Annotated in this window: 46 protein-coding genes and 5 tRNA genes (1 of these 51 cut by a window edge); 16 read left to right on the top strand and 35 right to left on the bottom strand. The window is 67.4% G+C overall.

All coding sequences use genetic code 11. The features are described from left to right. The 4 genes from ndk to VJ693_RS24730 form a co-directional block, all read right to left on the bottom strand. Positions 1–74: the start of a nucleoside-diphosphate kinase gene (ndk, locus tag VJ693_RS24745; RefSeq protein WP_324158692.1), read on the bottom strand. It extends 352 nt beyond the left edge of the window; only the first 74 of its 426 coding nucleotides appear in the window; its start codon is at positions 72–74; its stop codon lies off the left edge, out of view. 87 nt (positions 75–161) lie between these two features. Next, the gene (locus VJ693_RS24740; protein WP_324158691.1) at positions 162–2189 is read right to left on the bottom strand and encodes a pseudouridine synthase; all 2028 of its coding nucleotides are present in this window, start codon (positions 2187–2189) and stop codon (positions 162–164) included. Further along, entirely contained in the window at positions 2186–2884 is a 699-nt protein-coding gene (gene scpB / locus VJ693_RS25745; RefSeq protein WP_414652365.1) for an SMC-Scp complex subunit ScpB, read from the bottom strand. The genes VJ693_RS24740 and scpB overlap by 4 nt, the downstream gene beginning before the upstream one ends. 437 nt (positions 2885–3321) lie before the next feature. Next, positions 3322–4323 carry an RluA family pseudouridine synthase gene (locus tag VJ693_RS24730; RefSeq protein WP_324158689.1) on the bottom strand — a complete coding sequence of 334 codons (1002 nt, stop codon included), beginning with the start codon at positions 4321–4323 and terminating at the stop codon, positions 3322–3324. 104 nt (positions 4324–4427) lie between these two features. On the opposite strand from VJ693_RS24730, the gene VJ693_RS24725 reads away from it, so the two are divergent. Next, a complete protein-coding gene (locus VJ693_RS24725; protein WP_324158687.1) occupies positions 4428–5201 on the top strand; it encodes an outer membrane protein assembly factor BamD in 774 nt (257 codons plus the stop codon). 31 nt (positions 5202–5232) lie between these two features. On the opposite strand, the gene VJ693_RS24720 is transcribed toward VJ693_RS24725, so the two are convergent. Further along, a complete protein-coding gene (locus VJ693_RS24720; RefSeq protein WP_324158685.1) occupies positions 5233–7212 on the bottom strand; it encodes an ATP-dependent DNA helicase in 1980 nt (659 codons plus the stop codon). Continuing rightward, positions 7213–7368: a DUF465 domain-containing protein gene (locus tag VJ693_RS24715; protein ID WP_324158683.1), complete on the bottom strand. Its 156-nt coding sequence runs from the start codon at positions 7366–7368 to the stop codon at positions 7213–7215. 95 nt (positions 7369–7463) lie between these two features. Here VJ693_RS24715 and VJ693_RS24710 point away from each other — a divergent pair, with 95 nt between their 5' ends. Continuing rightward, positions 7464–8234, top strand: coding sequence for a PP2C family protein-serine/threonine phosphatase (locus VJ693_RS24710; protein ID WP_324158681.1), 771 nt, complete (start codon positions 7464–7466; stop codon positions 8232–8234). 4 nt (positions 8235–8238) lie between these two features. Here the strand turns inward: VJ693_RS24710 and zapE are convergent, their stop codons facing one another. The 8 genes from zapE to VJ693_RS24670 all read right to left on the bottom strand — a co-directional run bounded on the left by zapE (position 8239) and on the right by VJ693_RS24670 (position 19760). Continuing rightward, positions 8239–9336 carry a cell division protein ZapE gene (zapE, locus tag VJ693_RS24705; protein ID WP_324158679.1) on the bottom strand — a complete coding sequence of 366 codons (1098 nt, stop codon included), beginning with the start codon at positions 9334–9336 and terminating at the stop codon, positions 8239–8241. Positions 9337–9340: 4 nt separating this feature from the next. Further along, a complete protein-coding gene (gene lpdA / locus VJ693_RS24700; RefSeq protein WP_324158677.1) occupies positions 9341–10768 on the bottom strand; it encodes a dihydrolipoyl dehydrogenase in 1428 nt (475 codons plus the stop codon). A gap of 8 nt (positions 10769–10776) precedes the next feature. After that, positions 10777–12045 (bottom strand): 2-oxoglutarate dehydrogenase complex dihydrolipoyllysine-residue succinyltransferase, encoded by a 1269-nt coding sequence (gene odhB, locus VJ693_RS24695; RefSeq protein WP_324158676.1) that lies wholly within the window; start codon positions 12043–12045, stop codon positions 10777–10779. A gap of 68 nt (positions 12046–12113) precedes the next feature. Then, the gene (locus VJ693_RS24690) at positions 12114–14972 is read right to left on the bottom strand and encodes a 2-oxoglutarate dehydrogenase E1 component (protein ID WP_324158674.1); all 2859 of its coding nucleotides are present in this window, start codon (positions 14970–14972) and stop codon (positions 12114–12116) included. A gap of 272 nt (positions 14973–15244) precedes the next feature. Then, a complete protein-coding gene (locus VJ693_RS24685; RefSeq protein ID WP_324158672.1) occupies positions 15245–16195 on the bottom strand; it encodes a nitronate monooxygenase family protein in 951 nt (316 codons plus the stop codon). Then, complete coding sequence (locus VJ693_RS24680) at positions 16195–17985, bottom strand: acyl-CoA dehydrogenase (RefSeq protein WP_324158670.1); 1791 nt, start codon at positions 17983–17985, stop codon at positions 16195–16197. Before VJ693_RS24680 ends, VJ693_RS24685 begins: the two co-directional genes overlap by 1 nt. Before the next feature lie 93 nt (positions 17986–18078). Then, positions 18079–19008, bottom strand: coding sequence for an electron transfer flavoprotein subunit alpha/FixB family protein (locus VJ693_RS24675; RefSeq protein ID WP_324158668.1), 930 nt, complete (start codon positions 19006–19008; stop codon positions 18079–18081). A gap of 2 nt (positions 19009–19010) precedes the next feature. Further along, positions 19011–19760: an electron transfer flavoprotein subunit beta/FixA family protein gene (locus VJ693_RS24670; protein ID WP_324158666.1), complete on the bottom strand. Its 750-nt coding sequence runs from the start codon at positions 19758–19760 to the stop codon at positions 19011–19013. 303 nt (positions 19761–20063) lie between these two features. Here VJ693_RS24670 and murI point away from each other — a divergent pair, with 303 nt between their 5' ends. Beyond that, entirely contained in the window at positions 20064–20894 is an 831-nt protein-coding gene (murI, locus tag VJ693_RS24665; protein WP_324158816.1) for a glutamate racemase, read from the top strand. A gap of 26 nt (positions 20895–20920) precedes the next feature. Here murI and VJ693_RS24660 read toward each other — a convergent pair. From VJ693_RS24660 to VJ693_RS24610, 11 genes are all read right to left on the bottom strand, one after another. Beyond that, positions 20921–21009 (bottom strand) — tRNA-Leu (locus VJ693_RS24660). Between the two features lie 87 nt (positions 21010–21096). After that, positions 21097–21172, bottom strand: a tRNA-Gly gene (locus tag VJ693_RS24655). 17 nt (positions 21173–21189) lie between these two features. Beyond that, a tRNA-Cys gene (locus VJ693_RS24650) sits at positions 21190–21263 on the bottom strand. An 89-nt stretch (positions 21264–21352) separates the two neighbouring features. Beyond that, positions 21353–21428 (bottom strand) — tRNA-Gly (locus VJ693_RS24645). 130 nt (positions 21429–21558) lie between these two features. Then, positions 21559–23997, bottom strand: a complete 2439-nt coding sequence (lon, locus tag VJ693_RS24640; RefSeq protein WP_324158664.1) for an endopeptidase La — start codon at positions 23995–23997, stop codon at positions 21559–21561. A 113-nt stretch (positions 23998–24110) separates the two neighbouring features. Continuing rightward, complete coding sequence (gene clpX, locus VJ693_RS24635) at positions 24111–25379, bottom strand: ATP-dependent Clp protease ATP-binding subunit ClpX (RefSeq protein ID WP_324158663.1); 1269 nt, start codon at positions 25377–25379, stop codon at positions 24111–24113. 75 nt (positions 25380–25454) lie between these two features. After that, positions 25455–26063 carry an ATP-dependent Clp endopeptidase proteolytic subunit ClpP gene (gene clpP / locus VJ693_RS24630; RefSeq protein WP_324158661.1) on the bottom strand — a complete coding sequence of 203 codons (609 nt, stop codon included), beginning with the start codon at positions 26061–26063 and terminating at the stop codon, positions 25455–25457. A gap of 128 nt (positions 26064–26191) precedes the next feature. Continuing rightward, positions 26192–27499: a trigger factor gene (gene tig / locus VJ693_RS24625; protein WP_324158659.1), complete on the bottom strand. Its 1308-nt coding sequence runs from the start codon at positions 27497–27499 to the stop codon at positions 26192–26194. Positions 27500–27530: 31 nt separating this feature from the next. Further along, positions 27531–27617: transfer RNA gene (locus VJ693_RS24620), tRNA-Leu, on the bottom strand. Positions 27618–27797: 180 nt separating this feature from the next. Further along, positions 27798–30908 (bottom strand): efflux RND transporter permease subunit, encoded by a 3111-nt coding sequence (locus tag VJ693_RS24615; RefSeq protein ID WP_324158657.1) that lies wholly within the window; start codon positions 30906–30908, stop codon positions 27798–27800. 37 nt (positions 30909–30945) lie between these two features. Continuing rightward, on the bottom strand, positions 30946–32091 hold the full coding sequence (locus VJ693_RS24610) for an efflux RND transporter periplasmic adaptor subunit (RefSeq protein ID WP_324158656.1): 1146 nt from the start codon (positions 32089–32091) through the stop codon (positions 30946–30948). Between the two features lie 161 nt (positions 32092–32252). Here VJ693_RS24610 and hpnC point away from each other — a divergent pair, with 161 nt between their 5' ends. The 4 genes from hpnC (at position 32253) to VJ693_RS24590 (ending at position 36115) form a co-directional block, all read left to right on the top strand. Next, positions 32253–33089, top strand: coding sequence for a squalene synthase HpnC (hpnC, locus tag VJ693_RS24605; protein WP_324158655.1), 837 nt, complete (start codon positions 32253–32255; stop codon positions 33087–33089). Between the two features lie 35 nt (positions 33090–33124). Further along, positions 33125–33955, top strand: a complete 831-nt coding sequence (gene hpnD / locus VJ693_RS24600) for a presqualene diphosphate synthase HpnD (RefSeq protein ID WP_324158653.1) — start codon at positions 33125–33127, stop codon at positions 33953–33955. After that, positions 33939–35249, top strand: coding sequence for a hydroxysqualene dehydroxylase HpnE (hpnE, locus tag VJ693_RS24595; RefSeq protein WP_324158652.1), 1311 nt, complete (start codon positions 33939–33941; stop codon positions 35247–35249). Before hpnD ends, hpnE begins: the two co-directional genes overlap by 17 nt. 98 nt (positions 35250–35347) lie before the next feature. Beyond that, the gene (locus tag VJ693_RS24590) at positions 35348–36115 is read left to right on the top strand and encodes an IclR family transcriptional regulator (RefSeq protein ID WP_324158650.1); all 768 of its coding nucleotides are present in this window, start codon (positions 35348–35350) and stop codon (positions 36113–36115) included. A 50-nt stretch (positions 36116–36165) separates the two neighbouring features. Here the strand turns inward: VJ693_RS24590 and pbpG are convergent, their stop codons facing one another. The 6 genes from pbpG to VJ693_RS24560 form a co-directional block, all read right to left on the bottom strand. Then, complete coding sequence (pbpG, locus tag VJ693_RS24585) at positions 36166–37257, bottom strand: D-alanyl-D-alanine endopeptidase (protein ID WP_324158648.1); 1092 nt, start codon at positions 37255–37257, stop codon at positions 36166–36168. Between the two features lie 132 nt (positions 37258–37389). Continuing rightward, complete coding sequence (locus VJ693_RS24580; protein WP_324158646.1) at positions 37390–38931, bottom strand: 2-isopropylmalate synthase; 1542 nt, start codon at positions 38929–38931, stop codon at positions 37390–37392. A 210-nt stretch (positions 38932–39141) separates the two neighbouring features. Then, entirely contained in the window at positions 39142–39987 is an 846-nt protein-coding gene (gene pssA / locus VJ693_RS24575) for a CDP-diacylglycerol--serine O-phosphatidyltransferase (protein WP_324158645.1), read from the bottom strand. A 78-nt stretch (positions 39988–40065) separates the two neighbouring features. Beyond that, entirely contained in the window at positions 40066–41082 is a 1017-nt protein-coding gene (ilvC, locus tag VJ693_RS24570) for a ketol-acid reductoisomerase (protein ID WP_324158643.1), read from the bottom strand. Positions 41083–41133: 51 nt separating this feature from the next. Then, positions 41134–41625: an acetolactate synthase small subunit gene (gene ilvN, locus VJ693_RS24565; protein ID WP_324158642.1), complete on the bottom strand. Its 492-nt coding sequence runs from the start codon at positions 41623–41625 to the stop codon at positions 41134–41136. 164 nt (positions 41626–41789) lie between these two features. Continuing rightward, entirely contained in the window at positions 41790–43574 is a 1785-nt protein-coding gene (locus VJ693_RS24560; protein WP_324158640.1) for an acetolactate synthase 3 catalytic subunit, read from the bottom strand. Between the two features lie 251 nt (positions 43575–43825). Here VJ693_RS24560 and VJ693_RS24555 point away from each other — a divergent pair, with 251 nt between their 5' ends. From VJ693_RS24555 to VJ693_RS24530, 6 genes are all read left to right on the top strand, one after another. After that, positions 43826–44392: an RNA polymerase sigma factor gene (locus VJ693_RS24555; RefSeq protein ID WP_324158639.1), complete on the top strand. Its 567-nt coding sequence runs from the start codon at positions 43826–43828 to the stop codon at positions 44390–44392. Further along, positions 44389–44823 carry a DUF3619 family protein gene (locus VJ693_RS24550; RefSeq protein ID WP_324158637.1) on the top strand — a complete coding sequence of 145 codons (435 nt, stop codon included), beginning with the start codon at positions 44389–44391 and terminating at the stop codon, positions 44821–44823. The genes VJ693_RS24555 and VJ693_RS24550 overlap by 4 nt, the downstream gene beginning before the upstream one ends. 93 nt (positions 44824–44916) lie before the next feature. After that, positions 44917–45666, top strand: a complete 750-nt coding sequence (locus tag VJ693_RS24545; protein ID WP_324158635.1) for a DUF3106 domain-containing protein — start codon at positions 44917–44919, stop codon at positions 45664–45666. Beyond that, positions 45663–46217, top strand: a complete 555-nt coding sequence (locus VJ693_RS24540; protein WP_324158634.1) for an RDD family protein — start codon at positions 45663–45665, stop codon at positions 46215–46217. The genes VJ693_RS24545 and VJ693_RS24540 overlap by 4 nt, the downstream gene beginning before the upstream one ends. Before the next feature lie 45 nt (positions 46218–46262). After that, entirely contained in the window at positions 46263–46658 is a 396-nt protein-coding gene (locus VJ693_RS24535) for a diacylglycerol kinase (protein ID WP_324158632.1), read from the top strand. 2 nt (positions 46659–46660) lie between these two features. Continuing rightward, positions 46661–47239 (top strand): TIGR00730 family Rossman fold protein, encoded by a 579-nt coding sequence (locus VJ693_RS24530; protein WP_414652368.1) that lies wholly within the window; start codon positions 46661–46663, stop codon positions 47237–47239. Between the two features lie 21 nt (positions 47240–47260). Here the strand turns inward: VJ693_RS24530 and VJ693_RS24525 are convergent, their stop codons facing one another. Both VJ693_RS24525 and VJ693_RS24520 read right to left on the bottom strand, forming a co-directional pair. Beyond that, on the bottom strand, positions 47261–47599 hold the full coding sequence (locus VJ693_RS24525) for a P-II family nitrogen regulator (RefSeq protein ID WP_324158629.1): 339 nt from the start codon (positions 47597–47599) through the stop codon (positions 47261–47263). A 39-nt stretch (positions 47600–47638) separates the two neighbouring features. Continuing rightward, positions 47639–49351, bottom strand: coding sequence for an NAD+ synthase (locus VJ693_RS24520; RefSeq protein ID WP_324158627.1), 1713 nt, complete (start codon positions 49349–49351; stop codon positions 47639–47641). On the opposite strand from VJ693_RS24520, the gene VJ693_RS24515 reads away from it, so the two are divergent. After that, a complete protein-coding gene (locus tag VJ693_RS24515; RefSeq protein WP_324158625.1) occupies positions 49350–50531 on the top strand; it encodes a GNAT family N-acetyltransferase in 1182 nt (393 codons plus the stop codon). The genes VJ693_RS24520 and VJ693_RS24515 overlap by 2 nt on opposite strands. On the opposite strand, the gene VJ693_RS24510 is transcribed toward VJ693_RS24515, so the two are convergent. Next, on the bottom strand, positions 50532–53309 hold the full coding sequence (locus VJ693_RS24510; protein ID WP_324158624.1) for a pitrilysin family protein: 2778 nt from the start codon (positions 53307–53309) through the stop codon (positions 50532–50534). Positions 53310–53474: 165 nt separating this feature from the next. Then, positions 53475–54011, bottom strand: coding sequence for an inorganic diphosphatase (gene ppa, locus VJ693_RS24505; RefSeq protein WP_324158622.1), 537 nt, complete (start codon positions 54009–54011; stop codon positions 53475–53477). Positions 54012–54253: 242 nt separating this feature from the next. Between ppa and VJ693_RS24500 the strand changes: the two genes are divergently transcribed. Then, a complete protein-coding gene (locus VJ693_RS24500) occupies positions 54254–56296 on the top strand; it encodes a sodium-translocating pyrophosphatase (protein ID WP_324158814.1) in 2043 nt (680 codons plus the stop codon). Between the two features lie 429 nt (positions 56297–56725). Beyond that, positions 56726–57250, top strand: coding sequence for a hypothetical protein (locus VJ693_RS24495; RefSeq protein ID WP_324158620.1), 525 nt, complete (start codon positions 56726–56728; stop codon positions 57248–57250). Positions 57251–57421 lie beyond the last annotated feature (171 nt).

The raw sequence follows: 57421 nt of genomic DNA, 5'->3' as shown, positions 1-57421 counted from the left end.
GCGTAGATCTGGCCGATCACATTCTTCGCGACGGCGTCGGGCTTGATGATCGACAGGGTACGTTCGATGGCCATGGGGCTTCTCCTTGGATTACTTGAGCAAAGCTTTGAATTCTATCGCTGCAGGGTGATGCGTCGATGGCAGCGGTGCTGTCCCCTGCCCTAGCGGCGGCCGCCGCGGCGCCCGCCCTTGCCGTGGGCCTTGCGCGTGAACGCGTCCGCACCGATGTAGCCGACCGAGGTCTGCATCGGATCGGGCTCGCGCGGCGCGCCGCCCTTGCCGGGGCCGCCCTTGCCCCCGCTCTTGCCGCCGAAGCCGCGCTGCGGCTGGACGAAGCGCTTGTCATAGGTCTGCTGCAACGGATTCGGGATCGGGCCGTTCTCGTAATCGTCCTCGCGCCGCGTCGAGCGTTCGCGCTGGATCGCGCGCTTGTCGAAGGTCTGCTGCAAGGGGTTCGGGATGCGGGCCGGATCGCCCGGCTCACGCAGCTCGCCGGGCAGCCGATCCGCGTCGAAGCGTTCGGGGCGGTCTGGGCGGTCGGGCCGCTCGATGCGCTCGGGGCGCTCGCGGCGCTTGTCCTGCGGCTTCTTCTTGCCCTGCGGTTGGCCGCGCTCGGCCTGCCGCTCGGGCCGGCCTGCCTCGGGCCCGCGCTTGCCGGGGCCGCGGTCGTTGCGCTGTTCGCGCCGTTCGCCGCCGCGCTGGTCAGGGCGGCCGCCGTCGGTCATCTGGCGCAGTGCGCGCAGGTCGTTCTCGCCCAGGTCCACCCAGACGCCGCGCTTGAGCCCACGCGGCAGCACGACACAGCCGTAGCGGATGCGGATCAGCCGGCTGACCGCCAGCCCGACCGCGTCGAAGAGCTTGCGCACCTCGCGGTTGCGGCCTTCGGTGATGACGACACGGTACCAATGGTTCACGCCTTCGCCGCCGCCGTCCTCGATCGACTTGAAAGCCGCGGTCTGGCCCTCGATGTCGACACCCGCAAGCAGCTTCTCGCGCGCTTCCTTCTCCAGCGTGCCGAGCACGCGCACTGCGTACTCGCGCTCGACGCCGAAGCGCGGGTGCATCAGCTTGTTGGCGAGGTCACCCGAATTGGTGAACAGCAGCAGGCCTTCGGTATTGATGTCCAGCCGGCCGACCGACTGCCACTTGCCCTGCGGCAGTCGCGGCAGCTTGCGGAAGACGGTCGGGCGCTGCTGCGGGTCGTCGTGCGACACCACCTCGCCGACCGGCTTGTGGTAGGCGATCACCCGCGCCGGCCCCGGGGCGATGCGGATGCGCACCGGCTTGCCGTCCAGCGTCACGCGGTCGCCGAACGAAACGCGCATGCCGGTGTGGGCCACTTCACCGTTGACCTCGACGCGGCCGTCGATGATGGCTTGCTCCATGTCGCGGCGTGAGCCGATGCCCGACTGGGCCAGCACCTTGTGCAGCTTGGGCGCATCGGGGTCGGGTTGCAGGACACGCTTGTCGGCCCCCTCTTCCACCACCGGTGCGGCCGCCTCGTCGACCGGGGCCATATCGGCCGCCTCGGGCACCGCCCGGTCCTCCTCCGGTGCCGTGTCGGGCTCGGTTGCCAACGGCTCTTCGGCGACATTGTCGAATTCGCCCGCCACGACCGCCGCGAACAACTCGCCCGCGTCCGGCGCCGGCACGGCGGGCTGTTCGGTGACCACCGGGCGCGCAGCAGCCGCGGCCGGCTCGTCGCGCTCGGCCCGATCGCCACGGCGACGGCGGCGCCGATTGCGGCCGCGACGCGATTCCCCGTCACCCGCACCGCCCTCGGCGCCGTCGGCACCTTCGCCCACGTCACCGCCTTCGCCCTCGCCAAGCGTCTCGGCGCGGCCGGCCTCGCCGGTCTGCACCGCCGATTCGGGTGGCACAGGCGCCACCACCGCCGGCTCAGGCGCCGATGCGGGCGACTCGCTCACCGCCATTCCGGCTTCCGAGGACTCGGCATCCTGTCGGGCAGCGCGCGTGCGAGGCTTGCGTACAGGCCTCTCTGCAGCGGCCTCGGCCACCACCTCGGCCGGCGGCGCACCTTCGGCGCCCTCGGTGGCTTGCGGCGCATCGGCCTTGCGAGCGCGCGTGCGCCGCTTGGGCGCCGCGGGCGCGCCTTCGGCAGCGGCATCGGGCGCTGCCGGCACCACATCATTGGGCATCGGCTGGTCGGGCTTCGAATCGGTGTTCATGCTTCGGGCGCGTTGGTGGGGGTGGCAAGGGGTTCGGCCGCATCGGTAGCGGTGGCGGTGGCGTTGGCCGGGATCGGATCGGCGGCGGGTGCCGCACCGTCGTCGGTGATGGGTTCGCCGGTCGCTTCGGCCGGCGCCTCGGTGGCTTCGGCTTCTGGCACCGGAGGTTCGAGCGGCAGTTCGCCCTGGTCGGTCAGCAGGTCGACCTGCTCCTTGCCCAGGGCAACCAGCGCTTCAGCACCCGGCGGGCCGTCCAGCACCGGCAAGCGGTCGAGGCTCTCGAGGCCGAGGTCGTCGAGGAACTGGCGGGTGGTCGCATACAGCGCAGGCCGGCCGGGCGCATCGCGATGGCCGATCGCTTCAATCCAGTTGCGGTCCTCGAGCTGCTTGATGATCTGGCTCGAAACGACCACGCCGCGAATGTCTTCGATGTCGCCCCGGGTCACGGGTTGGCGGTAGGCGATGATGGCCAGCGTCTCGAGCACGGCGCGCGAGTATCGCGGCGGTTTCTCGGGATTCAGGCGATCGAGGTATTCGCGCATCTCGGGCCGGCTCTGGAAACGCCAGCCGGTGGCCAGCGCGACCAGCTCGACGCCGCGTCCGGTCCAGTCGCGGTTCAGTTCCTCGAGCAGCGAACGCAGCGTATCCGCCCCGAGCTGATCGGCGAACAGCGCCCGCATGTCGCGCAGCGGCATGGGCTGGCTGGCGCAGATGAGCGCAGTTTCGAGCACGCGTTTGGCGTCCTGGGTATTCATCGGCTCGGGTCACAAGCTGCGTCCTGGCAGCGGCAGACTTCAACAAGCCCATCAGTTCGCGCGGCGGCCGAGTGCCATCTAGGGCATCTCACGCTCGTCGCACGCTCAGGCATCGACCAGGGGCGTCGATAGGGCGCTTCGTTGGCATTGGTCGGTGGCGCGGCTGCGGCGAATCTGGCCGGCCCTTGGGGCCCTGGGGCAGATGGCGGCGGCAGCGGCCCGACACCGAGGCTCGATCGGCACCTTTTGAATGGCGCCACCCGCGGGGCGGCTCAGCACCCTGGGCGGTTGACCCCCGGCATTCCGGGTGGATCGATCGGCTTGAGTGCGTATTGTAGCCTCCGCTGGCGATGGCGTTTCGGGGAAAGCCCGCTGCGTCAGCCCGATACGACAGCAGCCCACGCCGCGGCGAAATCGGGCGGCGGCGCGGCTTCGAAGCGAAGCACCGCACGCGTGATCGGATGTGCCAGTTCCAGCTCGGCGGCGTGCAGCGCCTGTCGCTCGAGCCCCAGCGCGGGCCGGCCGCCATACAACGTGTCGGCCACCAACGGGTGGCCGCGTGACGCGAGGTGGACCCGGATCTGGTGCGTGCGACCGGTGTGCAGCACGCAGCGCAATGCGCTGACGGTGCCTCCATCGATCTGGCGGCGGGCCTGCGGGAACACGTCGGTGCGCGCCGGCTTGCCCTGCGGGGTCACGGCCATGCGCACGCGCACCACCGGGTCGCGCCCGACCGGCGCGTCGATCGTGAACGGGTCGGCGCCCACGTCACCATGGGCCAGCGCGAAGTAGCGGCGATGGATGTCGCGCGCCGCCATGTCGCGAACCAGGGCCGTGACCGCTTCGAGCGTGCGGCCGACCACCATCAGCCCCGAGGTGTCCTTGTCCAGCCGGTGCACGATGCCGGCCCGCGGCAAGCGCGCGGCGCCGGTGTCGCGCGCCAACAGGCCGTTGAGCAAGGTACCGGACCAGTTGCCCGCCGCCGGGTGCACGACCATGCCCGCCGGCTTGTGGATCACGAGCAGGTCGGCGTCTTCGTACACCACGTCCAGGGCCATGGCCTGCGGCGTGAACGCACGAGCCTCGGCCGGCAGCACCAGGGTGATCGTCAGCTTCTGGCCGGCCTTGACCTTGCGCGAGGCCACGGTCGCCACGGCATCGTCGAGCCGGGCCTCGCCGGCCTCGATCAGGTCCTGCAGGTGGCTGCGCGAGAACTCCGGCACCAGGCCGGCGAGCACCTTGTCCAGCCGCTGCCCATGGGCCGCAATGTCCAGCCGCCATTCGCGCGTTTCCGGGCTGCTGTCGATCTCGCTGTCGTCGCTGGCCGGTTCGATGGCCGCAGCGCGGGCTGCGGCGCCGGGCCCGGGTAGGCCACCCATATAATCCTTCGCGTTGCTTGGCAAGACCTCGTGCGGCGCGTTCGTTCGCCGCGCGCCCACCGATGATCCATGATTCGTTCCGCCGGCCGCTCAGGCGTGCCGCGATGATGTCCCTGGCCCTGCTGCTGGCCGCCTGCAGCATCTTCGACAAGGACGACGGCGACATCCAGGGCTCGGCCGAGAAATTGTATGCAGACGCCAAGGCCGACATGGCCTCCGGCGGCTGGCAGAACGCGATCAAGCTGCTCGAGCGGGTCGAAGGCCGCGCGGGCGGCACGTTGCTGGCGCAGCAGGCCCAGCTCGACCTGGCCTACGCGAACTGGAAGGCCGGCGAAAAGGCCGCCGCGCTGTCGACGCTGGACCGCTTCATCAAGCTGAACCCGTCGAGCCCCGGCCTGGACTACGCGCTGTACCTGCGCGGCCTCGTCAACTTCAACGACAACATCGGCTTCCTCGCCGCCCTGTCGAACCAGAAGCTGTCCGAGCGCGACCAGCAGGCCGCGCGGGATGCCTACCAGTCGTTCAAGCAACTGGTCGAGCAGTTCCCCGAATCGAAGTACACGCCCGACGCCAAGCTGCGCATGGACTACACGGTCAATGCGTTGGCCGACTACGAAGTGCACGTGGCGCGCTATTACCTGCGCCGCGGCGCCTACATCGCGGCAGCCAACCGCGCCCAGCAAGCCGTCACGACCTATCCGCAGACGCCGGCGATCGAGGAAGCGCTTTACATCATGGGCCGCGCCTACGACAAACTGGGCCTGGCCGAGCTGCGCGACGACGCCGACCGCGTGCTCAAGGGCAATTTCCCGAACAGCCGGTTCCTCATCGACGGCAACGCGCGGCCTGACGACAAGCGCTGGTGGCAGCTCTGGTAGGCGGTCGCCGCCAGCAGGGCCCACCACACCGCTAGGCGGGGTTCAGGCTGCGCAGCCAGGCAAGTGCCTGTTCGCCGCTTTCGAGCGCTTGCATCGGCGGCAGTGCCCGCAGCAGTCGTGCACCGTAGCGCGCCTGCCGAAGCCGGGTGTCGCAGATCACCAGCAGGCCATGGTCGGTCTCGGTGCGGATCAGCCGACCGGCGCCCTGCTTCAGCGAGATCGCAGCTTCGGCGACGAAATAGTCGTTGAAAGCATCACGGCCCTGCGCCTTCAACTGGCGCACCCGCGCCTCGACCAGCGGGTCGTTCGGCGGCGGAAACGGCAGTTTGTCGATCAGCACGCACTGCAAGGCCTCGCCGGGCACGTCGATGCCTTCCCAGAAGCTCTGTGAGCCGACCAGCACGCAGCCGCCCTGCTGGAAGCGCGCCAGCAACGCCCGCTTGGCCGCGCTGCCCTGTACCAGCACCTCGAGCGGCTGGCCGAGTTCGGCGAGCTCGTTGGTGAGCGCCTCGGCCACCACCTTCATCGCGCGCAGGGTCGTCGTCAGCACGAAGGTGCGGCCGCCCAACGCCGCGGCGCAATGGGCCGCCGCACGGCCGACCATCGTGTTGTGGGACGCCTCGTTCGGCGCCGGAAAGCGCGGCGGCACATAGACCCGCGCATGCGCCGGGTAGTCGAACGGGCTGCCGACGCGCAGGTGTCGCGCATCCTCCAGGCCCGCCGCCTCGCTGAACCAGCTCAGGGCCTCGTCGTCGCCCAGCGTGGCCGAGGTGAAGATCCACGCCCGGCGGGCCGCAGCGCGCTGCTGGGTCAGCATCGCGCGGATGTCCAGCGGTGTTTCGACCAACCGTGCCTGGGACGGCGTCAGGTCGACCCAGCGCACGTGGTCGTCGGCCCCCGGGCCCTGGAAACGCGCGGCCTGCGCCACGAGCTCGGCGGCGCGCCCCTGCAGCCGTGCAAAGTCAGGCGCCGTCTCGACCACGCCCTGCACGGCCTCGCCAGCGGCCCTCAGCGCGTCAATCAGGGCACGCAGCGCTTCGGCCAGGCCCTCGCCGCGCGCGGCCTCCTCCCAGCGGCGCTTGACCAGCGCGCGCACGTCGTGCAGCTCACCGGCGGCGGCCAGGCGCAGATCGCGTGCCGCCTTCTCGCAGGCACCGGCCAACTCGCTCCAGGGCAGCAGCCCGCGGGCATGCTGCAGGCCCGCGGCGAGCAGGTCGCGCGAGAAGTCGATCACCTGGCCCGTGCCCAGCGTCTGGCCGAGGAACTGAACGCCCGCCTCGACCATCTGGTGCGCTTCGTCGAACACCGCCACGTCGACCGTCGGCAGCAACTCCGCCACGCCGCTGTCGCGCAGCGCGAGATCGGCGAAGAACAGGTGATGGTTGACGACCACGATGTCGGCCGCCATCGCCTCGCGCCGCGCCTTCATCACGTGGCAGGCGTGGAACTCGGGGCACTCGCCGCCGAGGCAGTTCTCGCGCGTCGAGGTGACCAGCGGGATCACGTCGGAGCGTTCGTCCAGGCCTTCGAGCTCGCCGATGTCGCCGCTGCTGGTGCCCTGGGCCCAGGTCTCGATGCGGGCCAGCGCGCGCACGGCAAGCCGATCCGGCAGCATCGCGCCTTCGCGCGCCTGCGCGAGACGATGCCGGCACAGGTAGCTGGCACGCCCCTTCAGCAGCGCCACCGTCGCGGGCAGGCCCAGCGCGTCGCGCAGGCGTGGCAGATCGCGGAAGAACAGCTGATCCTGAAGGTTCTTGGTGGCCGTGCTGACCAGGGTGCGTTTGCCCGAAAGCAGGACCGGCACGAGGTAGGCGAAGGTCTTGCCGACGCCGGTGCCCGCCTCGACGACCAGCGCTTCACTGTCGTCGATGGCCTCGGCCACCGCATCGGCCATGTGCAGTTGCGCCTCGCGCGACGCATAGCCGGCATCGGCACGGGCCAGCGGGCCATCGGATCCGAAGCTGCGCGCCACGGCGGGCCGCAGCCCGTCGGGGGCCGTGTTGTCGGTCATCTACGCGGGTTCCGGAGGCTCGAGCTGGGCCTCGAGCCGGGCGATCTGGTCGCGCAGCAGCAGCCGGCGCTTCTTCAGGCGCCGCAGGGTCAGCTCGTCGCCGCTGCCTTGCTCGCCCACCTGGTCGATCAGGTTGTCGAGGTCGGCATGCTCCATCCGCAGTTCGATGAGCAGTCGTTGCGGGGAATGCAGGTTATCGGGGGGAACCGGGGCGTCGCTCACAGCCCGTGCAGTTTATATTGCGAGACATGATGACAACCGCTCCCCAAGGATTCCGCCTGTCTGCTGCCACCGGCCTGCACCGGGGCGACCGCGCCTATCAGCAGGACCAGGTCGAGATCCTGGCGCACAGCCGCGTGCCGGGCTGTGCGCTCGCGCTGGTGGCCGACGGCATGGGCGGCAAGAGCGGCGGCCGCACGGCGGCAGACCAGGTCGTGATGATCGCGCGCCAGGTCTTCGAGCGTTACTCCCCGACGGGCGACGACCCGGCCGCGATGCTGCGCCAGTTGGTCGTCGAATCGCACCTGATGATCAAGCTGACCGCGATCACCGCCGACGAGGAGCCCCACAGCACGCTGGCCGCCTTCCTGGTCCTGCCGAACCTGAGCGCCTGGACGGTGCATGCCGGCGACTCGCGCATCTACCACTTCCGCGGTGCCGAACTGGTGCGCCGCACGATCGACCACTCCTATGTTCAGCGCCTGATCGACGAGGGCAAGATCACCGAGGCCCAGGCCAACACGCACCCTCAGTCCAACCTGTTGACTGGCTGCCTCGGTACCCAGGCCGACCCGCCCGTCGAGATCAGCGAGATCGAGCGGCTGGAGATCGGCGACACGCTGCTGGCTTGCTCCGACGGCTTGTGGCACTACCTGACGCCCAAGGAGTTCGGTGCGATCGTCAATGCGTTGAACCCGCGCGAAGCCAGCGAGATGCTGATCAGCAAGGCGCGCCAGCGTGCCCGCGGCACGGGCGACAACCTCTCGCTCGCGCTGATCCGCGTCGAAGCGCTGAAGACCTGAGCGTTCAGGTCAGGCTGGTGTCGACCTCACGGTGCTCGAGCGCGAGGAATTCGGCCGACTGCATCTCGTTCAGGCGCGACACCGTGCGCGGAAACTCGTGGGCCAGCGGCCCTTCGGTGTAAAGCGACTCCGGCGGCACGGCCGCCGACATGATCAACTTGACCCGGCGGTCATAGAGCACGTCGACCAGCCAGGTGAAGCGCCGCGCTTCGGACGCCAGCCGCGGCGGCATGTGCGGCACATCCGACAGCAGCACGGTGTGGAATTGCGCGGCGAGCTCCAGGTAGTCGTTCTGCGAGCGCGGCCCCCCGCACAGGGTCGCGAAATCGAACCACACGATGCCACCGGCGCGCCGGCGCGCGCGGATTTCGCGCTGCTCGATGTGCAGCACCGGCGATTCGTCGCGCGCCTCGGCCAGTTCTTCGAAGGCCCGCAGCATCGCCGCATCGGCCTCGTCACCGAGCGGCGTGTGGTACAGCTTCACATGCTCCAGCGTGCGGCGCCGGTAGTCGGTGCCGGCGTCGACGTTGATGACCTCGAGCTTGTCCTTCAGCAGCGCGATCGCGGGCAGGATGCGGTCGCGGTGCAGCCCGTTCGGGTACAGGCCATCGGGATGGAAGTTCGAGGTGGTGACGATCGACACCCGGTGCGCGAACATCGACTCAAGCAGCCGGTGCAGGATCATCGCGTCGGTCACGTCGGCCACGTGGAACTCGTCGAAGCAGATCAGCCGGTGCCGGCGGGCGATGCGTGCGCCCAGTTCCTCGAGCGGGTTCTGCACGCCCTTCAGGTCCTGCAGCTCACGGTGCACCTCGCGCATGAACTCATGGAAGTGAAGCCGGGTTTTGCGGGTGAGCGGCACCGACTGGAAGAAGCAGTCCATCAGGAAGCTCTTGCCGCGCCCGACCCCGCCCCACATGTAGACGCCCCGAGGAAGAGGCGGGCGCACCAGCATCTTGGTCAGCGCGTTGCCGCGCCGGGCCTTGTAGGCGACCCACTCGTTCTCGCAGCGCTCCAGCGCGGCGATCGCGCGCAGCTGCGCCGGATCGCTCGCAAACCCCCGCTCCGCGAGGGTCTGCTCATACAGCGCGCGAACCGGCACGACCTCAGAAGTTCAGGGTGCGCTTGTCGACCGCCAGCGCCGCTTCCTTGGTCGATTCGGACAAGGACGGGTGGGCGTGGCAGATGCGGGCGATGTCTTCCGACGAGGCCTTGAACTCCATCGCCACCACCGCTTCCGAGATCAGCTCGGAGGCATACGGCCCGATGATGTGCACGCCCAGGATCTCGTCGGTCTTCGCATCGGCCAGCATCTTGACGAAGCCGGTCGTGTCACCCAGCGCCCGCGCGCGCCCGTTGGCCAGGAACGGGAACTGGCCGGCCTTGTAGGCACGGCCCTCGGCCTTGAGCTGCTGTTCGGTCTGGCCGACCCAGGCGATCTCGGGGCTGGTGTAGATCACGTACGGGATGGTGTTGAAGTTGACGTGCCCGTGCTGGCCGGCGATGCGTTCGGCGACCGCCACGCCTTCTTCCTCGGCCTTGTGCGCGAGCATCGGGCCGCGCACCACGTCACCCACCGCCCAGACACCCGGCAGATTGGTCCGGCATTCGCCGTCGACGACGATCGCGCCGCGCTCGTCCAGCTTCAGGCCCACGGCCTCGGCGTTCAGGCCGACCGTGTTCGGCACGCGGCCGATCGAGACGATCAGGCGGTCGCAGGCCAGCGCATGCTCGGCGCCCTTGGCGTCGGCGTACTTCACCGTGACACCGCCCTTGCCCTTCTCGACGGCACTGATCTTCACCCCGAGCTCGATCGCCAGGCCCTGCTTCTTGAAGACCTTGGCGGCTTCCTTGGCCACACTCTCGTCGGCAACCCCCAGGAAGGCCGGCAGCGCTTCCAGGATGGTGACCTCGGCGCCCAGGCGGCGCCAGACCGAGCCCATCTCCAGGCCGATGACGCCGGAGCCGACGACACCCAGCTTCTTCGGCACGGCCGGGATGCGCAGCGCGCCGTCGTTCGACAGGATCAAATCCTCGTCGAACGCGACGCCAGGCAGCGCGCGCGGGTTCGAGCCGGTGGCGACGATGACCTGCTTGGCAAACAGCGTTTCCTCTGCCGCCCCGGCGACCTTGACCTCGTAGCCGCCGTCCTTCGCCGCCACGAACGAGCCGCGGCCGTGGAAGAAGCTGACCTTGTTCTTCTTGAACAAGTACAGGATGCCGTCGTTGTTCTGCTTCACGACGGCGTCCTTGCGACCGACCATCTTGGCCACGTCGATCTTCAGGTCGGCCAGCGTGATGCCGTGGTCGCCGAAGTGGTGGCCGGCATGCTCGAAGTGCTCGCTCGACTGCAGCAACGCCTTCGACGGGATGCAGCCGACGTTGGTGCAGGTGCCGCCGGGCGCCGGGCCGCCGGCCGTGTTCTTCCACTCGTCGATGCAGGCGGTGTTGAAGCCGAGCTGCGCCGCGCGAATCGCAGCGATGTAGCCCCCCGGGCCGCCGCCGATGACGATGACGTCGAAATTCTTGCTCATATGTCGTTTCAGATGTCGAACAGCAGGCGCGCGGGGTCTTCGAGCGCTTCCTTCATCGCCACCAGGCCCAGCACGGCTTCGCGACCGTCGATGATGCGGTGGTCGTAGCTCATCGCCAGGTAGTTCATCGGGCGAACGACGACCTGGCCGTTCTCGACCACGGCGCGGTCCTTGGTGGCGTGCACGCCGAGGATGGCCGACTGCGGCGGGTTGATGATCGGCGTCGACAGCATCGAGCCGAAGGTGCCGCCGTTGCTGATCGAGAACGTGCCGCCGGTCAGCTCCTCGATGCCCAGCTTGCCGTCCTTGGCCTTCTGGCCGAACTCGGCGATCTTCTTCTCGATCTCGGCGAAGGTCATCTGATCGGCGTTGCGGACGATCGGCACCACCAGGCCGCGCGGCGAGCCCACCGCGATGCCGATGTCGAAGTAGCCGTGGTAGACGATGTCGTTGCCATCGACCGAGGCATTGATGACCGGGAACTTCTTCAGCGCGTGCACGGCGGCCTTGACGAAGAAGCTCATGAAGCCGAGCTTGACGCCGTGTTCCTTCTCGAAGCGGTCCTGGAACTTCTTGCGCATCTCCATCACCGGGGCCATGTTGACCTCGTTGAAGGTGGTGAGGATGGCGTTCGTGGCCTGAGACTGCAGCAGGCGCTCCGCGACGCGAGCGCGCAGGCGCGACATCGGCACGCGCTGCTCGGGGCGGTCGCCCAGGCTCGGTGCGACAGGCACGCTGACGGCGGGCAGCGGCTTGGCCACAGCGGCGGCCGGCGGCGCAGGCGGCGGCGGTGCGGCAGGCTTGGTGCCGGCAGCGAGCGCACCCAGCACGTCACCCTTGGTGACGCGGCCGTCCTTGCCGGTGCCGGCCACCGAGCCGGCGGCCAGCGCGTTGTCGGCCATCAGCTTGGCCGCGGCGGGCATCGCGACGTCCGACTTGGCGCCTGCGCTGACGGCTGCAGCAGCCGACGGCGGGCTCGGCGGCGGCGGCGCCACCACGGCCGGCGCGGGGGCAGCAGCGGCGGCACTGACCTTGCCGTCGGTGTCGATCTGCGCGATGACCTGGTCGCTGACCACCGTGCCACCGTCGCCGACCACGTGAGCGGCCAGCACGCCGGCGGCCGGCGCCGGCACCTCGAGCACGACCTTGTCGGTCTCGATCTCGATCAGGATCTCATCCATCGCCACGGCTTCGCCGGGCTTCTTCTTCCACTGCAGCAGCGTGGCCTCGGCCACCGATTCGGAGAGCTGCGGAACCTTGACTTCTACGATTGCCATGATGTGACTCTTGTGCGTGTGCAGGCACGCGCCACGGGTTCACCGCGGCGCGCGCGCTTGTTCGATGCTTACTTCGAGAGGACGAAGCCCTTGAGCTTGCCGTAGGCCTGGTCCAGCAGCGCCTTCTGCTGGTCCTGGTGCAGGTGGGCGTAGCCCACCGCCGGCGAAGCCGACGCCGGGCGGCCGGCGTAGCCGAGCTTCTGGCCGTCGAGCATGTTCTCGTGGATGTAATGCTGCACGAAGAACCAGGCGCCCTGGTTCTGCGGCTCATCCTGGCACCACACGATCTCGGTTGCGTTGGCGAACTTCTTGATCTCCGCAGCGAAGGCCTTGTGCGGGAACGGATAGAGCTGCTCGACGCGGATGATCGCCACGTCGCTCGCCTTCTTGTCCTCGCGCTTCTTGACCAGGTCGTAGTAGACCTTGCCCGAGCAGGCGATGATGCGCTTGACCTTGGCCGGGTCGATATCGGTGTTCTGCTCGGTGATCACCGTGCGGAACTCACCCTTGGTGAACTCGGACAACGGCGAGGTCGCGTCCTTGTTCCGCAACAGCGACTTCGGCGTCATGATGACCAGCGGCTTGCGGAACATGCGCACCATCTGCCGGCGCAGCAGGTGGAAGATCTGGCTCGCCGTGGTGGGCTGCACGACCTGCATGTTGTTGTCGGCAGCCAGTTGCATGAAGCGCTCGAGGCGTGCCGACGAGTGCTCGGGACCCTGGCCTTCGTAGCCGTGCGGCAGCATCATCGCCAGGCCGTTCGCGCGGCCCCACTTGACCTCGCCCGAGGCGATGAACTGGTCGATCACGACCTGGGCACCGTTGACGAAGTCGCCGAACTGGGCTTCCCAGATGATCAGCGTGTTCGGGTCGGCCGAGGCGTAGCCGTACTCGAAGCCGAGCACCGCCTCTTCCGACAGGATCGAATCGATGACGACGAACGGCGCCTGGTTCTCGGCCACGTTCTGCAACGGCACGTAGGTGCCGATGTCCCACTTCTCGCGGTTCTGGTCGTGCAGCACGGCATGGCGGTGCACGAAGGTGCCGCGGCCGCAATCCTCGCCCGACAGGCGCACCGGGTAGCCCGAAGCCACCAGCGACGCGAAGGCCAGGTGTTCGCCCATGCCCCAGTCGACGTTGACCTCGCCGCGGCCCATCGCGGCGCGGTCGGCGATGACCTTCTCGACCAGCGGATGGGCCTTGAAGTTCGCGGGAATGGTGGTGATGCGCTCGGCCAGGCGCTTGATCTCGGCCAGCGGCAGCGCGGTGTCGGCCGCGTCGGTCCACTTCTTGCCGAGGAAGGGTTGCCAGTCGACCGCGTACTTGCTCTTGAAGTTGGTCAGCACCGGGTCGTAGTGGTGCTTGCCCGCGTCCATCGCCGCGCGGAAGGTCTTCACCATCTCATCCGGCGCACCTTCCGTCAGCACGCCCTGCGCGACCAGCTTGTCGCCATACAACTTGCGCGTGCCCGGGTGCTGGCCGATCTTCTTGTACATCAGCGGCTGGGTCAGCGCCGGCGTGTCCTGCTCGTTGTGGCCCAGCTTGCGGAAGCAGATGATGTCGACGACGACATCCTTGTTGAACTGCTGGCGGTAGTCGAGCGCGAGCTGGGTGCACCAGACGACGGCGTCCGGGTCGTCGCCGTTCACGTGCAGCACCGGCGCCTCGATCATCTTGACGACGTCCGAGCAGTACAGCGTCGAGCGCGTGTCGCGCGGGTCGCTGGTGGTGAAGCCGATCTGGTTGTTGATGACGATGTGCAGCGTGCCGCCGGTGTAGTAACCACGGGTCTGCGCCAGCGCCAGCGTCTCCATCACGACACCCTGGCCGGCGAAGGCGGCGTCGCCGTGCACCAGCACCGGCAGCACCTGCGCGCCTTCCTTGTCGCCACGACGGTCCATGCGGGCCTTGACCGAACCCTCGACGACCGGATTCACGATCTCCAGGTGCGAGGGGTTGAAGGCCAGGCTGAGGTGGACCGGGCCACCGGCGGTGGAGATATCGCTCGAGAAGCCCTGGTGGTACTTCACGTCACCGGCCGGCAGCTCTTCCGGCGCAGTGTGGTCGAACTCGCTGAACAGGTCCTTCGGCGCCTTGCCGAGGGTGTTGACGAGCACGTTCAGGCGGCCCCGGTGGGCCATGCCGATGACGATCTCCTGCACGCCCTTCTCGCCACCGCGTTGGACGACTTCGTCCATCGAGGCGATGAAGCTCTCGCCGCCTTCGAGCGAGAAGCGCTTCTGGCCGACGTACTTGGTGTGCAGGAAGCGCTCCAGTCCCTCGGCGGCGGTGAGCCGATCGAGGATGTGGCGGCGCTTCTCGGCGGTGAAGGTCGGCTTGCTGCGCGCACTTTCCAGGCGCTCCTGCCACCAACGCTTCTCGGTCGGGTCGGTGCAGTGCATGAATTCGGCGCCAATCGAGCCGCAGTAGGTCTCGCGCAGCGCCTGCATGATCTCCCGCAGCGTCATGTTCTCGGCGCGCGAGAAATAGGTGTTCGCGGCGCTGAACGTGATGTCCATGTCGGACTCGCTCAGGTCGTAGAACGCCGGCTCCAGCTCGGGAATCTTCGGGCGCTCGGTGCGCTTGAGCGGGTCGAGATCGGCCCAGCGCGAGCCGAGGAAGCGATAGGCCGCGATCAACGACTGCACGTGCACCTGCTTGCGGGCCACGGCCAAGTCGGCCGAGCTGGCCTTGACGGCGAACGCATTCGACTTCGCGCGCTGCGCGAAGGATTCGATCACGGGGGCGTGCGCGACGTCGCGGCTGTCGGAGCCGTCGGTCGCGGGCACGTTCTGCAGCGCGTCGAAGTACGCGCGCCAGTTCTCCGGGACGGCGCCCGGGTTGTCGAGGTACGCCTCGTACATCTCTTCGACGTACGGCGCATTGCCGCCGAACAGGTACGAGTTCGACCTGTATTGCTGCATCATCTTTCGCTCACCTTTCGCTCCGGTTTCCAGAGCTCCGATGGGTTGATCAACCTTCCGCGGCCCGGCTCGACCGGTTGGCGGACTAGCGACCCGCCTTGCTGTTTGTCTCTCAGAAACCAGCAAGGGGACACAGAAGGACCTACGTTTTCACGGCAGGCACTGTATCACTGACGCGCCCTTGTTCTCCGTGCGCGGTATTACGCATGACGAAACCCACCACTTTCCTGACAAGGTCGTGGCGGGCACACAAGAAGTTGGACGGCCGGGCAGGATCAGGCGGCCACGCGGGCACGCGCAGCGGCGTACTCTCGTGCCAGGCGGGCGACGAGCTGGCCGGCCGGTTGCACCTGCTTGATCGCGCCGATGCCCTGCCCGCAGCCCCAGATGTCCTTCCAGGCCTTCTTCGCGTCGCCGCCGAAGTTCATCTTCGAGGGGTCGCTTTCGGGCAGGTTGTCCGGGTCCAGCCCCGCGGCGCGGATCGACGGCTTCAAGTAGTTTCCGTGCACGCCGGTGAACAGGTTCGAGTAGACGATGTCGTCGCTGGAGCCGGCGACGATGGCCTCCTTGTAGGCGTCGATCGCCCGCGCCTCCTCGGTGGCGATGAAGGCCGAGCCAATGTAGGCGAAGTCGGCCCCCATCGCCCGTGCCGCCAGCACGCCGCCGCCGGTGGCCATGGCACCGGACAGCGCAAGCGGGCCGTCGAACCACTCGCGAATCTCCTGGATCAGCGCGAACGGGCTCTTGACGCCCGCATGGCCGCCGGCGCCGGCGGCCACCGCGATCAGGCCATCAGCGCCCTTCTCGATCGCCTTCCTTGCGAAGGTGTTGTTGATCACGTCGTGCAGCACCACGCCACCCCATGCGTGCACCGCGTCGTTCACGTCGGTGCGGGCACCCAGCGAGGTGATGATGATCGGCACCTTGTACTTGGCGCAGACCTGCAGGTCATGCTCGAGCCGCTCGTTGCTCTTGTGCACGATCTGGTTGATCGCGAACGGTGCAGCCGGCTTGTCCGGGTTCGCCTTGTTGTAGGCGGCCAGCGTCTCGGTGATCTCGGCGAGCCACTCGTCGAGCAACTCGGCCGGCCGCGCGTTCAGCGCCGGCATCGAGCCGACGACGCCGGCCTTGCATTGCTCGATCACGAGCTTCGGGTTGGAGATGATGAACAGCGGCGCGCCGATGATAGGCAGCGGCAGGTTCGCGAGGATGGCGGGCATCGTCATCAGTAGGCCTCCAGAGCCATGTCGGTGATGCTGGCGGCGCCGTCGACGATGCTGTCGCGCAGGCCGGGCACCTTGGAAAGAATGTGGTCGCCATAGAAGCGCGCGGTGGCGATCTTGGCCTTCATGAACTCGATGTCCTCGCCAGCGGCGAGCCGATCCTCAGCGGCCAGCAACGCCCGGGCCATCTGCCAGCCGGCCACCAGGTTGCCGGCGAGCATCAGGTAGTTGACGCTGCCGGCGAAGACCGCGTTCGGGTTGCTTCTGGAGCCGGCGACAACGAAATCGACCACGTCGAGGAAGGCTTGCCGCGCCGGGGCCAGTCGCTTGGCCAGTGCCTTGGCGGCCTCGCTGTTGCGGGCCGCCAGGGCCATCTCGGTGCTTTCGACCTGGGCGGCAATGGCCTTGGCAGTGCGGCCGCCGTCGCGGGCGGTCTTGCGGCCGACGAGGTCGTTGGCCTGGATCGCCGTGGTGCCCTCGTAGATTGTCAGGATCTTGGCGTCGCGCATGTGCTGCGCCGCACCGGTTTCTTCGATGAAGCCCATGCCGCCGTGGACCTGCACGCCCAGCGACGTGACCTCGAGGCTCATCTCGGTCGAGTAGCCCTTGATCAGCGGAACCAGGAACTCGTAGACGGCCTGGTTCTGCTGGCGCGTCGCAGCGTCGGGGTGGTGATGTGCGGCGTCATAGGCCGCCGCGCCGACCAGGGCCATCGCGCGGCAGCCTTCGGTGTAGGCGCGCATCGTCATCAGCATGCGGCGCACGTCGGGGTGGTGGATGATCGGCGCCGCGGTGTTCATCGAGCCGTCGACCGGCCGCGACTGCACCCGCTCGCGGGCATACGCGACCGCGCGCTGGTAGGCGCGGTCGGCCACCGCCAGCCCCTGCACGCCGACGCCGAAGCGCGCGGCGTTCATCATCACGAACATGTATTCGAGGCCGCGGTTCTCCTCGCCGACGACGTAGCCGATCGCACCGCCGTTGTCGCCATACTGCAGCACGGCCGTCGGGCTGGCCTTGATGCCCATCTTGTGTTCGATGCTCACGCAATGCACGTCGTTGCGCGCGCCTGGCGAGCCGTCTGCGTTCAGGAGGAACTTGGGCACGATGAACAGCGAGATGCCCTTCACGCCCTCAGGTGCGCCCACCACGCGCGCCAGCACGAGGTGGACGATGTTCTCGGCCATGTCGTGCTCACCCCAGGTGATGAAAATCTTCGTGCCGAAGATCTTGTAGCTGCCGTCGGGTTGCGGCTCGGCGCGGGTGCGCACCATCGACAGGTCCGAGCCGGCTTGCGGCTCGGTGAGGTTCATCGTGCCGGTCCAGGTGCCGTCGATGAGCTTCGGCAGGTAGGTGGCCTTCTGCTCGTCGGAGCCGGCAGTCAGCATCGCCTCGATCGCGCCGTCGGTCAGCAGCGGGCACAGCGCGAAGCTGAGGTTGGCGGCATTCACCATCTCCTGGCAGGCCGCGTGAATCAGCTTGGGCAAGCCCTGTCCGCCGAACTCGACCGGGTGATGCAAGCCCTGCCAGCCTCCCTCGGTGTACTGCTGGAACGCCGCCTTGAAGCCGGGCGTCGCCTGGACCTTGCCGTCGCTGAACGACGAGGGGTTCACGTCGCCGTCCACGTTCAACGGCGCGACCACGCCCTCGTTGAGTTTGGCGCATTCTTCGAGCACGGCCTGGGCCGTCTCGTAGCCGGCATCTTCGAAACCGGGCAACTGGGCCACAGCGTCGATGCCGGCAAGCTCCTTCATCGCGAACAGCATGTCCTTGACGGGCGCGCGGTAGGTCACTTTGTCGTCTCCTGCAGTCGTGAAAAGGGCGCCACGCGGGCGCCCTTCGATTCGTCGCAGCGCGCGGCAGCCGCCACGCGCGGGGCACGCGGATCAGAGGGCGCTGATCAGCTCGGGCACGGCGGTGAACAGGTCCGCCTCCAGGCCGTAGTCGGCCACGCTGAAGATCGGGGCTTCCGGGTCCTTGTTGATCGCGACGATCACCTTGGAGTCCTTCATGCCGGCCAGATGCTGGATCGCGCCCGAGATGCCGCAGGCGATGTACAGCTGCGGCGCGACGATCTTGCCGGTCTGCCCGACCTGCCAGTCGTTGGGCGCGTAGCCCGCGTCCACCGCGGCGCGGCTGGCGCCGAGCGCGGCCCCCAGCTTGTCGGCCAGCGGCGTCAGCACCTCGTTGAACTTCTCGCTCGAGCCCATCGCGCGGCCACCCGAGACGATGATCTTGGCGGCGGTGAGCTCGGGCCGGTCGCTCTTGGTGACCTCGCGGCCAATGAAGCTCGTCTTGCCGTTGCCGGCGACCGCGGCCACCGTCTCGATTGCGGCCGAGCCGCCGGTGCCGGCCGCATCGAAGCCGGTGGTGCGCACGGTGATGACCTTGACCGCATCGGCGCTTTGCACCGTGGCGATGGCGTTGCCGGCGTAGATCGGGCGCTCGAAGGTGTCGGCGCTGATGACCTTGCTGATTTCGCTGACCTGCGCGACATCCATCTTGGCGGCCACGCGCGGCGCGACGTTCTTGCCGTGCGCCGTGGCGGCGAACAGGATGTGGGTGTAACCCGATGCGATGGCCAGCACCTGTGCGGCCACGTCTTCGGCGAGTTGCTCGGCCAGGCGCGCGTCGTCGGCATGCAGCACCTTGGCCACGCCGGCGATCTGCGCCGCCGCCTGGGCCGCGCCGCTGGCGTTCGCGCCAGCGACCAGCACATGCACATCGCCGCCGCACTGGGCGGCGGCCGTGACGGTATTGAGCGTGGCGCCCTTCAAGGTGCCGTGTTCGTGTTCAGCAATGACGAGGACGCTCATGTTCAGATCACCTTCGCTTCGTTCTTCAGCTTCGCCACCAGCGTGGCCACATCCGGCACCTTCACGCCCGCGCCGCGCTTGGGCGGCTCGGAAACCTTGAGGGTCTTCAGCCGCGGCGTCACGTCCACGCCGAGGTCGGCCGGCTTGAACACCTCGAGCGGCTTCTTCTTGGCCTTCATGATGTTGGGCAGCGTCACGTAGCGCGGCTCGTTCAGGCGCAGGTCGGTCGTCACCACCGCCGGCAGAGCGAGCTTGAGCGTCTCGAGGCCGCCATCGACCTCACGCGTGACCGAGGCAGCGCCATCGGCGATCTCGACCTTCGAGGCGAAGGTGGCTTGCGGCAGGTCGGCCAGCGCGGCCAGCATCTGGCCGGTCTGGTTGCAGTCGTCGTCGATCGCCTGCTTGCCCAGGATCACCAGGCCCGGCTGCTCCTTGTCGACCAGCGCCTTGAGCAACTTGGCCACGGCCAGCGGCTGCAATTCAGCATCGGTCTCGACGAGGATGGCACGGTCGGCGCCGATGGCCATCGCCGTGCGCAGCGTCTCCTGGCACTGGGTGACGCCGCAGGAGACGGCGATCACTTCGGTGACGGCCCCTTTTTCCTTCAGGCGAACGGCCTCTTCGACAGCGATCTCGTCGAAGGGGTTCATGCTCATCTTCACGTTGGCGATGTCCACCCCCGTGCCGTCTGACTTCACGCGAACTTTCACGTTGTAGTCGACGACGCGCTTGACGGCTACCAATACCTTCATCTCGCGTTGCTCCTGGCTGATGATTGGGCTGAATTGACGTTTACGTAAACTGCGTGATTCTAGTGGTTGCCCCGATGCCGGACGGGGTCGGGCCGGCACCGTGCCCAACACCATGCGCGGGTAACGCGGCAAGAAGGATAGAACGAACGGTCGTGCTATTTTAGGTGCGTGCGACCAGAAACACCAGTCCTTCTGGCGAGACTGGCGTGCAGTGACGACGTGCCGCCGATCCGATGCCCACCCCGCGCAGGCGCGCCGGTTAGACTGCCCGCCGTCATGTCCCCATTCGCCTTGTCATCGTCTGTGCCCGCTGGGACCGACTCGGGCGTGACGACCCAGGTGCCTCCCGCGCCGATCGGGATCTTCGACTCCGGGGTCGGGGGCCTGTCAGTGCTGCGCGCATTGCACGGGCGGCTGCCGACTGCGTCACTCCTGTACGTCGCCGACTCGGCTCACGCGCCGTATGGCGACCGCGATGCAGCCCACGTGCGCCAGCGCACCGAGCGGGTCGTCGATCATCTTGTCGACCAGGGCGCACGATTGATCGTCATCGCCTGCAACACGGCGACCGCCTGGGCCATCGATGCGATGCGCGCGCGACACCCCGAGGTCGCTTTCGTTGGCGTCGAGCCGGGCGTCAAGCCCGCCGCGCTGCTGAGCCCAACGCAGCGCTTCGCCGTGATGGCCACGCCCGCCACGCTGGCGAGCGTGCGCTATGCGGATCTCGTGGCGCGCCACGCGCCAGGCTGCTTCGTTCACCCCGTGCCTTGCGCCGGCTTGGCCGCCGCGATCGAGCAAGGTGACGCCGGTGTCGCCGAGGTCGATCGGCTGCTGGACAACTACTGCGCGCCGCTGCCCGGCCTGGCCATCGACACCGTGGTCCTCGGATGCACCCACTACCCCTTCGTCATGGATCGCATCGCCATGCGGCTCGGCCCCGGCATCCACTTGTTGGACACCGCCGACGCCGTCGCACGACGGGTGGTGGAATTGCTTGCGCAGGAGGGCCCGCACCCTGCACTCGCGGCCGAAGCCCCGCTGCGGCTGCAGTCCACGGGCGCACCCGACGTCTTGTCGCGCATGGCGATGGCGGGCTTGGGGCGTGCCATGCATGTCGACACCGTCTTGCTGTGAAACGCCGAGGCCGCTGAATCTGTGGCTGGTGCCCGGAGCGGGGGTCGAACCCGCACGGACCTTTCGGCCCTGCGGATTTTAAGTCCGCTGCGTCTGCCTGTTTCGCCATCCGGGCGGCCGGCGGATTATGGGCCGAGCCCACTTCGCACCTCTCCCGCCATGAAAAAAGGGAAGCTGCAACGCAGCTTCCCTTCGACATGCTTGGAGCGGGAAACGAGGCTCGAACTCGCGACCTCAACCTTGGCAAGGTTGCGCTCTACCAACTGAGCTATTCCCGCGCAGGATCCAACAGGTCTGGAGGCGCGGCCCGGAGTCGAACCGGGCTAGACGGATTTGCAATCCGTTGCATAACCGCTTTGCTACCGCGCCCACGCATTCCACTGCTGGCCGTTCCCACCGATCGCCATGCCAGCGCTGCGACAAAAAAGGGAAGCTGGTCGGCTTCCCTTCGAGGCATCTGGAGCGGGAAACGAGGCTCGAACTCGCGACCTCAACCTTGGCAAGGTTGCGCTCTACCAACTGAGCTATTCCCGCATGGCTCCTGACGGAACACGCTCCCTGACAACGCGCTTGGTGTCGCTCGCTGAAGATTCACTTTTCAGTGCACCCCCAGCGCGTCAGGGAAGCTCGCATTATAGGAGGATTTTTCGCCTCCCCGCAAGCCTCAATGAGGCAATGTGTCGGATGCCGTTGCGGGCACACCCTTTCCAGCTTCCGCCGCCTTGGGCGCGCCCTCGGCGGCCGGTACCGCTTCCTCGTCGGGCAGCGGCTTGGGCATCGATTCGAGCGCGACCTCGAGCACCTTGTCGATCCAGCGCACCGGAACGATCTCGAGGTTGCTCTTGACGTTGTCCGGGATGTCCTGAAGATCCTTCACGTTCTCTTCAGGAATCATCACGAGCTTGATCCCGCCACGGTGAGCCGCGAGGAGCTTCTCCTTCAGGCCGCCGATCGCCGTGACCTCGCCGCGCAGCGTGATCTCGCCGGTCATCGCCACGTGCGCCTTGACCGGGATGCCGGTCAAGGCCGAGACGAAGGCCGTCGTCATGGCGGCACCGGCGCTCGGGCCGTCCTTGGGCGTCGCCCCGTCGGGCACGTGGATGTGCACGTCGCGCTTCTCGAACAACTCGTCCTTGATGCCCAGGCGCCGGGCGCGGCTGCGCACCACCGTGCGCGCAGCCTCGACCGATTCCTTCATCACATCGCCGAGCTGGCCGGTGCGGATGATGTTGCCCTTGCCTGGCATCGCCGTGGCTTCGATCGTCAGCAGGTCGCCACCGACTTCCGTCCACGCCAGACCGACGACCTGGCCGACTTGGTTGCTCTTCTCGGCGCGCCCGTAGTCGTACTTGCGCACCCCCAGGAATTCGTTGAGGTTCTCGTCGGTGACGACCACCTTGTCGGTGTAGGTCTTGAGCTGAACGCCCTTGACCACCTTGCGGCAGATCTTCGAGATCTCGCGCTCGAGCGAACGCACACCGGCCTCGCGGGTGTAGTAACGGATGATTCCGCGGATGGCGGCCTCGGTGACCTCCATCTCGTCGTCCTTCACGCCGTTGTTCTTGGCCTGCTTCGGCAACAGGTAGCGCTGCGCGATATTGAGCTTCTCGTCCTCGGTGTAGCCCGACAGGCGAATCACTTCCATCCGGTCCAGCAGGGCCGGCGGAATGTTCATCGAGTTCGAGGTCGCCACGAACATCACGTCGCTCAGGTCGAAGTCGACCTCGATGTAATGGTCGCTGAAAGTGTGGTTCTGCTCGGGGTCGAGCACTTCGAGCAAGGCCGACGAGGGGTCGCCACGGAAATCCATGCCCAGCTTGTCGATCTCGTCGAGCAGGAACAGCGGATTGCGCGTGCCGACCTTGGACAGGCTTTGCAGCACCTTGCCCGGCATCGAGCCGATATAGGTGCGGCGGTGTCCACGGATCTCGGCCTCGTCGCGCACGCCGCCCAGCGCCATGCGGACGAACTTGCGCCCGGTGGCGCGCGCCACGGACTGGCCGAGCGAGGTCTTGCCCACGCCCGGGGGCCCCACGAGGCACAGGATCGGCGCCTTGACCTTGTCGACGCGCTGCTGCACCGCGAGATACTCGAGGATGCGGTCCTTGACCTTCTCGAGGCCATAGTGGTCTTCGTTCAACACGTCCTCGGCCAACGCCAGGTCGTGCTTGATCTTGGTCTTCTTGGACCACGGCAAGCCGATCAGCGTGTCCAGGTAGTTGCGCACCACCGTGGCTTCGGCCGACATCGGGGACATCAGCTTGAGCTTCTTCAGCTCGGCGTCGGCCTTCTTGCGCGCATCCTTGGGCATGCGCGCGGCCTTGATCTTCTTCTCCAGCTCTTCGAGGTCGGCGCCTTCTTCGCCGTCGCCCAGTTCCTTCTGGATGGCCTTGACCTGCTCGTTCAGGTAGTACTCGCGCTGGCTCTTCTCCATCTGCCGCTTGACACGGCCACGGATGCGCTTTTCGACCTGGAGGATGTCGACCTCGTGCTCGAGCTGCTCCAGCAGCTTCTCCAGCCGCTTGGCGACGTCGAACAGGTCCAGCACCGATTGCTTGGCTTCGAGCTTGAGCGGCAGGTGGGCAGCGATCGTGTCGGCCAGGCGGCCCGGATCGTCGATCCCGGCGATCGAGGTCAGGATCTCCGGCGGGATCTTCTTGTTGAGCTTGACGTACTGGTCGAACTGCTGCGTCACCGCGCGGCGCAGCGCCTCGACCTCAGGCGAGGCCTCGCCGCCCGGCTCGATCGGCAGCACTTCGGAGATGAAGTGCTCGCCGTTGTCGGTGATCGACTGGGTCGACGCGCGCTGCACGCCCTCGACCAGCACCTTCACCGTGCCATCGGGCAGCTTCAGCATCTGCAGGATGCTGGAAACGCAGCCGACCTCGAACATGTCGTCCGGGCGCGGTTCGTCCTTGCCGGCCGCCTTCTGCGCCACCAGCATGATCTGCCGGCCGGCTTCCATCGCTGCCTCGAGCGCCTTGATCGATTTGGGCCGCCCGACGAACAGCGGGATCACCATGTGGGGAAAGACCACCACATCGCGCAGCGGCAGCAGCGGCAGCGTGATCGGCTCGGCGGGAAGAATCGGATGTCCTGACATGGGGATGCCTCACTTTCTCGAGCCCACATGGGGCCCGAGCGGTCGATTGCAAGGAGGGGCCGGGCTCATCAGGTTAGCCGGCTGCGGGAAGATCAAAGCCCGAAATAGCCGGGTCAGGCGCTCGCCTTGGCCTGTTCCCGATAGACCAGCAGGGGCTTGCCGCCTTCTTCGATGATGTGTTCGTCGACCACCACCTTGGCCACGCCGTCCAGCGTGGGCAGGTCGAACATCGTGTCGATCAGCGACTGCTCCATGATGGACCTCAAGCCGCGCGCGCCGGTCTTGCGGGCCAAGGCCTTGCGGGCGATCGCTGCCAGCGCCGACGGCCGGATCTCGAGCTCGACGCCGTCCATCGAGAACAGCTTCTGGTACTGTTTGAGCAGCGCGTTCTTCGGCTCGACGAGGATCTGAACCAGCGCCTCCTCGGTCAACTCGCCCAGCGTCGCGACGACCGGCAGCCGCCCGACCAGCTCGGGAATCAGCCCGAAGCGGACCAGATCTTCCGGCTCGGCGTGGCGGAAGACTTCCGAGACGCGCTTTTCCGACTTGCTGTGCACCGTGGCCCCGAAACCGATGCCGGACTTTTCAGTGCGGTTCTGGATGACCTTTTCCAGCCCGTCGAAGGCGCCACCACAGATGAACAGGATGTTGGTCGTGTCGATCTGCAGGAAATCCTGATTGGGGTGCTTGCGCCCGCCCTGGGGCGGCACGCTGGCCATCGTGCCCTCGACCAGCTTCAGCAGCGCCTGCTGGACGCCCTCGCCCGACACGTCGCGCGTGATGCTGGGGTTGTCCGCCTTGCGCGAGATCTTGTCGATCTCGTCGATGTAGACGATGCCGCGCTGCGCCCGCTCGACGTCGTAGTTGCAGTTCTGCAGCAGCTTCTGGATGATGTTCTCGACGTCCTCGCCGACGTAGCCGGCTTCGGTCAGCGTCGTTGCATCGGCGATCACGAACGGCACGTTCAGCAGGCGAGCCAAGGTCTGCGCCAGCAGTGTCTTGCCGGAGCCGGTCGGGCCGATCAGCAGGATGTTGCTCTTGGCGAGCTCGACATCGTCCTTGCTGGCACCCAGGTGCTTCAGGCGCTTGTAGTGGTTGTAAACCGCCACGGCCAGCGTGCGCTTGGCGGTCTCCTGCCCGATCACGTACTGATCGAGGCTGGACTTGATCTCGCTGGGCACCGGCAGATCGGACTTCGCTGCCTTGGCCGACGGGCCTTCGGCCGGCACTTCGTCACGGATGATGTCGTTGCAGAGCTCGATGCACTCGTCGCAAATGAACACCGACGGCCCGGCAATGAGCTTCTTGACCTCGTGCTGACTCTTCCCGCAGAAAGAGCAGTAGAGGACCTTTTCGCCGGAGGCGCCTTTCTTGTCGGGCATGGCTCAATGATAAAACAACCGCCGGCGAGCCAGCGAAGGCGGCGGCCCGAGGGCCGCCGGGGAATATGAATGCGCTCAGACGCGCTTTTCAAGCACCTGGTCGATCAAACCGTACGCTTTGGACTCGTCCGCACTCATGTAGTAGTCGCGCTCGGTATCGGCCTGGATCTTGTCCAGCGGCTGGCCGGTGCGCTCGGCCAGGATGCGGTTCAGCTGCTCGCGGGTTTTCAGGATCTCGCGAGCGTGGATTTCGATGTCGGTCGCCTGCCCCTGCGCGCCCCCCAGCGGCTGGTGGATCATGATCTTGCTGTTCGGCAGCGCAAAGCGCTTGCCCTTGGCCCCGGCCGCCAGCAGGAAGGCGCCCATGCTCGCCGCCATGCCGATGCACAGGGTGGACACGTCCGGCTTGATGAACTGCATCGTGTCGAAGATCGACAGGCCCGCGCTGACGCTGCCGCCCGGCGAGTTGATGTAGAACGAAATGTCCTTGTCCGGGTTCTCGCTTTCCAGGAACAGCAACTGCGCCACCACCAGGTTGGCACTCTGGTCATTGACCGGGCCGACGAGGAAAACGATGCGCTCGCGCAGGAGCCGCGAGTAGATGTCGTACGCGCGCTCGCCGCGGCCCGACTGCTCGATCACCATCGGGACCAGGCCCAGGGCTTGTGTGTCCAGTGCGCTCATGCGGTTTGCCTCGTGCAATTCGTTGGTCAAGGGTAGGTATTTATGCATTATGTCGCCGCCGTCAAGGGGGGCGATCGGGCGAAAAAAAGCCCGGCCGGGGCCGGGCGCTTCTCGGGCGGCCGTGGGGCTCAGGCCGTCATCAGCTCATCGAACGGCAGCGCCTTGTCGATGACCTTGGCCTTGCCGAGCACGAAGTCGGTGACGTTGTTCTCGATGACCACCGCCTCGACCTCGGACATGCGCTGGCGATCCGACAGGTACCAGCGCACCACCTCGGCCGGCTTCTCGTAGCTCTGGGCCATCTCCTCGATGTGAGCCTGCAACTGCTCGGGCTTGGCTTGCAGGTTGTTCTGGCGCACCAGCTCCGACACCACCAGGCCCAGACGCACGCGGCGCTCGGCCTGCGGGGTGAAGATCTCGGCCGGGATCGGCGCCGTGTCCGCGTCCTTCACGCCGCGCTGCTTCAGGTCGGCACGGGCCCCGTCGGTCAGGCGGCCGACTTCGGCCTCGACGAGCGCCTTGGGCAGGTCGAGCTCGGCGCTCTTGACCAGCGCGTCCATCACCGCCGACTTGTTGCGGGCCAGCACGCGGAACTTGACCTCGCGCTCGAGGTTCTTCTTCACGTCGGCGCGCAGCGCCTCGACCGTGCCACCGGCGATACCCAGGGACTTGGCAAACGCCTCGTCGACGGTGGGCAGATGCTGGGCCTCGACCTTCTTCATCGTGACCATGAAATCGGCTTCCTTGCCGGCCACGTCCTTGCCGTGGTAATCGGCCGGGAACTGCAGCGGGAAGGTCTTCGATTCGCCGACCTTCATGCCGCGAACGGCCTGGTCGAACTGCTCGAGCATCTGGCCCTCGCCGATCAGGAACTGGAAGCCTTCGGCCTTGCCGCCGGCGAAGGGCTCGCCGTCGATCTTGCCTTCGAAGTCGATCGTCACGCGGTCGCCGGCCTCGGCGCCTTCGGCGGCCGGGCGCTGGGCGAACGTGCGGCGCTGCTTGCGCAGGATCTCGACCGTCTTGTCGATCGCGGCCTCGTCGACTTCGGCCGACACGCGCTCGACTTCGGCCGTGCCCAGGTCACCGAGCTTGACCTCGGGGTAGACCTCGAACGTGGCGTCGAAGGCCATCTGGCCCTCGGGCGCGTCGTTCTTCTGCGTGATGTTGGGAACGCCGGCGACGCGCAGCTGGGCCTCGTTGGCGGCCTGGCTGAAGGCCTGGCCCAGCTTGTCGTTCATGACCTCGTACTGCACCGAATAGCCGTAGCGCTGGGCCACCACGGACATCGGCACCTTGCCGGGGCGGAACCCGTCGGCCTTGACGGTGCGGGCCAGCTTCTTCAGGCGGGATTCGACTTCCGAGTTGATCTCGGTGGCCGCCAGCGTCAGGGTGATGCGGCGTTCGAGCTTTTCGAGGGTTTCAACGTTGACTGCCATGGTGCGAACTCTGTTTGCGTTGCGTGTCTGCTGGTGCGCGGGGCCGGACTCGAACCGGCACGCCCGTGAAGGCGTCAGGACCTAAACCTGGTGCGTCTACCAATTTCGCCACCCGCGCGGGAAAAGCCCCGGGGCCGTTCTCAATCGACCCAGCCTTTGGAAATAGCTTGTGGTGCAGCCGCCCTGACGGCGCGGCAAACTGCTCCGCGCGCCCCAGGCCGCCCGCTACCCTAGCGAACCGGTAAACCGCGCATTGTATCGGGACCACGAGGTGCTTTTCGCACCCCGGGTGGTCCGATCAGGCGGGACGCCGCACCCGGAACCACGCCGCGTACATGGCCGGCAGCGCGAGCAGGGTGAGCACGGTCGCCACGATCAGCCCGCCCATGATGGCCACCGCCATCGGTCCCCAGAACAGGCTTCTGGACAGCGGGATCATGGCCAGCACCGCCGCGGCGGCCGTCAGCACGATGGGCCGGAAGCGCCGCACCGCCGATTCGACGATCGCGCTCCAGGCCGGCACGCCGCGCTCGCGATCCTGCTCGATCTGGTCGATCAGGATCACCGAGTTGCGCATGATCATGCCGGCCAGCGCGATGAAGCCCAGCAGCGCGACGAAGCCGAACGGCCGGTTCAACAGCAGCAGCGCGCCCGACACGCCCGCGATGCCCAGCGGCGCCGTGAGCACCACCAGCACGGCGCGCGAAAAGCTGTGCAGTTGAAGCATCAGCAGCGTGAACATGATGAACACCATCAGTGGCACGCCGGCGGCGATCGAACTCGTGCCTTTGGAACTTTCCGCCACCGCACCGGCGATTTCGATGTCCATGCCCTCGGGCATGCGCTCGCGCAGCTTCTGCATCTCGGGCCAGACCTGCGCGGTGACCGTCGCCCCCTGGATACCGTCGACCACGTCGCCCTGCACCGTCGCGGCATACTTGCGGCCCTCGCGCCAGAGCACGCCCGGCTCCCAGCCGAAGCCGATCTTCGCGATCTGGGTCAGCGGGATGCTCCGGCCGGTGGCGGTGGGGATGTAGGCATTGCCGAGGTCGGTGATGGCGTTGCGCTCGTCGGCCGGCTGGCGCAGCACGATGTCGATCAGGCGGTCGCCTTCGCGGAACTGCCCGATCGTGCTGCCCGACAGCATCACCCGCGAAGCCTGGGCGATCGATTGGCTGGTGACGCCCAGCGCACGCGCCTTGTCCTGGTCGATCTCGAGCCTGAGCGACTTCACGCGCTCGTTCCAGTTGTCGTTCACGCCGCGCATGCTCGGGTTGCGGCGCAGGATCTCCTTGGCCTCGTCGGCCCAGTGGCGCACGGTCTCCATGTCGGGGCCGACGACGCGGAACTGCACCGGGTACGGCACCGGCGGCCCGTTGGGCAGCAGCTTGATCCGCCCGCGCACCTCGGGGAACTCGTTGGCCAGGATCTCCGGCAACTTCACCCGCAGCGCCTCGCGCTCGGCCAGGCTCCTTGGCAGCAGGATGAACTGGCTGACGTTGGCCTGCGGAAAGATCTGGTCCAGCGGCAGGTAGAAGCGCGGCACGCCGCTGCCGACCCACGCCGTGACGCTTTCGATGCCGGGCTCGGTCGCGATGCGCTTCTCGAAGCGGCGGGCCACTTCATCGCTGGCCTGGATCGTCGAGCCCTCGGGCAGCCACAGGTCGACCAGCACCTCGGGCCGGCTTGAATCGGGGAAGAACTGCTGCTGCACCTTGCCCATGCCGACCAAGCCCAGCGCGAAGATCGCCAGCGTGGCGGCAATCGTCTTCCAGCGATGTTCGACGCACCAGTTCACCACCGCGCGGAAGCGGCTGTAGAACGGGGTGTCGAACAGCTCGTGCGACTCGCCTGCGTGCGTCTTCTTGGTCTTCAGCAGCCAGGCCCCCAGATAGGGCACGAAGTAGACCGACACGACCCACGAAATGACCAGCGCCGCCGATGTGACCGCGAAGATCGCGAACGTGTATTCGCCCACCGTCGATTTGGCCAGGCCGATCGGCAGGAAGCCGGCCGCGGTGATCAGCGTGCCGGTCAGCATCGGCATCGAGGTCACCTCGTAGGCGAAGGTCGCGGCGTGCGACTTGTCGTAGCCCTCTTCGAGCTTGCGCACCATCATCTCGACCGCGATGATCGCGTCGTCGACCAGCAAGCCCAGCGCGATGATCAGCGAGCCGAGCGAGATCTTGTGCAGGCCGACGCCCCAGTAGAACATCGTCACGAAGGTGATCGCCAGCACCAGCGGGATCGTGATGCCCACCACCAGGCCGGGCCACACGTCCACCCGCAGCGGGCGCATGTGCAGGCCCAGGCTGAGGAAGCTGACCGCCAGCACGATCACCACGGCCTCGATCAGCACGCCGATGAACTCGTTGACCGAGCGGGCCACCGCCTTCGGCTGATCCTGCACCTGCGACAGCTCGACGCCGATCGGCAGCTTGCCCTTGATCTCCGCCGTCTTGGCGCTGAGCGCCTTGCCGAGCTCGATGATGTCGCCACCCTTGGCCATCGAGACGCCCATCGCGACCACCGATTGGCCCTGGTGCCGCACCATCACCGACGGCGGGTCGACGTATTCGCGCCGGATGTCGGCGATGTCGCCGAGACGCAGCGAGCTGGCCTGCCCGGTCGACGGGTTCACCGCGCGGATCGGCAGCTGGCGCAGATCCTCCACCGAGATGAACGCACCGGCCACACGCACCTGCAGGTTCTGGCTGGCCGCGTTCAGCGTGCCGGCACCCTCGACGGCGTTCTGCGCGTTGAGCTGCGCGATCACCTGATTCATGTCCAGCCCGAGTTGGGCCAGGCGCTTTTGCGAGATCTCGACGAAGAGCTTCTCGGGTTGGACGCCGAAGAGCTCGACCTTGGCGACGTTGGGCACCCGCAGCAGCTGCGAGCGCACATCCTCGGCGTAGCGCCGCAATTCCTCGGTGGAGAAGCCGTCGGCGGACAACGCGTAGATCGAACCGTAGACGTCGCCGAACTCGTCGTTGAAGAAGGGGCCGATGACGCCGGCGGGCAGGCTGCTGCGCATGTCGCCCACCTTCTTGCGCACCTGGTACCAGACGTCGCCCACCTCTTTTGGCGGCGACGAGTCTTTCAACTGCAGGATGGTCAGCGACTCGCCGGGCTTGGTGTAGCTGCGGATGACGTCCGAGTGCGGCACCTCCTGCAGCGTGCGCTCGATCTTGTCGGTCACCTGCTCGGCCACCTGCTGGGCCGAGGCGCCGGGCCAGAAAACCTGGACCACCATAGCGCGGAAGGTGAACGGCGGGTCCTCGTCCTGGCCGAGCTGGAAGTAGGCGGCCAGGCCCAGCACCATCAGCACCACCATCAGGTAGCGGGTCAGTGGTGCATGCTCCAGCGCCCAGCGCGAAATGTTGAAACGCGAGCCGTGGGATTCGCTCATGGTCGTTCTCGTTCTTCGTCCTGCGGGCGATTCGGGTTCAGCGCGAAGCCAGGGATGCCGGGGCGGAAGCCGAGGCGGGAATCACGCGGCCGGCCGCAGCCTGTATTTCGACAAAGGGCTTGACCTTCTGGCCGGGAGTCAACACGTGCGTGCCGGCCACGACGACCTCGTCGCCCGGCTTGACGCCCTGGGCGATCACGACCGTGTTGCCGTCGGCCCCGGCCACCACCACCGGCTGGCTTCGAACCGCCATCGCATTGCGGTCGAGCAGCCAGACGATGGTCTGGCCTTTGGCTTCGGCCACCGCCGTGAGTGGCAGGCGGATCACGCCGGCCATGGCCTGGCCCGCAATCTTCACGTTGGCCGTCTGCCCAAGGCGCACCGGCGCATTGCCGACGTCGGCCTTGACGAGGAAGGTGCGGGTGACAGGGTCTGCCGCGGCCGCGACCTCACGCACGGTGGCCTTGGCCGGCTCCCCGCTGCCCCAGGGCACCAGCGTGACGCCGCCCGGCTGGCCGAGCAGTTGCCGCAGTGCACCCACGCGGTCCTCCGGCACCGAAAAGACCGCGTCCCGCGGACCGTCGTGCGCCAGGCGGACCACCGGCGTGCCGGCACCGACGACCTGCCCCGGTTCGGCCTCCACCGCCGTCACCACGCCTGCCGCGTCGGCCACCAGCGACGCATAGGCCGCCTGGTTGCCCTGCACGGTCGCCTGCGCCCGGGCTTGGTCGAGCTGGGCTCGGGCGGTCTTCATCGCGGTTTCGCGTCGCTCGAGTTCGGCGGCGCCGATGAAGCCTTGGTCACGCAGCTCCTTGAACCGCCTGTAGTCGGCGCTGGCCTGGTCGAGGTTCGTCTGGGCGGCGGCCAACGCGGCGCGGGCCGCCTCCTGCCCAAGGCGGAAGTCCTGCGCGTCGAGTTGCGCCAGCACCTGGCCAGCCTTCACCGAATCGCCCAGATTGACTGAACGGCTCTGCAGCTTGCCGCCCACGCGAAAGCCCAGGCGCGACTCGGTGCGGGCGCGAATCTCGGCAGCGTACTCGTGCGACGCCACGCTTTCGCTGCCGCTGACCGTGGTCGTGCGCACGGCGCGCACCGGCTCGGCGGGTGCTTCCTTCTTGGCGCAACCGGCCAGGCCAAACATCGACAGGCTCACGGCGGCGGCGACGAACAGGGGCTTGTTCATGGCAGGAACTCTTGGAAAGTACGGCCGCGGAGAATGCGCGGCCGGGGTGGAACAATACTGCTACTGACTGACCGGTCAGTAATATAGGTGCAACGTTGACAGGCGTCAATGCCCTTCGCGGTCGCGCGCCCGCCCGGCCGGGCGGGCACAATCCGCCCGCTGTGAGCGTCGAGCACTACGAAAACTTCCCGGTCGCGTCCTGGCTGTGCCCCGCGCCGCTGCGCCCGCCCATCACGGCGATCTACTGGTTCGCCCGTGTGGCCGACGACCTGGCCGACGAAGGCGCCGTGCCGCCGGCTCGGCGGCGGGCCGACCTCGCCGAGTACCGGGCTGAGCTTGCACGCATCGGCGCAGGCCAGGCACCGTCGCCCCGCTGGGCCGCGGTCTTTCAGCCGCTGGCGAGCGCCATTCGCGAGCACGATCTGCCCCTGAGCCTGCTCGACGACCTGCTCGACGCCTTCGTCCAGGACACGAGCAACCCGATCTACCCCGACCGCACCGCCTTGCTCGACTACTGCCGCCGCTCGGCCAACCCGATCGGCCGCCTGCTGCTGCATCTCTACGGCATCCGGGAGCCGGCGGCGCTGGCCCGCAGCGACGCCATCTGCAGCGCGCTGCAACTGATCAACTTCTGGCAGGACCTGAGCGTGGATTTGCCGCGCGGGCGGCACTATGTGCCGGCGGCCGACGCGGCGCGCCACGGACTGCAGGTCGAGTCACTGCGCGCAAAGCCGCCCTCGCCTGCCGAGCGCGCGCTCGTGCGCGAGTTGTGCGACTGGGCCGACGGCCTGATGCGCGAAGGCGCTCCACTGGCCCGTCAGGTGCCTGGACGCGCCGGATGGGAACTGCGCCTCGTGGTGCAGGGCGGGCTACGCATTCTTGAGAAAATCGCCGCCATGGACCACGCCACCTTCACCCAGCGCCCCGCCCTCACCCGATGGGACGCTCCCCGTCTCGTGTGGCGCGCCTGGCGCCAAACGCCGGGAGCAGCGTCTTGAGCGTGCCCGTCGCGCCTGGTACGGCGGCCCAATACGTGCAAGACAAAGCCGCCGGCAGCGGCTCGTCGTTCTACTACGCCTTCATGTTCCTGCCGGCGCCACGGCGCGCGGCCATCACCGCCTTCTACGCCTTCTGCCGCGAGGTCGATGACGTGGTCGACGAGGTGCACGACCCGCAGGTCGCCCGCACCAAGCTGGCCTGGTGGCGCAGCGAGGTCGCACAGGCCTTCGCCGGGCAGCCCAGCCACCCCGTGATGCATGCCCTGATGCCCCTGGCGGCGGACTATGCGATCGGCCCGCGGCATCTGAACGCCGTCATCGAAGGCTGCGAGGTGGATCTCGCGCAGAACCGCTTTCTCGACTTTCCGGCACTGGCGGGCTACTGCCACCTGGTGGCGGGCGTTGTCGGGGAGGTCGCCTGCAACATCTTCGGCCGCGAAGACGACGCGACGATCGCCTACGCCCACCGGCTCGGTCTCGCGATGCAGCTGACCAACATCATCCGCGACGTCGGCGAGGACGCCCGGCGAGGCCGCATCTACCTGCCGATCGACGAGTTGCAGCAATTCGACGTCAAGGCGCACGAACTGTTGCGCCGGGAGGCGCCCTGGGGCTACGGCGATCGCTTCCAGGCGCTGATGCGCTTCCAGGCCGACCGCGCGCACCGCCTGTACGACGAGGCCTTCGCGCTGCTGCCCGCGCGCGACCGCGCATCCCAGAAGCCCGGTTTGATGATGGCCAACATCTACCGAACGCTGCTGCGCGAGATCGAGAAGAGCGGCTTCCAGGTCCTGCACCAGCGCACCTCGCTGACGCCGCTGCGCAAGCTCTGGATCGCCGCGCGGACGCATGTCGCCGGGCGCTGAAGCCAAGCCGCCGCAGCGCGTTGCCGTGGTCGGCGGCGGCTGGGCGGGGCTGGCCGCGGCCGTGCACGCCACCACGCTCGGCCACCAGGCCAGCCTGTACGAAATGGCACCGCAGCTCGGCGGCCGCGCGCGCTCGGTAACCCACGACGGAATCACGCTGGACAACGGCCAGCACATTCTGATCGGTGCTTATCGGGACACGCTGGCACTGATGCGCCGGGTCGGGGTCGAGCCCGATCAGGTGCTTCATCGCCAGCCGTTGACCTTGCTGTATCCCGACGGCAGCGGCTTGTGCCTGCCGCCCGGACCGGCCCTGCCCGCCTTCGCGCGCGGCGTCTGGGCCTGGCGCGAGCTCCCATGGCGACAGCGCCTGGGCCTGCTGGCGCTGGCCGCGCAGTGGCGCTGGCAGGGCTTCCGCTGTGCGCCGGCGCTGACGGTGGCCGAACTCGCTCGCCGCTGCCCGCCGCAGGCCTACCGCGAACTCATCGAACCGCTGTGCGTGGCCGCCCTGAACACCCCTGCCGAGCAGGCCAGCGCCCAGGTGCTGCTGACGGTGTTACGCGATGCCCTGTTCGGCGAACCAGGAGCTGCCGATCTGCTGCTACCCAAGGGATCACTCGACGCGCTCCTGCCTCGGGTCGCCGGCGAATGGCTGCGGCAACACGGCGCCAGCGTCGCGCTCGGGCACCGCGTGATGCGGCTCGACGTCGATGCCAGCGGGGCCGACATCGACGGTGAGCGGTACGACCACGTGGTGCTCGCCACGCCACCGGGGGAAGCGGCGCGGCTGGTGGAAACGCTGGCGCCTGCCTGGAGTCGAGAGGCCGCCGCTTTTCGCTACCAGCCCATCATCACCGCCTGGCTCCAGGCATCCGCCGCCCGCTGGCCACAGCCGATGATGGCCTTGCGGGCCGACAACCGCCGGCCTGCCCAGTTCGGTTTCGATCTGGGCGCGCTCGGCGGGCCGCGCTCGACCTATGCCCTGGTCGTCAGCGGCGCCGCGGCGTGGGTCGATGCGGGCACGAATGCGACCCGGTCCGCCATCCTGAACCAATGGGACGAGGCCTTTCCGGCCAGGCAGCACGGGCCGGTGAAGTGGCTCGACAGCCGCACCGAAAAGCGCGCGACCTTCGCCTGCACACCCGGCTTGAAGCGCCCCGCCGCCCGGGTGCACGCGCGCGTCACCGTCGCCGGCGACCATGTCGAAGGTCCTTATCCGGCCACGCTCGAGGGGGCGGTCCGTTCGGGCTTGGCCGCAGTCCAAGCCCTGGGCAGGGCTGGATCGGGCGCCTGAACCATGCCCGCAGCCAGGCGGCGAAGTCTGTTCCCGCTTTCGTATGGACGCATGCTTTTTCGCCATGCAAAAATGCGCAGCTGGAAGGATCACCGAAGATGACACGAAAAGACAGTTCGTCCCCCAGCATCCAGGTGCTTGCGCGAGCCTTCAGCCTCCTCGACGTACTGGCCTCGCACCAGGACCCGGTGTCGCTGAAGGAACTGAGCGAAACCACCGGGCTGCACCCCTCCACCGCCCACCGCATCCTGAACGACCTGGCCGCCGGCCGCCTGGTCGACCGACCCGAGGCGGGCAGCTACCGGCTCGGCATGCGGCTGCTGGAGTTGGGCAACCTCGTGAAGGCGCGGCTGGACGTGCGCGACGCGGCGCTGGCTCCGATGCGCGAACTGCACAAGCTGACCCACCAGCCGGTCAACCTGTCGGTTCGCCAGGGCGATGAAATCGTCTACATCGAGCGAACCTACAGCGAGCGGTCCGGAATGCAGGTGGTCCGCGCGGTCGGCGGCCGGGCGCCACTGCATCTGACCTCGGTGGGCAAGCTCTTCCTGGCCTATGACGACCCGCAGCGCGTGCGGGCCTACGCCACGCGCACCGGGCTGGCCGGCCACACCCGCAACAGCCTGACCGACCTGCCTTCGCTCGAACGGGAACTGGCCTCGGTGCGGCGCAATGCGGTGGCGCGCGACGACGAGGAGCTTGAGCTGGGCGTGCGCTGCATGGCCGCCGGCATCTTCGACGACCAGGGCAAGCTGGTCGCCGGGCTGTCCATTTCGGCGCCCGCCGACCGGCTGGAAGAATCCTGGCTCGATCGGGTCAGGGCCACCGCGGCGCAGATCTCCACCGCCCTGGGCCACCGGGCCTGAAACGCCGACGGCACCTTGCTGGTGCCGTCGAGGGGGTCAAGCCAGCGCAGTCAGCCGGCCGGATGCACCTGCGCCGTCACGGCCGGAGCCGTGGCGCCACCGCCGGCAGGAACCGCCGGACTGCTGCTCATCAGCCACTTGCGAATGCGCTCGGCATCACCGATTCGCGAATACTTGCCGGCCGAATCCAGCAGCACCATGATCAGCTTGCGGCCGGCCAGTTGAGCCTGCATCACGAGGCACTGCCCGGCCTCGGTGATGTAGCCGGTCTTCTGCAGCCCGATATCCCAGCTCGGGTTCAGCACCAGCCGGTTGGTCGTGTGGTACTGGAGCTGGCGAGAGCCGATGGCAACTTGGTGCTCCGGCGAGGTGGTCAGTTCGCGCAGCAACGGCACCTCGTGGGCCGTCTTGACCAGCACGGCGAGGTCGCGGGCGCTCGACTGGTTCTGGCTCGACAGGCCGGTGGGCTCGACGTAGCGGGTGTCGTTCATGCCAAGCAGCCGCGCCTTGGCGTTCATCGCGGCGACGAAGGCCGACAAGCCGCCCGGGTAGTTGCGGCCCAGCGCGCTGGCCGCACGGTTCTCGGACGACATCAGCGCCAGGTGCAGCAGTTCGCCGCGGGACAACTGGGTTCCGACGGCCAAGCGGGACGAACTGCCCTTTTCGGTATCGACGTCGTCCTGCGTGATGGTCAGCACTTCGTCCATCGGCAGGTTGGCTTCGCTCACCAGCAAGCCGGTCATCAGCTTGGTGATGGAGGCGATCGGCAACACGGCCTTGGAGTTCTTGTTCAGCAGGACTTCGTTGGTGTCCTGGTCGAGCACGAAGGCGACGCTCGACTTCAGGTCGAGTGGATCGTCGGTCTGGTGCAGTCCGGCCAACTGCCCGAAGGACTGGCGGGCGGGCTCGGCCACCCTCACGACCGATCGGCGGGAGGCCACCGACCGGGTGCTGCGGCTCGGCACCGAGGCCTTGGCTCGGGTGGTCGTGCGGCTGGCGCTGGCCTTCTTGGCCGTACTGCCCGCTTGCGAGGCTTCGGCCTTGCGCGCGGCCGCGGCATCGGCCGGCGGGCCGCTCAGCGCCAAGCCGCAGGCCAGGCCCAACACGCCCAGCCAACGCCGTGAAAATCTGATCTTGAGCATTCTTCGGGTGCCTTTACCCACCGTCGTGGTCGCGAGTCTATTTGAAACAAAAAAGACATGCAAGATCAAAAACTTGCATGTCTTTCCTCAAGTGCGCCGGTGGGCGCACGGAGACCCGCGGACGGAGGGGTTTCAGCCTTGGGCAGCCACCCGTTCGTTCTTGGCGTGCAGCTTGTTCAGCGCCGCGAGATAGGCCTTGGCAGAGGCAACGACGATATCCGGATCGCTGCCCACCCCGTTGACCACCCGCCCGCCATGCTGCAGCCGGATGGTGACCTCGCCCTGCGATTCTGTACTGCCGGACGTGATCGCGTTGACCGAATACAGCAACATTTCCGCGCCACTTTGGACCTTTGACTCGATGGCCTTGAGGCTTGCGTCAACCGGGCCGTTGCCATCGCTCTCGGCCACGAACTCGTCGTTGCCGGCGCCGAAGGCGACCTGCGCATGAGGCCGCTCGCCGGTTTCGGAACGCTGGGACAGCGCAACGAAGCGGTAATGCTCGGCGTCGTGGGTCACGCTCTCGTCGCTGACCAGCGCGATGATGTCCTCATCGAAGATCTCGCTCTTGCGGTCGGCGAGGTCCTTGAAGCGGGCGAAGGCCGTGTTGATGTCGGCTTCCGATTCCAGTTCCACGCCGAGCTCTTGCAGGCGCTGCTTGAAGGCGTTGCGGCCCGAGAGCTTGCCCAGCACGATCTTGTTGGCCGACCAGCCCACGTCTTCGGCACGCATGATCTCGTAGGTGTCGCGCGCCTTCAGCACGCCGTCCTGGTGGATGCCGCTGGCGTGCGCGAACGCATTGGCGCCGACCACCGCCTTGTTCGGCTGCACGACGAAGCCGGTGGTCTGGCTGACCATGCGCGAGGCCGGCACGATCTGGGTCGTGTCGACGCCGACGTCCAGGCCGAAGTAGTCGCGGCGGGTCCTGACCGCCATCACCACCTCCTCCAGCGAGCAGTTGCCGGCACGCTCGCCCAGGCCGTTGATCGTGCATTCGACCTGGCGGGCGCCACCGATCTTCACCCCCGCCAACGAATTGGCGACGGCCATGCCCAGGTCGTTGTGACAATGCACCGACCAGATCGCCTTGTCGGAATTCGGGATGCGCTCACGCAACTGCCTGATGAACTGGCCATACAGCTCGGGAATCGCATAGCCCACGGTGTCCGGGATGTTGATCGTCGTGGCGCCCTCGGCGATCACTGCTTCCAGCACCCGGCACAGGAAATCGGGCTCGGAACGGTAGCCGTCTTCGGGCGAGAACTCGATGTCGCCGCACAGGTTGCGCGCGAAGCGCACGGCCAGCCGAGCCTGCTCGAACACCTGGTCCGGCGTCATCCGCAGCTTCTTCTCCATATGCAGCGGGCTGGTCGCGATGAACGTGTGGATACGGCCGCGCGCCGCGCCGGCCAGCGCCTCGGCGGCACGGGAAATGTCGCGGTCGTTGGCTCGGGCCAGCGAGCACACGGTGGAATCCTTGATGTGGCCGGCAATCGACTTCACCGCCTCGAAATCGCCGTTGGACGAAGCGGCGAAACCGGCCTCGATCACATCCACGCGCAGGCGCTCGAGCTGACGCGCGATGCGCAGCTTCTCGTCCTTGGTCATCGAGGCGCCGGGCGATTGTTCGCCGTCGCGCAAGGTGGTGTCGAAGATGATGAGCTTGTCAGCCATGGCGTTCTCGAAGGTAGGTGGACGGGAAAACAAGAACGGCCCGCTGCTTGCGCAAGGCGGGCCGTTGATCGGAGAGAAATTCGAAAGTGACGGACGTGGTCGATCAGCGTGCCCAGGAGACTCCTAGCAGTAGCAGCAACGTGGCAATGGTGATCGGCGACCGGATCATGGACTTCAATATAGCACGGGTGCGTTGATTCCCGAGGGCACTCAATGCAGGCCGCGCTCGTCGGGCTCGTCGGTCGAGGTCGCGATGACACTGACCGGCTTGCCCTTGACCTTGCGGTAAACGTAAACCGCGTAGCCCGAGATCCCGTAGGCGCAGAAGACACCGAAAAGCACGATCGGCGGGTGGATGTTGATCAGCGCGATCCCCAGCGCGATGGCCACGATCACGATGAAGGGCACGGTCCGCTTGAAGCTCACATCCTTGAAGCTGTAGAACGGCACGTTGGTGACCATGGTCAGGCCGGCATAGAGCGTCAACGCGAAGCCCCCCCAGGCGAGGCCGGTCAGGTGGCTCACGTCCTTGAAGCCGGCATCGTCCATCACCCAGATGAAGCCGATCACCAGCGCCGCGGCGGCCGGGCTCGGCAGCCCCTGGAAGAAGCGCTTGTCGACAATGCCGATGTTGGTGTTGAAGCGCGCCAGACGCAGCGCCGCGCAGGCGCAGTAGACGAAGGCGGCGATCCAGCCGGCCTTGCCCAGGCCCTTGAGCGCCCACTCGTAGACGATCAGCGCCGGCGCCGCGCCGAAGCTCACCATGTCCGACAGGCTGTCCATCTGCTCGCCGAACGCACTTTGCGTGTTCGTCATGCGCGCCACGCGACCATCCAGGCTGTCGAGCAGCGCCGCAATGAAGATGCCGTAGGCCGCCTGTTCGAAGCGCCCGTTCATCGCCATGACGATCGCGTAGAAGCCGCCGAACAGCGCCGCCAGCGTGAACAGGTTGGGCAGGATGTAGATGCCACGCCGGCGCGGACGGCGCGGCTCGGCCAACTCGACGTCGTCGTCTGGCGGCAAGGCCGCGTCGGGGTGAAGATCCTGTTCAGGCATGGGCGGGGAGCATAACGCAAGGAACCAATGGAAAAGGCCGCCCGCAGGCGGCCTTCGACGGGCAAGCAAGGTGCCCGATCAGTTGCGGCTCTTGTCGACCAGCTTGTTGGCCTTGATCCACGGCATCATCGCGCGCAGCTTCTCGCCGACCACCTCGATCGGGTGCTCGGCGGTCAGGCGGCGGCGCGAGATCAGCGTCGGCGCGCCGGCGCGGTTCTCGAGGATGAAGCTCTTCGCGTACTCGCCGGTCTGGATGTCGGTCAGGCACTGCTTCATCGCCTTGCGGGTCTCGTCGGTCACGACACGCGGGCCGGTCACGTACTCGCCGTACTCGGCGTTGTTCGAGATCGAGTAGTTCATGTTGCCAATGCCGCCCTCGTAGATCAGGTCGACGATCAGCTTCAGCTCGTGCAGGCACTCGAAATACGCCATTTCGGGCGCGTAGCCGGCTTCGACCAGCGTGTCGAAGCCCGCCTTGATCAGTTCCACCGTGCCGCCGCACAGGACGGCCTGCTCGCCGAACAGGTCGGTCTCGGTCTCCTCGCGGAAGCTGGTCTCGATGATGCCGGCCTTGCCGCCGCCGTTGGCCGCGGCGTAGCTCAGTGCCAGGTCGCGCGCCTTGCCGCTCTTGTCGGCATGCACGGCGATCAGGTGCGGCACGCCGCCGCCCTGGCTGTAGGTGTTGCGCACGGTGTGGCCGGGCGCCTTCGGGGCGACCATCCAGACATCGAGATCCTCGCGCGGCTGGACCTGGCCGTAGTGCACGTTGAACCCGTGCGCGAAGGCCAGCGACGCACCCTGGCGGATGTTCGGCTCGACTTCCTTCTTGTAGACCTCGGCGATCTGCTCGTCCGGCAGCAGGATCATCACGACGTCGGCGCCCTTCACGGCATCGGCGACTTCAGCCACCTTCAGGCCGGCCTTCTCGACCTTGGCCCACGAGGCGCCACCGCGGCGCAAGCCGACCGTGACCTTGACACCGCTGTCGTTCAGGTTCTGGGCATGGGCGTGGCCTTGTGAGCCGTAGCCGATGATGGTGACGTTCTTGCCCTTGATGAGGCTGAGATCAGCGTCCTTGTCGTAGTAGACCTTCATGGTGGTTCTCTCTCTGGCTGGCGGGAAAAGTGGGAATCGGGTGAAGCGGGCTCAAACCCGCAGGATGCGCTCGCCGCGGCCGATGCCGCTGGTGCCGGTGCGCACGGTCTCGAGGATGGCAGCGCGGTCGATGCCTTCGATGAAGGCGTCGAGCTTGCCGGCGTCGCCGGTCAGCTCGATGGTGTAGCTCTTTTCGGTCACGTCGACGATGCGGCCACGAAAGATGTCGGCCATGCGCTTCATCTCCTCGCGTTCCTTGCCGACGGCGCGCACCTTGATGAGCATCAGCTCGCGTTCGGTGAACTGGCCCTCGGTCAGGTCGACGACCTTGACCACGTCGACCAGCCGGTTCAGGTGCTTGGTGATCTGCTCGATCACCTCGTCCGAACCGGTCGTGACGATGGTCATGCGCGACAGCGACGCGTCTTCGGTCGGTGCGACCGTCAGGCTTTCGATGTTGTAGCCGCGGGCGGAAAACAAGGCCACCACGCGTGACAGGGCGCCGGGCTCGTTCTCGAGCAGCACGGCAATGATGTGTTTCATGGCTGAACTCCAAGCGTGCTCTTCACGGCCGGCGGCGGTAACCGCCGGCGCTTGGCCACGCTGTCAAGTCGTCGAACTAGAAAATCGGCCCGGGTTGCTCGGGCGCTCCGACCGGCGCCGCCCGCGCGGCGGTAACCGCGCGGATGGAACCGGCCTTCACGCCGTCACAGGTCCTCGGACCCCAGCAGCATCTCGGAGATGCCCTTGCCCGCCTGCACCATCGGCCAGACGTTCTCCGTCGGGTCGGTGCGCACGTCGAGAAAGACGGTGCGGTCCTTCAGGCGGATCAGCTCCTTCAGCGCCGGCTCCACCTCGGACGGCTTCTCGATCTTCAGCCCGACGTGGCCGTAGGCCTCGGCGAGCTTGACGAAATCAGGTAGCGCATCCATGTAGCTGTGCGAGTAGCGGCCACCGTAGTCGAGCTCCTGCCATTGCCGCACCATGCCGAGGTAGCGGTTGTTCAGCGAGATGATCTTGACCGGCGTCTGGTACTGCTGGCAGGTTGAAAGCTCCTGGATACACATCTGGATCGAGCCCTCGCCGGTGATGCAGAACACGTCCGAATCGGGCTTCGCGAGCTTGATGCCCATGGCGTACGGCAGCCCCACACCCATCGTCCCGAGGCCGCCGGAGTTGATCCAGCGACGCGGCTCGGCGAAGCCGTAGAACTGCGCGGCCCACATCTGGTGCTGGCCGACGTCGGACGTGATGTAAGTGTCCCGATTGCGGGTCAGCTTCCACAGCGTCTCGATCACGTGCTGCGGCTTGATAACGTCGTCGCTCTTGCGGTAGGCCAGGCACTCTTTCTTGCGCCAGTCGTTGATCTGCGACCACCAGCCGTTGATCGCGTCCTTATCCGGCTTGGCGGACGACTCCTTGAGGTGCGCGATCAACTCCTGCAGCACGTCCTTGACGTCACCGACGATCGGGATGTCGACCTTCACGCGCTTGGAGATCGACGACGGGTCGATGTCGACGTGGATGATCTTGCGCTCGACCGACGCGAAGTGTTTCGGATTGCCGATCACTCGGTCGTCGAAGCGCGCACCGACGGCCAGCAGCACGTCGCAGTGCTGCATCGTCATGTTGGCTTCGTAGGTGCCGTGCATGCCCAGCATGCCGAGGAACTTCGGGTCGCCGGAGGAGATGGCACCCAGCCCCATCAACGTGTTGGTGCACGGGAAGCCCAGCAGATCGGCCAGCTCGCGCAACTCGGCCGACGCGTTACCCAGGATCACGCCGCCGCCGGTGTAGATGTAGGGCCGCTTCGCACCGAGCAGCAGTTGCGCCGCCTTGCGGATCTGGCCGCCGTGGCCCTTCTTGACGGGGTTGTACGAGCGCATCTCGACGCGCTCGGGGTAAAGGAACGGGGCCGTCTTCAGCGAGACGTCCTTCGGGATGTCGACCACCACGGGGCCGGGCCGGCCGGTGCGGGCGATATGGAAGGCCTTCTTGATCGTCGAGGCCAGGTCGCGCACGTCCTTGACCAGGAAGTTGTGCTTGACGATCGGGCGGGTGATGCCGACCGTGTCGCACTCCTGAAAGGCATCCAGACCGATCGCCGGCGTAGGCACCTGGCCGGTGATGATCACCATCGGGATCGAATCCATGTAGGCCGTCGCGATGCCGGTCACGGCATTCGTGACGCCCGGGCCCGAGGTGACCAGCGCGACGCCGACCTCGCCGGTCGCGCGGGCATAGCCGTCGGCCGCGTGCACGGCCGCCTGCTCGTGGCGGACCAGCACGTGCTGGATGCTGTCCTGCTTGTACAGCGCGTCGTAGATGTAGAGGACCGCGCCGCCGGGGTAGCCCCAGAGGAACTTGACGCCTTCAGCCTGAAGACAGCGGACCAGGATCTCGGAGCCATTGGGCTCCGCAGCGGGGGATGAGGGGGAGGAAAGCGGTTGTGCCGAAGCGGCACGCTTGACTTCCGCGGCAGACATGTCCATTTCGAACCTCTGTGATTTTCTCTGACGAAAAACCATCGGTGCCCCTTCTCGCGCCCTCGTGAGGCGGACTCGGAACCTGCGCGATCAACATTGCCGACACCCTTGGTCGGGGCGGCCTGAACGACGAGTTCGCAAATTGTGCGAAGCAGCATTATTGCACTGAAGTCGCTGACCGACGGCTTTCGTGGGGCGAATGACATAATCGCCGCCGATTTCGCGCCGGGCCGAAGCCGCCTGTGTCGCCATAAGCCTTGGCCACTGACAAAGAACTCACCGACTTCCTGAAGAGTGTCGAAAAGCGCGCGTTCAAGCGCACGGCCTACGCCGTGCGCGACGACGACGCGGCGCTGGACATCGTCCAGGATTCGATGATCCGCCTGGCCCAGAAGTACGCCGACCGCCCCGCCGCCGAGCTGCCGCTGGTTTTCCAGCGCATCCTGTCGAACGCGACGATGGACTGGTTTCGCCGCCAGAAGGTGCGCAACGCGGTGATGCAGAACCTGTCGGACTTCGAGGGCTCCGACGACGGCGGTGATTTCGACCTGCTCGAATTGCTCTCGACGATGGAGGGTTCGCTCGGGGCCGAGAGCGCCGCAGACACCGTCGGACGGGAACAGATATTGCTTTTGATCGAGAAGGAGATCGGCCTGCTACCGGGGCGTCAACGCGAGGCCTTCCTGCTTCGTTACTGGGAGGAACTGGATGTTGCCGAGACAGCCACGGTGATGGGTTGCTCCGAGGGCAGCGTGAAAACGCACTGCTCGCGGGCTGTTCATGCCCTGGCCAAAGCACTCAAAGCCAAGGGAATTTCGCCATGAACGGCCACGTCATTCGTCCTGCCAACGATGTCGAGCGCATCGAGGCCCGTTTCGGTTTGCGCATTGGCGCCCTGCTGAACGAGCGGGCCGAGCGCACGCCGCACGACATCTCCGAGCGCTTGCGCGTCGCGCGCGAGCAGGCGATCGCGCAGGCTCGCGCAAGCCGGCTGGCCGGTGCACCGGCCGATCTGGTCGTCGGCACGGGCCGAACCGCCGTGCTGGGCCGTCAGCCCGGCTGGCTGTTCCGCTTTGCCTCGGTGGTCCCCCTGGTCCTGCTGGTGGCCGGCATGGTGCTGATCGACGAGTGGCACGATCGTGCGCAGATCGAAGCAGCAGCCGAAGTGGATGTGGCCCTGCTCGCGGACGAGTTGCCGCCCGACGCGTACAGCGATGCCGGTTTCGTCGAGTTCCTGAAGGAAGCCCCACAGTGAACAACCGGTTCTCTCCTGCCGTGGCCTGCCGTTGACGTGATCCTTCGCCGCACGCCTTTTTCCCGTTGCCTTCGCCCGGCCATCACCTTGGTGATGTGCCTTGCCCTGGCCGCGCCGGGCCTGGCGTCGGCCCAGGCGAACGCCGCGGGACCGAGCTGGGCCCAGCTCAGCACGGCCCAGCAGGCGGCGTTGGCGCCGCTGCGAAACGACTGGGACAGCCTCGATGCCAGCCGAAAGCAGAAATGGCTGGAAGTGGCCTCGCGTTTCGGACAGATGTCACCCAAGAGGCAGGAACGCGTGCGTGAGCGCATGACGGAATGGGCGCGCCTGTCGCCGTCGCAGCGCAGCGAAGCGCGGGTCAACTACCAGCAGTCCAAGCAGATCGCGCCGCAAGACCGCCAGGCACGCTGGGAGGCTTATCAGGCCCTGACGCCCGAGGAGCGCGCCGCGCTCGCCGCGCGCGCGCAGCCTTCCGCGCCGGCGGCCTCGCAGGCCAACCCGGCCCGGGCGCTGCGCAAGGCGCCGGTCGATGCACTGGCACCCAAGTCGAACCTCGTCGCCCCGGGGCGGGGTGCCGTCCCGGCACCCAAGCCGATCGCGCCGACGGTCGTCCAGGGGAATCCGGGTGCGACCACCCGCCTGGTCAACACGCCGTCGAAGCCGCCGCCCTACCAGCAACCCGGACAACCGAAGATCGCGGCCACGCCCAAGCAGGTGGACCGGGCCACCCTGCTGCCCAAGACCGGGCCCCAGGCGGCCGGCGTCGCACCGGCCAGGCCGGCGCGACCGACGACGCCCCCGCCGGCGCCGGCCCGGGCCGCGCCAGGCTCGTCGAATCCGTGACCGACGATCGGTCGTCTTCGCCGGCCGGCGCGGGCCCGTCCTCGCCCGTCGAGTTGCAGGCTCCTGCACTGAAGCGCCGGTTCGCGGCCTTCGTCTACGAGGGTGTGCTGCTGTTCGGTGTCTTGATGGTCGCGGGCTACCTGTACCTGGGGCTGGCCCGGATGTGGCATGCAGGCCAGGACACGCGGGGACTTCAGGTTTTCCTGTTCCTGGTGCTCGGCATCTACTTCGGCTGGTTCTGGTCGCACGGCGGTCAGACCGTCGCCATGAAGGCCTGGCATATCCGTCTGGTCGATGCGCTGGGCCGCCCAGTCGGGCCGGTGCGCGCCTTGGTGCGCTATGTGCTCAGCTGGCTGTGGTTCGCGCCGGGCTTGCTGGCGGCACACCTGTCCGGCCTGAAGAGCGGCGGCAGCCTGTTCGGCATCGTCGCGACGGGGATCGTCGCCTACGCCGCGCTGTCGCGCCTGAACCCGCAGCGCCAGTTCTGGCACGACGTGGTCTGCGGCACGCGCCTGATCGACGTTCGACTCCAAAAGCCCCGCGCCAGCTGAGCCCCGCGGGCCTCGCCCAGCGCCGGCTGTCAGAATCCAGGCCGAATGAATACCGCCCCGACCACCACCACGGCCCCCAAGCCGGCCCAGGGCCTGCCCCGCCTGCGCCAGGCCTGGCTCAACTCCATGCGCGGCCTGCGCCTGGCCTATGCCGGCGAGCGTGCCTTTCGGCAGGAAACCGCGCTGGCGGTGGTGCTGGTGCCGATGGCGTTCTGGCTCGGGCGAAGTTGGGTCGAGGTGGCGCTGTTGGCCGGTTGCGTCTGGCTCGTCCTGATCGTCGAACTGCTGAACTCGGCAATCGAGGCGGCCATCGACCGCATCGGGCCCGAGCGCCACGTGCTGTCGGGCCGAGCCAAGGACGTGGCGAGCGCCGCGGTGTGGATGTCGCTCACGCTGTGTGCGACGGTCTGGGGCGCGGCCTTGTGGTCGCGGTGGGCATGACGGTGCTCAGCGTCTGCGTCTACTGCGGGTCGCGCTTCGGCGCATCGCCCGCCTTTCTCGCTGCCGCGCAGGCGCTCGGCCAGGCGATCGCCGGGCGCGGCTGGCGCCTGGTCTACGGCGGGGGCAACGTCGGCCTGATGGGTGCGACGGCCGATGCGGCGTTGGCGGCTGGCGGTGAAGTGGTGGGCGTGATCCCCGAGCGGCTGGTCAATCGGGAAGTGGGCCACCGCGGCCTGAGCGAGTTGCACGTCGTCCCGACGATGCACGACCGCAAGCGGCTGATGGCCGAGCTCGCCGACGTGTTCATCGCCTTGCCCGGCGGAATCGGCACACTGGAGGAGTTGTTCGAGGTCTGGACCTGGCGCCACCTGGGCTACCACGACCAGCCGATCGGCCTGCTAAACGTCGAGGGCTTCTATGACCCGCTGCTCGGCTTCATGCGGCACACGCTCGACGCCGGCTTCATCGATGGCCAGCAGCAGTCGATGTTGACGGTCGCCGCCGAGCCGGCGTTGCTGCTGGATCAACTCGCCGCCCAGGCGGCAGGCGCGGCCGGACCGGAAGATTTCAGCCGGATCTGAGCAACCCGGCGTCAGGCGGCGTCAGACCGCCGCTTCGTCGGTCTCGCCGGTGCGGATGCGCACCACCTGCTCGACCGCAGTGACGAAGATCTTGCCGTCGCCGATCTTGCCGGTCTTGGCGGCCTTGACGATGGCCTCGATCGCGCGGTCGACGTCGTCGTCGCGCACCACGACCTCGACCTTCACCTTGGGCAGGAAGTCGACCACGTACTCGGCGCCGCGGTACAGCTCGGTGTGGCCTTTCTGGCGGCCGAAACCCTTGACCTCGGTGACGGTGAGGCCCGACACCCCCACCTCGGCCAGCGCCTCGCGCACCTCTTCGAGCTTGAACGGCTTGATGATGGCGGTGATCTGCTTCATAGCGGGCTCCAGTGAGAAAAGGGGATACGTCGACTCGATTTAAGCACGGAACTTCGAGGTGATCGGGTAGCGCCAGTCGCGCCCGAAGGCACGGTGGGTGATGCGGATGCCGACCGGCGCCTGGCGGCGCTTGTATTCGTTGACCTTGATGAGCCGGGTCACCCGTTCGACGTCGGCCCGCGCGAAGCCGGCCGCCACGATCTCCTCGATGCCCTGGTCGTTTTCCATGTAGCGCTCGAGGATCGCGTCGAGCACCGCGTAGGGCGGCAAGCTGTCCTGGTCGGTCTGGCCGGGCCGCAGCTCGGCCGACGGCGGCCGCGTGATGATGCGCTCGGGAATCACCGGGCCGATCGAGCCGTCGGCGCGGCGGCTGGGCTGCCGGTTCTTCCACTCGGCCAGCCGGTAGACCAAGGTCTTGGCCACATCCTTGATCACCGCGAAACCGCCGGCCATGTCGCCGTACAGGGTGCAGTAGCCCGTGGCCATCTCGCTCTTGTTGCCGGTCGTCAGCACGATGGCACCCGTCTTGTTCGACAGCGCCATCAGCAACGTGCCGCGCACGCGCGCCTGGATGTTCTCCTCGGTGGTGTCCTCAGGCAGGCCGGCGAACTGCGGCGCCAGCGCGGCGCGAAAGGCATCGAACATCGGCGTGATGCCGATCTCGTCGTAGCGCACGCCCAGGCGGGCGGCCATGTCACGCGCGTCGAGCCACGATATGTCGGCCGTGTAGGGCGACGGCATCATCACGCAGCGCACCTTGTCGGCGCCCAGCGCCTCGACCGCCACGGCCAGCACCAGCGCCGAATCGATGCCGCCGGACAGGCCGATGATCGCGCCGGGAAAGCCGTTCTTGCCAAGGTAGTCGCGCACGCCGGTCACCAGCGCGCCCCAGGCCTGGGCTTCGACCTCGGGCACCGGCGCGACGCTGCCGCGCACCAGTCCGCCGGCGCCGAGCTCGACGATCAGCGTCGCCTGCTCGAACATCGGCGCCCGGGCCTGCACGCGCCCTTGCGCGTCGACCGCGAACGAGGCGCCGTCGAACACGACTTCGTCCTGCCCGCCGACCAGGTGGGCATACAACAGCGGCCGGCCGCAGGCCTGGGCCCGCGCCGCCATGCGCTCTTCGCGCTCGCCGTGCTTGTCGACGTGGAACGGCGACGCGTTGAGCACGCACAACACGTCGGCCCCGGCCGCACAGGCGGCCTCGGCCGGCTCGTCGAACCAAGCGTCTTCGCAGATCAGCAGGCCGAAGCGAACGCCCTGCACGTCGATCACGACGGGGCCGCGGCCGGCATCGCGGCCAGAGGCGAAGTAGCGCCGTTCGTCGAACACCTGGTAGTTCGGCAACTCGCGCTTGCAGTAGGTGGCCTGCACGCGGCCGGCGGCAAGCACCGAGGCGGCATTGAAGCGCCGCGGCAGGGAATAGGACTTGGACCTAAGATCGGCCGCTTCGCCCCAGGCCAACGGATGCCCGACCACCAGATGCAGCCCCTCGCAATCGGCCAGTTCGACGGCCAGTGCCGCGAGCTGATCCTCGCAGGCACGCAGGAAGGCGGGCCGCAGCAACAGGTCTTCAGGGGGGTAGCCGGTCAATGCCAGCTCGGGCGCCAGCACCAGGCGCGCGCCCTCGGCATGGGCACTGCGAGCCGCCGCGGCCATCTGGCGCGCGTTGCCGGCCAGGTCGCCCACCGTCGCGTTGATCTGGGCCAGGGCCACCTTGACGGTGCCTGAGACGGTGTCCGGGCTGCGCATGAGCGATCTCGAAGGCGAAGCGGCAAATTATGTCATTCGGGTCCACGCCGACCTGTCGGACATCGACGCATCCGAGTGGAACGCGTTGCTTCTGGCCCAGCCCGATCGGCTGCCCTTTCTGCGCCACGAGTTCCTGCGCGCCCTGCACGAGACGGGCTGCGCCGCGCCTGATTCCGGCTGGGCACCCGCTTTCGTGACCTTGTGGCGCGAGGGCCGCCTCGACGGCGCGGTGGCTGCCTATCTGAAGTCGCACTCCTACGGCGAATACGTGTTCGACTGGGCCTGGGCCGATGCCTATCGGCGCCACGGCCTGGCCTACTACCCGAAGCTGCTGGCGGCGGTGCCGTTCACGCCGGTGCCGGGCCCCCGTCTCCTGGCACACCGGCCGGCCGATCGCCGGCTGCTGCTGCGCGCGCTGCGCGCTCTGGCGGTGCAAAGCGAGTTGTCGTCGGCACATTTGCTGTTCGGCAACGACGACGACTTCCAGGCGGCCGAAGCCGAAGGCTGGATGATCCGCCACGGCGTGCAGTTCCATTGGCGCAACCGCGCCGAGCCGCCGTATGCGGACTTCGCCGACTTCCTGGCCGCGATGCAGCGCGAGAAGCGCAAGAAGATCCAGCAGGAGCGCCGGCGCGTCGCCGAAGCCGGCATCGAATTCGACACCCTCGTGGGCCGCGAGATCAGCGACGCCGACTGGCGCTTCTTCCACCGCTGCTACACGCTGACCTACCAGGCCCACGGCGGAACGCCCTACCTCAACCTGGCGTTCTTCCAACGCGTGGCCGCCGAGTTGCCCGAACACTGGCTGATGTTCATCGCCCGACGTGAGGGCCGGCCGATCGCCGCCTCGCTGGTCGCCATCGACGCATCACGCGGCTGGGCCTGGGGCCGCTACTGGGGTGCGACCGAGCCCGTGCCCTTCCTGCACTTCGAGGCCTGCTACTACCAACCGCTGCAGTGGTGCATCGAGCAGGGCTACCGCTGCTTCGAGGGCGGCGCCCAGGGCGAGCACAAGATGGCCCGCGGCCTGACGCCCACGCCCACCCGCTCGGCCCATTGGCTGGCCCACCCGCAGTTCGCCCAGGCGGTGGAGGATTTCCTCGCCCGCGAGGGCCGCGGCATCGCCGCCTACCTGGATGAGCTGCGCGAGCACGAGCCGTTCAAGCGCGCCCTGCCCTGATCACTGGCCCTTGAAGTCGCCGGCGACTGCGCTGACGAAACGCTGCGGCTCGATGTACTTGCGCCAGGCCGCGCTGGCCTGCTCGGGCGTGACGGCCGCAATCGCATCGTCGAGCTGCTGGGCGACGGTGAACCTGCGGCCGAGGTAGTCGTTGTTGGCCAGGCCGGCCGCCAGGTTGCCGTCCTGCGCACGCGACAGGCGCCGGTAGTTCAGCAGCCCCGCCTTGGCCTGCTCGATCTCGGCCGCCGCGAAGCCGGTCTTCAGCGCGCGCTCGGCCTCGTCCTTGAACGCCGCTTCGACCTTGGCCCGGTTCTGCGGCGCGAAGATCGCGCTGGCCTGCCAACCCGTGTTGGCGTCCAGCGGGTTCCAGCTCAGCGTGCTGCGCACGTCGTAGCTCAGACCCTCGGACTCGCGGATGCGCTTCCACAGCCGCGAGTTGCCGCCGCTGCCGAAAGCGAAATTGGCCACCATCAGTGGCGCCTGGTCCGGGTCCAGTTCCTTCAGCGGCAGCGGCAGGCGCACGACCATCGTCGCGTTCTGCTTGTCGGGCGTCTCGAAGGCCAGCCGCTTGGGCGGCGCAGCGACCAACGGGCGCGGCACGCGGGTGAAGGCCACGCCCGCGCCCCAGCCGGCGAAGGCCTTGTCGAGCGCCGCCCGCACGGCGGGCACGTCCATCGCGCCGACCGCCGCGAACTGGGCCCGGCCCGCACCGACGAAACGCTGGTGGAAGGCCTTGATCTGCTCGACCGTCACCGCATTCACCTCGGCGATGGTCTCGTCGAATGTGCGGGCGTAGCGCACGTCGCCCGCCGGGTACGGGTTGCCGTGGCGGTCGAGTGCGTCCTCGACGATCGCCTCGGGCTCCTTTCGGCTTTGCTCGATGCTCGAGATCACCTGGCGGCGCACCTCCTGCAGCCCGTCGGCCGGCAGGCTAGGCTGGCGCAGCATCTGGCCCACCAGCTCGATGGTCGCGGGCAGATTCTCACGCGTCGTCATGAGGTTCACGACGAGGTTCTCGGCACCGCCGCCGATCTGCACCTCGGCCTTCAGCGCGGTCAGGCGGTCCTGTAGTTGCTGCCGGGTCAACTGGGTCGTGCCCTTGTCGAACATCGCGCCAAGCAGCTCGGCCACCGTCGACTGGCCCTTGAGGCTCTGCTCGTCGCCCAGCCGCAGCGACAGCTGCGCGTTGACCACCTCGCCGCGCGAGGCCTTGGGCAGCAGCGAGACCTTCAGCCCGGGTGCGATCTCGAAGCGCTGGGTGCGCGCCTCGATATTGGCCGGCGAGGCATCGAAGGCCTCGGCCCGGGCCAGCGTCTCGACCGGCTTGAAGCTCTTCATCTGCTCCGCGACATCGACGTTCTCGGGTTTCGGCGCACGCGCCGGCGCTTCGGTCGGCACGTAACTCGCGAGCGTGCGGTTGGCGCGCAGCAGGTAGGCCGCCGCCACGCGGTTCACGTCGGCCGTGCTGATCGTCTTCACGCGGTCGCGCAGCAGGAAGAACAGGCGCCAGTCGCCCTGGGCCACGGTCTCGGACAGCGCCACGCCGACCGTTTCGGGGTCCGAGAAGCGCAAGTCCCAGTCCTTCAGCCACTTGGCGCGGGCGCGGTTGACCTCCTCGTCGGTGACGGGCTGGCTGGCCACCGATTCGAGCGTCGAGAGCAGCGCATCGCGCGCCTTGTCGGCGTCCTGGCCGGGCGCCAGCTGCGCGCCGTACAGCGAGAAGCCCGGGTCGTGCAGGTCGGCATTCCACGAGAACACGCTGGCCGCGAGCTGGCTCTCGACCAGCTTCTTGTGCAGGCGGCCGGCCGGGACGTCGCTCATCACCAGGCCCAGCAGCTCCACCGCCGCGGTGTCCGGGTGCGCGCCGGGCGGCACGTGGTAGCCGGCGAACAGCAGCGGCACGCCACCCTGGCGGCGCAGCGTGACGGCGCGCTCACCGTCCTGCACCGGGTCGATCGTGTAAAGCTTGGGCAGCGTGCGCTTGGGGGCCGGCAGCCTGCTGAACTCGGCCTGCACCCAGCCGACGACCTTGGCGGGGTCGAACTTGCCGCTGACGATCAGCGTCGCGTTGTCGGGCTGGTAGTACTGCCGGTAGAAGGCCTGCAGCCGGCCGATGTCGACGTTCTCGACGTCGGCGCGTGCACCTATCGTGTCGTGGCCGTAGTTGTGCCACTGGTACATCGTGGCGAGCGTCTTCTCGAACAGGATGCGCGACGGGTTGTTCTCGCCCATCTCCATCTCGTTGCGCACCACCGTCATCTCGGTGTCCAGATCGCGCCGGGCGATGAAGCTGTTGACCATCGCATCGGCCTGCCAGCCCAGGTACCAGCGCAGGTTGTCCTCGTTGGCCGTGAAGCTGGCGAAGTAGTTGGTGCGGTCCAGCCAGGTGCTGCCGTTGGCACGCAGGCCGCGGCTGGTGAATTCGGCCCAGACCTTGGGGTGCTTGGGCGTGCCCTTGAACAGCAGGTGCTCCAGCAGGTGCGCCATGCCGGTCTCGCCGTAGTTCTCCTGCCGGGAGCCGACGCGGTAGGTCAGGTTGACGGTCGTCGTCGGCTTGGCGTCGTCAGGCGCCAGCAGCACCTGCAGGCCATTGGCCAGGCGGTATTCGGTGATGCCCTCGACCGTGCGAACGGGTTGCAGCGCGGCTTGTGCCGGCGCGGTGGCTGCCGGCTTGCGTGCGGGCGCCTTGGGTGGGGCCTTGCGGGCCGGCGCGGCCTGGACGGCACTGACGAGTAACGCACCGGCGATGATCGCCCACCGGGACGGGAAGTTGCGCATGGGATCGACTCCTGATCGGATTCAGGCGCCACCAAGACAAACGCCGCCCGCAGGCGGCGTGACGGTCAAACGCCGCCCGCAGGCAGCGTGGTGGTGGCGCGCCGCGGCCACCGGATCCGGCGGCCCACGAGCGGCGACGATACCTCAAGCAGCGCGGCCGGCGGCTCAGCCGTGCTTGGCCTTCCAGGCGGCCTGACCCTGGCGCACTTCCTCGCGCGCGGCATCGGGGCCTTCCCAGCCCAGCACCTTGACCCACTTGCCCGCTTCCAGGTCCTTGTAGTGCTCGAAGAAATGCTGGATGGTCTTCAGGCGCAGCGGGTTCAGGTCTTCGGGCTTTTGCCACTGGCTGTACAGCGACAGGATCTTGTCGATCGGCACCGCGATCAGCTTGTTGTCGCCACCAGCCTCGTCGTCCATTCGAAGCATGCCCACCGGGCGGCAGGTCACCACCACACCGGGGATCAGCGGCACCGGCGTGATAACCAGCACGTCGACCGGGTCGCCGTCGTCGGCGAGGGTCTGCGGGATGTAGCCGTAGTTGCACGGGTAGTGCATCGAGGTCGCCATGAAGCGGTCGACGAACAGCGCGCCGCTCTCCTCATCGACCTCATACTTGATCGGGTCGGCATTCATCGGGATCTCGATGATCACGTTGAACTCGTCGGGCGCCTTGGCGCCGGGGGTGACGTTGTGCAGGCTCATGGTGTTCTGGGGAGTGATGAGAAGCGGGGAAACCCCGATTCTACGAACCGCGCTTGCCAAGCCCTGACAGCGCCGACCTTTTGATGCACCGCAGGAAAACACCATCCCGAGCGCCCGGGTGTTCACTTAGCATGCCAGCGCGCCCCTGCGGGGTGGCCCGATGAGCATGCCCCAGTCACTGGGGCGCCAAGCACAAGATTAGTGTCAGTGAGCGGAAGGAGAACCCTTTGATATCGACCACCATGGCGCTGTATGTGGCGCTGGCGTGCGGCCTCGCGGCTGTGCTTTACGGCTTCGTCCAGCGCAGCTGGATCCTGAAGCAGGACCCGGGCAACGCCCGCATGCAGGAGATTGCCGGCGCGGTGCAGCAAGGTGCCGCGGCCTACCTGGCGCGCCAGTACAAGACCATCGCCATCGTCGGCGTGGTACTGGCCGTGTTGATCTTCTTCTTCCTCGGCCGGCTCACCGCGGGCGGGTTCGTCGTCGGCGCCATCCTTTCCGGTGCGTGCGGCTTCATCGGCATGAATGTTTCCGTTCGTGCCAACGTGCGCACCGCGCAGGCCGCGACCCAAGGCATTGCCCCGGCGTTGAACGTGGCCTTCAAGGGCGGGGCGATCACCGGCATGCTGGTCGTCGGCCTGGGCCTGCTGGGCGTCGGCGCGTTCTTCTGGTTCGTCACCGGCGGCACCGATGTGAAGCCTGAAACGCTCAAGCCGATGCTCGGCCTGGCCTTCGGCTCGTCGCTGATCTCGATCTTCGCGCGCCTGGGCGGCGGCATCTTCACCAAGGGCGCCGACGTGGGCGCCGACCTGGTGGGCAAGGTCGAGGCCGGGATCCCCGAGGACGACCCGCGCAACCCCGCCGTGATCGCCGACAACGTGGGCGACAACGTCGGCGACTGCGCCGGCATGGCGGCCGACCTGTTCGAGACCTACGCCGTGACCCTGATCGCGACCATGGTGCTGGGCGCCTTGCTGGTCGCTGGTGCCGGCACCAGCGCGGTGGTCTACCCGCTGGCCCTGGGTGCGGTGTCCATCATCGCCTCCATCATCGGCTGCTTCTTCGTCAAGGCCGCCCCGGGCATGAAAAACGTGATGCCGGCCCTCTACAAGGGCCTGGCAGTGGCCGGTGTGCTGTCGCTGGTCGCCTTCTTCTTCGTCACGATGTGGCTGATCCCCGACAACGCGATTGCCGCCTCCGGCAGCCAGCTGCGCCTGTTCGGCGCCTGCGCCGTGGGCCTGGTGCTAACCGCCGCCCTGGTGTGGATCACCGAGTACTACACCGGCACGCAATACGCCCCGGTGCAGCACATCGCGCAAGCCTCCACCACCGGCCACGGCACCAACATCATTGCCGGTCTGGGCGTCTCCATGCGCTCCACCGCCTGGCCCGTGATCTTCGTCTGCATCGCCATCTGGGTTGCCTACCAGCTCGCCGGCCTGTATGGCGTGGCAGTGGCTGCGACCTCCATGCTGAGCATGGCCGGCATCGTGGTGGCGCTGGACGCCTACGGCCCGATCACCGACAACGCCGGCGGCATTGCCGAAATGTCCGAACTGCCCTCCAGCGTGCGTGACATCACCGACCCGCTGGACGCCGTGGGCAATACCACCAAGGCCGTCACCAAAGGCTATGCCATCGGCTCGGCCGGCCTGGCCTCGCTGGTGCTGTTCGCCGACTACACCCACAAGCTGGAGTCTTTCGGCAAGGTCATCACCTTCGACCTCAGCAACCAGATGGTGATCATCGGTCTGATCATCGGCGGCCTGATCCCCTACCTGTTCGGCGCCATGGCCATGGAAGCCGTCGGCAGGGCCGCCGGCTCGGTGGTGGTTGAAGTGCGCCGCCAGTTCCAGACCATCAAGGGCATCATGGACGGCTCGGGCAAGCCCGAGTACGACACCGCGGTGGACATGCTGACCACCGCCGCCATCAAGGAAATGATGATCCCCTCGCTGCTGCCGGTGGTGGTGCCGATCCTGGTCGGCCTGGTCCTCGGCCCGGCGGCGCTCGGTGGTCTGCTGATGGGGACCATCGTTACGGGCCTGTTCGTCGCCATCTCCATGTGCACCGGCGGCGGCGCCTGGGACAATGCCAAGAAGTACATCGAAGACGGCCACCATGGCGGCAAGGGCAGCGAAGCCCACAAGGCCGCCGTCACCGGTGACACGGTGGGCGATCCCTACAAGGACACCGCCGGCCCCGCCGTCAACCCGCTGATCAAGATCATCAACATCGTGGCGCTGCTGATCGTGCCGCTGATGATGAAGTTCCACGGCGGCTAAACCCGGCTCCCCCGCTCCCAACCCAAGCCCGCTTCGGCGGGCTTTTTATTTGCTGCATTTGCCCATTGTTATTCGCTACATTTTTAATAGCACCACGCACAGAAACGACGGCGCCTACACCTTAAAACGTCCGAGATCTTCAAATTTGCAAACTGCCGACCGACTCGTCCGAACCACCCGCAAGCGCCTCTGGAGTGTCTGTGGCACGCACATCAGCGCGCTGGCGCCGGCCCGTCGGTTTTCTCGAACCTCACGGATTCGCCTCCTGTCAACCCGGAGTTGCGTCCCGGACACAGCATGGCCGCCGCTGATCGCCTGCGGCGGCAGCGCCTCTTGCCAAAACGCCGATTCCCTTACACTGGAGCCATGTCGGACAGACCCGGGGTACATCGGGCTGAGCCAGCCAAGACACTCAGGGGAAACATTGACATGTTCGGATTTTTCGGAATCGGACGAGCCGGGCGAAAGCAGAGGGACGACACAGCGACGGATTTTGCGTCCCTGCCGTCGTCCTCATTACCGCTCAGCACCCAACAACATACCGCCACTCACCGGGAGCTGGTGCGTGTTGTGCTGCGCGACACCTTGCGCATGAATGGCATTCCGCCGGAATGGGTGGGCTGTGAAATCCTGACCCGCTCTCGCAGCGTCGGCGATCCGGTCCTGCAAATCCAGGTGCTGATCCACCAGTGGCACGAAGGGCTGTTGCGCTACGCACCGTTGATCCAGCAGCAACTGCTGCAGGCACTGCAGCGTTTCGACCCCGCCACCGACCATTCCCGGCACACCGTGGTCTGGCGTTTTTCCCCCGCCTGCGAGTGCCCGTACACGTCCATGCCTGAGCCCGGTTACTGGACATCGGCCACGGCCTTGCCGAAATTCGACCTCAGCCCCTCGGACCTCGGCCATCGAGACAACGGCTTTGCCCCGACCCAGCAAGGCCACTGGCGCTGAGGCGACTCTGGCAACGGCAGCGGCGCGTGATTTGCCCGACAGGGCATCGAACTTCAGCTACCATGCTGGCTGCCCCTGACGAAAGCCGGAGAGAAAGTTGAAAATTCTCGTCGTTGACGACCATGCCTTGGTTCGCGAAGGCCTGCGCCAAGTCCTCAAAGGACTTGATGC

The organism is Ideonella sp., assembly GCF_035254525.1.
Taxonomy (GTDB): domain Bacteria; phylum Pseudomonadota; class Gammaproteobacteria; order Burkholderiales; family Burkholderiaceae_C; genus Ideonella.
Note: the sequence above shows the minus strand (reverse complement) of the source record. Positions and strands in the feature narration are given on the sequence as shown.

What these genes read in the sequence shown, in the direction of transcription:
- VJ693_RS24740 (WP_324158691.1), bottom strand. Translation starts at nt 2,189, where the DNA reads ATGAACACCGATTCGAAGCCCGACCAGCCGATGCCCAATGATGTGGTG.
- scpB (WP_414652365.1), bottom strand. Translation starts at nt 2,884, where the DNA reads ATGCCGCTGCGCGACATGCGGGCGCTGTTCGCCGATCAGCTCGGGGCG.
- VJ693_RS24730 (WP_324158689.1), bottom strand. Translation starts at nt 4,323, where the DNA reads ATGGGTGGCCTACCCGGGCCCGGCGCCGCAGCCCGCGCTGCGGCCATC.
- VJ693_RS24725 (WP_324158687.1), top strand. Translation starts at nt 4,428, where the DNA reads ATGATGTCCCTGGCCCTGCTGCTGGCCGCCTGCAGCATCTTCGACAAG.
- VJ693_RS24720 (WP_324158685.1), bottom strand. Translation starts at nt 7,212, where the DNA reads ATGACCGACAACACGGCCCCCGACGGGCTGCGGCCCGCCGTGGCGCGC.
- VJ693_RS24715 (WP_324158683.1), bottom strand. Translation starts at nt 7,368, where the DNA reads ATGGAGCATGCCGACCTCGACAACCTGATCGACCAGGTGGGCGAGCAA.
- VJ693_RS24710 (WP_324158681.1), top strand. Translation starts at nt 7,464, where the DNA reads ATGACAACCGCTCCCCAAGGATTCCGCCTGTCTGCTGCCACCGGCCTG.
- lpdA (WP_324158677.1), bottom strand. Translation starts at nt 10,768, where the DNA reads ATGAGCAAGAATTTCGACGTCATCGTCATCGGCGGCGGCCCGGGGGGC.
- odhB (WP_324158676.1), bottom strand. Translation starts at nt 12,045, where the DNA reads ATGGCAATCGTAGAAGTCAAGGTTCCGCAGCTCTCCGAATCGGTGGCC.
- VJ693_RS24690 (WP_324158674.1), bottom strand. Translation starts at nt 14,972, where the DNA reads ATGATGCAGCAATACAGGTCGAACTCGTACCTGTTCGGCGGCAATGCG.
- VJ693_RS24685 (WP_324158672.1), bottom strand. Translation starts at nt 16,195, where the DNA reads ATGACGATGCCCGCCATCCTCGCGAACCTGCCGCTGCCTATCATCGGC.
- VJ693_RS24675 (WP_324158668.1), bottom strand. Translation starts at nt 19,008, where the DNA reads ATGAGCGTCCTCGTCATTGCTGAACACGAACACGGCACCTTGAAGGGC.
- VJ693_RS24670 (WP_324158666.1), bottom strand. Translation starts at nt 19,760, where the DNA reads ATGAAGGTATTGGTAGCCGTCAAGCGCGTCGTCGACTACAACGTGAAA.
- lon (WP_324158664.1), bottom strand. Translation starts at nt 23,997, where the DNA reads ATGTCAGGACATCCGATTCTTCCCGCCGAGCCGATCACGCTGCCGCTG.
- clpX (WP_324158663.1), bottom strand. Translation starts at nt 25,379, where the DNA reads ATGCCCGACAAGAAAGGCGCCTCCGGCGAAAAGGTCCTCTACTGCTCT.
- clpP (WP_324158661.1), bottom strand. Translation starts at nt 26,063, where the DNA reads ATGAGCGCACTGGACACACAAGCCCTGGGCCTGGTCCCGATGGTGATC.
- tig (WP_324158659.1), bottom strand. Translation starts at nt 27,499, where the DNA reads ATGGCAGTCAACGTTGAAACCCTCGAAAAGCTCGAACGCCGCATCACC.
- VJ693_RS24615 (WP_324158657.1), bottom strand. Translation starts at nt 30,908, where the DNA reads ATGAGCGAATCCCACGGCTCGCGTTTCAACATTTCGCGCTGGGCGCTG.
- VJ693_RS24610 (WP_324158656.1), bottom strand. Translation starts at nt 32,091, where the DNA reads ATGAACAAGCCCCTGTTCGTCGCCGCCGCCGTGAGCCTGTCGATGTTT.
- hpnE (WP_324158652.1), top strand. Translation starts at nt 33,939, where the DNA reads ATGTCGCCGGGCGCTGAAGCCAAGCCGCCGCAGCGCGTTGCCGTGGTC.
- VJ693_RS24590 (WP_324158650.1), top strand. Translation starts at nt 35,348, where the DNA reads ATGACACGAAAAGACAGTTCGTCCCCCAGCATCCAGGTGCTTGCGCGA.
- pbpG (WP_324158648.1), bottom strand. Translation starts at nt 37,257, where the DNA reads ATGCTCAAGATCAGATTTTCACGGCGTTGGCTGGGCGTGTTGGGCCTG.
- VJ693_RS24580 (WP_324158646.1), bottom strand. Translation starts at nt 38,931, where the DNA reads ATGGCTGACAAGCTCATCATCTTCGACACCACCTTGCGCGACGGCGAA.
- pssA (WP_324158645.1), bottom strand. Translation starts at nt 39,987, where the DNA reads ATGCCTGAACAGGATCTTCACCCCGACGCGGCCTTGCCGCCAGACGAC.
- ilvC (WP_324158643.1), bottom strand. Translation starts at nt 41,082, where the DNA reads ATGAAGGTCTACTACGACAAGGACGCTGATCTCAGCCTCATCAAGGGC.
- ilvN (WP_324158642.1), bottom strand. Translation starts at nt 41,625, where the DNA reads ATGAAACACATCATTGCCGTGCTGCTCGAGAACGAGCCCGGCGCCCTG.
- VJ693_RS24560 (WP_324158640.1), bottom strand. Translation starts at nt 43,574, where the DNA reads ATGGACATGTCTGCCGCGGAAGTCAAGCGTGCCGCTTCGGCACAACCG.
- VJ693_RS24550 (WP_324158637.1), top strand. Translation starts at nt 44,389, where the DNA reads ATGAACGGCCACGTCATTCGTCCTGCCAACGATGTCGAGCGCATCGAG.
- VJ693_RS24545 (WP_324158635.1), top strand. Translation starts at nt 44,917, where the DNA reads ATGTGCCTTGCCCTGGCCGCGCCGGGCCTGGCGTCGGCCCAGGCGAAC.
- VJ693_RS24535 (WP_324158632.1), top strand. Translation starts at nt 46,263, where the DNA reads ATGAATACCGCCCCGACCACCACCACGGCCCCCAAGCCGGCCCAGGGC.
- VJ693_RS24525 (WP_324158629.1), bottom strand. Translation starts at nt 47,599, where the DNA reads ATGAAGCAGATCACCGCCATCATCAAGCCGTTCAAGCTCGAAGAGGTG.
- VJ693_RS24515 (WP_324158625.1), top strand. Translation starts at nt 49,350, where the DNA reads ATGAGCGATCTCGAAGGCGAAGCGGCAAATTATGTCATTCGGGTCCAC.
- VJ693_RS24520 (WP_324158627.1), bottom strand. Translation starts at nt 49,351, where the DNA reads ATGCGCAGCCCGGACACCGTCTCAGGCACCGTCAAGGTGGCCCTGGCC.
- VJ693_RS24510 (WP_324158624.1), bottom strand. Translation starts at nt 53,309, where the DNA reads ATGCGCAACTTCCCGTCCCGGTGGGCGATCATCGCCGGTGCGTTACTC.
- ppa (WP_324158622.1), bottom strand. Translation starts at nt 54,011, where the DNA reads ATGAGCCTGCACAACGTCACCCCCGGCGCCAAGGCGCCCGACGAGTTC.
- VJ693_RS24500 (WP_324158814.1), top strand. Translation starts at nt 54,254, where the DNA reads ATGGCGCTGTATGTGGCGCTGGCGTGCGGCCTCGCGGCTGTGCTTTAC.
- VJ693_RS24495 (WP_324158620.1), top strand. Translation starts at nt 56,726, where the DNA reads ATGTTCGGATTTTTCGGAATCGGACGAGCCGGGCGAAAGCAGAGGGAC.